Here is a 51844-nt window from a genome sequence, read left to right on the forward strand (position 1 = left end):
CGAGCAGCGCAAGGTGGTCTACGCTACCCGCCACGACATTCTGGATGCCGGCGATATTCAGGACAATATTCGCGGCATGATCGATGACACCGTGTCCGCTTATGTCGCTGGCGCTACCGCCACCGGCTACGTGGAAGACTGGGATTTGGACGCGCTGTGGAATGCGTTGGATTCCCTCTACGGCCCCACCATTTCCCATGAGGAACTGGTGGAAGGCTCCGAATATGGTTCCCCGGGCGAGCTTTCTGCCGAGCAGCTTCGCGACGCCTTGGTACAGGACGCCAATAATGAGTACGACAAGCTTGAAGAGTCTGTGACCGCTATTGGCGGCGAGCAGCAGATGCGCAATACCGAGCGCATGGTCATCCTGCCGATTATTGACCAGAAGTGGCGCGAGCACCTCTATGAGATGGACTACCTCAAGGAGGGCATCGGCCTGCGCGCGATGGCGCAGCGCGACCCGCTGGTGGAGTACCAGAAGGAGGGCGGCGAGATGTTCAACGCTATGAACGATGGCGTGAAGGAAGAGACCGTCCGCCAGCTGTTTATGCTGCGCAAGCAGTTCAAGCAGCAGGAAGAGGAGCAGGCCGGCGAATCCGCGGCTACCGCTTCCGGCAACGGTGAGGGCACCGTAGAGGCCTAGACCTCCGCGTACTTCCTCCAACCCCGCCCCGCCCCCGCTCGTGATAGTGGGAGCGGGGCGGGTTTCTTTTCAGGAAAAAATGAGTAGAATATAAGAAACCTGTCCATTCTGCTTATTTCCTGTGAGGAGCTCCACTGACGATGCGCCGCCGCTCTTTGCGTCTCGGTATTACGACGCTCCTGTCCGCCACCTTGCTCGGTGGCGCCACGCCGGCCGTGGCCTATGAGATGCAGCGTGATTCTGCCACCTCGTTGCGCATCATTTTGGAGTCGGGCGAAAAAATTGAGCAGGATAACGCAGCCGCGGCCATCCTGGCCATTGCTACCCAGCGCAAGGAAGCATTGGTGGCCGATGGAATTTTGTCCCAGGATAAGGCGGATGCTGCCTTCGAGTACTACTTTGGCAAGGCCCGGCTCAATACAGCGCGCACCGATGGCAATATTTATTCCACGCCGCTGGATTTCCCGTGGGAGCCAGAGGAGCGGACGGAATCCCTAGACGGCAAGCAGTACACCGAAGCGGCAGTACTGGATTACCTCGACATGCTGGGCGCCAATTATGCCCAAGCGGTGATTCGCGCCGAGCTGGGCGAGTTTACCAAGGACTTGCCGCGAACCTCTACCGGCAACGCAACGCCCTCTCGAGGTGCCCAGCTGCCGGACATCGGGGAGACAGGCTCCGCCTTCCCAGATGAGTTTCCGGCCTATGCGGCGGCGCTGCGCGATATTGTCACCATTACCAAGCAGGTCAATGCGCCCCTGGAGCAGGCCGCCGCGTCGCACCATGCTGTGGGAACCGTGTCCACGGATGCGACGGCGAACGAGCCTTCCGGTCTATCCGCCTTTGAAGGCGGCCTCCTAGCCACTGGTTTAGCGGCGCTGACCAGCGCGGCCGGATTCGGATGGTCCGCGCTCAACTGGTCCGAAATCCTTTCTCACCTGGGTCAGTTCTTTTCCTAGGCGCCAAGCCCAGCCCACTGGGCTAGAGCAAGCGGAATGACGTTAAACCGGTGGGGCTCGCCGAGCCAGTAAATGCATGCTGCTGCTGGCCTATGTAGGCGGAGCCAAAGTACTCGCCATTGGGACGCGCGTGCAGGCTGGTCAATTGCAGTTTGTCCGTGGCGTAGGGGCTTGTGCGCCGGCGGACCCACGAGCCAATGTGCAAGCGGATGGCATCCGAATAGCGCGCGGAATTGAGATGGGCTAGCGGGCGATAGCCGGCGGCTACCTCGAGCGCGAAGACTACCCAGCCTTGGATGCGGTGTTGGGCGGCGACTTCCGCGGACGTCGGCAAGCGGCCATAGCGCACGCGGTGGGGCGCAATGAAGAGTTTGAGGTGCGAGTAGCCGGGGATGGGCTCGTACATGGTGGGGAAGTAGTGCTCCTGTATAAGGGCAGGAGGCGGACGCGTGATAATTGTCTCATGCCCGCCCCAACCCCGCCATTTCTGAGGGTTTCCTGAAAGGGGTGGGCGCGAATGCGCGCGCGGTTCGCTATACTCTCGGGGAGTTAAAGAGAATCGTAACCAAAGGATTTAAGTACATGCGTGGTCTAATCGTTGACTATGTCGGCGTCCTTGACGGCACCGAAGAAGACAACCGCCGCTGGAAGGCGCTGCTGGCCGCCGCCAAGGCAAATGGCGCAGCAACCGCCATCCTGTCCAACGACCCAGGCGGACCAGGCGCGGAGCACATCCGCGAGTGGGAGTACCGCGGCAACGTCGACGCAGTCGTTCTTTCCGGAGAGGTTGGTGCGGAAAAGCCTGAGGCCGCGGCATTCCAAGCGGCCGCGGATGCCCTAGAGCTGCCGCTCAATGACTGCGTCATGATCGATGATTCCATCCTCAACGTGCGCGCCGCCGTGGAATCCGGCATGGTCGGCTTTTTGTACACCAGCTTTGACCGCGTGTCCGTTGAAATCCAGGCAGTCTTCGATATTGAAGGTGAGTTTTAGTGGCTAAAGCCCGCGTTTATATCCCCGCGACCTACGCCATGCTGGCGGAGCTGGAGGAAACCGGCTCCCTGACCGCGCGCTCCGGCTGGGGCTTTATGGTGACCCCTGCACTGCAGGAGTTCTATACCGAGGGCGATGAAGAAGAAATCGCCTACTCAGCTTTCCTCGAGGCCTCTATGGCTTCCATGCGCCTTTTGGCCATCGGCGATGAAGAGAAGTTCCCGCACCGCCGCGTGGTCATCTCAGTAGACCTGGATGATTCTGTCCTCACCCCGCGCTCGGATATGGGCGAGCCGGTGGTAGAGCTCAAGCCGGCGCAGATTAGCAAGGACGACCTAGCGGCCATCCACGTGGATATTGCAGAGTCCGAGGAAACCACCGCAAAGGCCATCGAGGCTATCGATACCGCAGACCTTGGCGATGAGGACGCGGAGCTAGCCGTGGGCGATGCCCTGGATAAGTTCATGGCCTTTTATCACCCCACCGAGCTGCCGTTCCTCGTAGAACTGCTCTAAATACTTAAGGAAGATACTCAAGGAGACAACATGACTCAGCGCTTCAAGAACCTCGCTGCGGCCACCGTTACCGCAGGCGCAGCCCTCAGTGCCGCGCCGGCAGCCCTGGCAGAAACCACCCCAGCTGCGGATGCGGCTGCCGACGTCGTACCCACCACCCCGTGGCTGGCGCTGCTAGAGACCTCGTCCCAGGGCACCTGGGGCCAGATTCTCGATGTAATCTTCGGCATCGTGGATGGCATTTTGGGTGTTATGGCCGATACCGGCTTCCAATTCTAATTTTCCCACTCCACGTTGGTGCGCAGGGCCTCGAGTAGGCCGCGCACCGCATCGCGCCGCCGCGCACTGGCGGTATCAGGGGGGATAAGCGCAGGGTCATCGAGGCCGCATTCTGGATCCGCAGGCGGGCCCATGTGCGTACAACCGCGGGGGCAGTCCTCGATGGCTGCGGCAAGGTCTTCAAAGACGCCTAGCACGTCATCGGCATCCACGTGTGCGAGGCCAAAGGAACGGATGCCTGGAGTATCGATAATCCAGCCGCCGGTGAATGCATCCTCGGCGGGGAGCGGGAGCGCCACCGATTGGGTGGAGGTGTGCCTGCCCTTGCCGACGCCCGATACTTCCCCCGTCTCCCTATCCGCATCCGGTACCAGTCGGTTGACCAGGGTGGATTTACCCACGCCGGAATGTCCGATGAGCGCGGTGACGTGGCCGTCGATGTGGTGGCGCACCGCCTCAAGTCCGTCCTCGACGCCGGCTTCCACCACCGTGACATCGAGATCGGCGAACTCGGCCGCGAAGGGGGCAGGATCCGTGAGATCGGTTTTGGTCAGGCACAGGATGGGGTGGATATTGCCCACAAACGCGGCAATGAGGGCGCGCTCGACAAACCCAGAGCGCGGCGGCGGATCGGCCACGGCGGTGACGATGAGCATCTGGTCCGCATTCGCCACCACGATGCGCTCATAAGGGTCGGTGTCATCGGCCGTGCGCCGGAGGACCGAGGTGCGCTCTTCCAGCTTCACAATGCGCGCTAGGGTGTCCTTCTTGCCGGAGGTATCGCCCACCACGCCCACGCGGTCGCCCACCTCGATGGCGGTGCGTCCCAGCTCGCGGGCGCGCATGGCGGTGACCCGCGGGCCGTCGTCTAGTGCTACGCCCCAGCGCCCGCGGTCCTTGGTGATGACCATGCCGAACTTAGCATTTTTGTGCTTGGGGCGGTCCTTAGTGCGCGGCCGTGAGCCCTTGCCGGGGCGCACGCGCACGTCGGATTCATCGAAAGAGCCGAAACGCCTAGCCATTGCTCTCCTGTTGCTCGGGGTCCACCATTGTCTCCCACATGCGGTCGAAGCCGGGCAGGGTCTTCGCGGTGGTGGCAATGTCTTCTACCTCTACGCCCGGTACCCGCAGGCCGATAATCGCGCCCGCGGTGGCCATGCGGTGATCCGCGTAGCACGGCCACTCTCCGCCGTGGAGAGGGGCGGGGTCGATGTGTAGGCCGTCGGTAAGCTCGGTGACCTTGCCACCGAGGGCGTTGATATTATCCGCCAGCGCCTTCAAACGGTCGGTCTCGTGGCCGCGCAGGTGCGCTATGCCGGTAAGGGTAGAGGGAGTGTCTGCTAGGGCGCACAACGCCGCGACGGTAGGGGTGAGCTCGCCAGTATCGCCCATGTTGCGCTCGATGCCCTGCAGCGCGCCGTCTTTGGCGCCCTTGGCAGTGACAAAGCCCGGCTCTTGGGTGACCATGACGCCCATATCCACCAAAATATGGCGAATGGCGTCGCCCGGCTGGGTGGTATTGGCAGGCCAGCGTTTGATGGTCACGCGGCCGCCGGTGACGGCAGCGGCGGCAAGGAAGGGCGTGGCATTGGATAGATCCGGCTCGATGGTCCACTCTCGGCCTGCGATCGGACCGGGGTGCACGGTCCAGGTATTCTCGCCGGAATCCACGCGTACGCCGGCTTGGCGTAGCATGCCTACGGTCATCTCCACGTGCGGCATGGAGGGCAGGGGAGCGCCTTTGTGGGTGACGGTAATGCCTCTTTTAAAGCGCGCACCGGCCAGCAGGAGTCCGGAGACGAACTGCGAGGATCCAGAGGCGTCGATAGTGACCTCGCCGCCTTCCGGCACTCTGTGCGAGCGCACGCTAAAAGGCAGGCTATCGCCGTCCACCTCGACGCCGAGCTGGCGCAGTGCATCCAGGGTGGTGGACATGGGGCGGGCGTAGGCCTGCTCGTCGCCGTCGACAAGCACGGCGCCATCCGCTAGGGCCGCAACCGGCGGGATAAAGCGCATGACCGTGCCGGCCAGGCCGCAGTCCACCGTGGCACCCTTAAGCGGGCCTGGGGTGACGTGGATATCCTCGCCCTCGTGCTCGAAGCGCACGCCCATAGATTCTAGGGCCTTTTCCATCAGCTGCGAATCGCGTGAGACGAGCGGCGCGCGCAGGGTAGAAGGGCCATCGGCCAACGCCGCCAGAATGAAAGCGCGGTTGGTAATAGACTTCGAGCCCGGCACGTGCTGGGCCCACGTAATGGGGCCTGCCGCTTGCGGGGCGGACCAAGGTTGAGACATATCGTCCATAATAGAGGGCATGTGCGGAAGATTCGTTCTTTTTACCGAGTCCCTTCTCGATGAAGTGGGCGCGCTGCCCGGAATTACTGAGGTCCATGCCCCACAAGGCACCCCAGGCCCGCGCTACAATATTGCGCCCACCCAGCCGGTGGCGATGGTGCGCGTGCGCGAAAGTCTCGCCCAAGTCGACCCTGCGCGGTGGGCACTGCTGCCGCACTGGAAGAAGGACTTGGACGGCCCGCCGCTGTTTAACGCCCGGGCGGAAACGGTGGCCACCAAACCCTCCTTCCGGCATGCCTTTAAAGGGCAGCGCTGCCTTATCCCCATGAACGGCTACTACGAATGGCACCAGGAAGCAGGCGGCAAGCAGCCCTATTTCGTCCGCGCGGAAGAGGGCCTGTTGTGGGCGGCAGGCCTGTGGGACACCGGCCTAGACCGCCTGTCTGCCACGATTGTCACCACTGCAGCTACGGAAGAAATGGAGTGGCTGCACCACCGCCTGCCACGCTTCTTGGCGGCCGAAGAAATGCGTACCTGGCTGGAGGGTAGCCCCGAAGAAGCCGCTGAGCTGCTCTTGCCGACGCCCCTGCGTGGCTTCCACACCCACCCCGCCGACAAGGCTGTGGGCAGCGTATCCAACGATTATCCGGAGCTACTCGGCGAGTAGATCGGCAAAGCTGGCAGAGCACAGCTTTGCAAGATCTTCCGCATTGAGCTCGATATCCAGCCCGCGGCGCCCGCCGGAAATAAAGACGGTATCGAAAAGCACGGCGGTTTCCTCAATGACCGTGGGCAGCGCGTTCTTCTGGCCCAGCGGGGAAATGCCGCCGGGAATATATCCGGATGACTTGGACGCGTCGTGCGGATCCGCCATGGCGGCCTTAGAAACGCCGTGGGCGGCCGCGGCTTTCTTGAGGCTCAGGTGGTGGGTGGTAGGGATTACGCACACCGCCAACTTCCGCTTGGGTCCTTTGCCTGCCGTTAAATCGATGACCAGGGTTTTGAGTACGCGTTCCGGCTCTACCTCGAGGGCCGCCGCGGCGTGATCGCCGAAGTGCTCCTTGCCCGCCTCAAAGGTGTACACATGGTGGTCTACGCCGGCGTCTTCCACGACTTTGAGCGCTGGGGTGGCTGCATGCGGGGACTTTTTAGACATGACTGGGATTCTAACGTTACGCGTTAGGATAGAAATTGTGTCTAAAGAAACAATCAGCGAAAAGGAGCTGCAGCGCCGCTTCGAAGCGGAAGCGCTGCCCCTGCTAGACCAGCTCTACGGCGGTGCCCTGCGCATGACGCGCAACCCGCAAGATGCTGAGGACCTCGTGCAGGAGACCTACCTCAAGGCCTATAAGTCCTTTCGTTCCTTCAAGCAAGGTACAAACCTTAAGGCTTGGCTGTATCGCATCATGACCAATAACTACATCAACTCCTACCGCAAGGCGAAGCGCCGGCCCACGGAGTCCTCGGCCGATGACCTGAGCGATTTTCAGCTCTATACCACTGCGGGACACGATTCCACTGGCCTGGAATCCGCCGAGGTAGCTGCGCTTAAGGACATGCCAAACGCCACCATTTCAGAGGCCATGAATGACCTGCCCGATGACTACCGGATGGTGGTGTACTACGCGGATGTAGAGGGCTTGGCGTATAAAGAAATTGCAGAAATCATGGATACTCCGCTGGGCACGGTGATGTCCCGGTTGCACCGGGGAAGAAAATTGCTCCGGAAAGCGTTGAAAGACGTGGCACGAGAACAAGGCATTGGATTAGAACACCCAGACATGGAGGAGAAGTAATGGACCGCGCAACGGAACACAACTGTGGTGCGTGTAGCTCCCCAGAGGTACAGGCCCTCCTGTGCGAGCTTCTCGATGAATCGACCACCTATGCCCGCGCACTCGCTATCCGCGAGCACATCGCCCAGTGCGATTTCTGTCAGCAGCGCCTCGAGAGCGAGGAGATTATCCGCTCCCTGGTGCGCAACTGCTGTAACCGCCAGGCCAAGGCGCCGCAGGCACTGCGCCGCCGCATTTCTGTAGAGATCACCCGCATCGACACGGCGTGGTAGGCACTGTTGCTCACCCGCTGTGGTGGGGTCTGGTCTCATGATCTTCCAACTTTTTGCTTGAGTCCATACTGATCGGGCTGAATTGAGGGCGGAAGGGCCGAATTGAGACCCCAATGCGTTCAATTCGGCCCGATCACATTGGACTTAAGGCACGGAGAGGTCAAGCGGGGAGTTAGGAGACGACATCGATTTGCGTCTGACATAGCAAAAGCCCGGTTCTACGGTCGAGGTGACCGAGAGAACCGGGCTTTGAGTAATGCTGTGCGTTATGCGCCAGGACGCTTGCCGTGATTAGCGGACTTCTTGCGGCGATCCTTGCGCTTGCGACCACGCTTGCTCATTGCGCACTCCTTCGTTGAGGGTATCTGAACTTTATTCAACTGTAGCGGCTAAGGGCGCCGAAACGAAAATTGGGGGCCGGTTCTTAAGCGGAAACGCGGGCGCGGCCACGGCCGCGGTTACGGCGACGCTTGAGGGCGCGGCGCTCCTCTTCAGACAGGCCGCCCCAGACACCGGCGTCCAGGCCGGATTCCAGCGCCCACTTCAGGCAGGAAGAGGCAACAGGGCAGCGGTTGCAGACCAGCTTGGCCTTAGCGATTTGGGTAAGTGCAGGACCAGAATTGCCTACTGGGAAGAACAGCTCGGGGTCTTCGTCGCGGCAAACAGCTTCGTGGCGCCAATCCATGATTGATATCTCCTAACAAAAATTCGACAGCAGTAAGCACCAGCACTTTTCATGCAAATGAAAAGCAACCAATGCCAAGGGTGGGTGGTTGTGTGAACTGGTCTGCGTGCAGTGGGGCCCGGTCTCGAGGTCGGGCCAGCGTCGCCGCCGCCAATGGTTCACATTGTGGTTACTTGAAGTTTCCTTCAAGTTAAGAAGAGGTTTACATCCTCTTTCTTTTTGCTACCCCAGAATCATGACATGTTTACTCAGGCTCCGCTAGGGGTAGAGGCGAAATTGTGGTCAACCTCACGTGAATGAAACTAGTGTGGGGGTCATTTAGCGCGACGTATGAGTTGAAAGAAGCCTGTGAGAAACGCGCTGAACTGGCGTATTGTCCAAAAATCATTGAGTGCGGTGACTGAGGAAGCGTCAAATCTACCCGGCTAACCCCTGCCCCCGCGAAACCTGAGTGGCGCACAAGGAAATGGCGTTGACCGGTGAGTAGACTGTGGGTTTGTGTCTAAGCAGAAGAAAAAGCAGGTAAACAAAAAGCAAAGAGCGGCCTCGGCGCAGCCGGCGCGTGAGGTGAAGACCCAGCAGGGCGCGCCACAGCCGGTCCTCGTGGCCGCTGCGCTCGCCGTGGTTCAGTCCATCGCCGTCATCTGCTTCGGTATCTTCCTGATCGTGCGCGAGGTGACCGGCGCAGAAAATGGTTCCATAGTGTCGGACTCGGGCTCCGGAAGCTTTGTGGGGCTAGGCACCGCACTATTTATCTTTATTGTCTTTGGTTTTGTCATCGTCGGTGCTTGGGCCATGGTCAAGGGTAAGCGCTGGGGTAGGGGAGCCATTATCCTAGTCGAGCTCATCTTGGCAGCGAGCTCCTTCCAGATGTTTAGCGGTGGAGCGCCGCTACTTGGCGCAGTCACTTTGGTAAGCGCCGCAGTAGTCATCTTCCTACTGATGTTCGTCCGTGCTTCTACGGAATGGGCGGCAGCAAACTTCTAAAATTAGCTGCCACGCACACAAGGGCCGCGCCCCGGGAAAACCGGAAGGCGCGGCCCTTTGCGTGTTGCAGGGGGGATTAATCGGCGCTTAGGCCCACGACCTGATCGCTGCGGCTTTCCACGATGGTATCGCCCGCCAAGGTGAGGTAGACGGGGCCGTCGTAGCTGCCGCGATCAACCGGGATGGTCCGCAGCGTCTTGCCGGTAGACCAATCCATGACAGCAATGCCCGCTTGGGTAGGTACCAACATATGCTCATCGACGGCGATAGGGGTGCCGATGGCATCATCTACCACGTGATCCACTGCGAGGTCGCTCGGTTTAAAGAGGTAGAGGCGGGAACCATCGAACCAGGTCATATGGTGCGGCAGATCCGCGGTTGCTGGGGCGAACGGGGTGGTGGCCGCGTCTATGTCTGGAGAAGGCTCCGCCGAAGTAGAGTCCAGCTTTTCGCCCTTATTGCCATAGGACTCGATTGTGGGATGCGGGCCTGGGCGGTAGATAGCGGCGGCCTTTTGTCCCACAGCGATAAGGCGGGCGTCGTCGGTGGCTATGTCCACATCGGCGGCGATATCGGGCTCACGGGAATCATCAGGGGTGGTGTCCTGGAAGCGCAGCCAGGTGGTGCCCGGCTTATCGGGGCAGGACTCGGTCAGTGCCAAATTCTCGGTACGGGTAAGGGCGGAGCTAATCGAGCAGTCCTCGTGCGGTTGCTTGTCCGGCTCCTGCTTTGCCTCCACATCACCGTATTCCACGGTGCGCACCAAATCGGAGCGCCACAAATCGATGCGGTCAGTGGAGACCGTTCCTACCCGGTCATTAGAGGAAACGGGTACTACCTCTTCCGAGTTGACGGCGCTGCGGGTGCTGTCATACTCACCGGTCGCAGCCTCAATTGCCACGGTATCCCCGCAGCCCACGCCGGTTTTATACGACGCCACGATTTTGCCCCACGCAGTAGACAGCGAGCACAGATCCGCGTCCGTGCGCTCATAAGTCCAAGCCTCGGAGCCGTCCGGGTTGGTGGCGGTGAGCGTGTGATCGGCGTGCGTGATGGTCAGGCCGTGCGCCGAAACCGCCCGGTATTGGCCGGGTACTGGTTCGTTGGGGAGGCTGAAGGACTCGTGGAGGGCCTCGGGGACGTCGGCAAGCGCGGGTGCATCCTTATCCCCAGGAACGGCCGCTTGGCTGAGATGCGCTTGATTAATATTGGCGGTAATAGCTGCCCCACCGACCGCGATGGCGCAAACCACGGCAATAATGCCGGTAGCCTTCCAATCGGCGGGGGTCGAGCGCAAAATGGGAGCTTTAGTCATCGGCGGCCTCCTCGCCGGCGCCGGGAGCTGCCGCGGCGTGCGGTGGTACGGGTGGGGGATTTCTCGCGGACAGGCACCTGGCCCACGACCTTGGTCTCAGGGCCGACAGTTTCCTCTACCTCCGCGGGGATGTCTAGGGCCTGGGCCAGCTCCGGGGACGTGGAGAACCACTGCGGCGGATTCGGCTCACCCAAATCCAGCTCATCATTAATAACCTGCCATTTGCCCAGCTCATCATAGCCCACCATGGTGATAGCGGTGCCCGTATGGCCGGCGCGACCCGTGCGGCCAATGCGATGGACAAAGGTCATCGGATCATCCGGGACCTGATAGTTGATGACGTGGGTGACATCATCAACGTCGATGCCGCGGGCGGCAATATCGGTGGCGACCAAGATATCCACCTGGCCGGTGCGGAAGGCATGGAGCGACTTCTCGCGCGACTTTTGCCCCAGATCGCCGTGGACCGCGCCCACGTGGAAGCCGCGCCGGGCAAGATCATCGGCCAACTGAGCGGCCGCGCGCTTGGTGCGAGCGAAGATGATGGTGCGCCCGCGGCCGGAGCCCTGCAGGGCGTGGGCGACGACGGCAACCTTATCCATGCGGTGGGCCTGGAAGGTGACCTTGCGAGTGGAGGAATGGGTGAAATCCTGTTCGCCGGATTCGGCGCGGATATGGATGGGTTTTTCCATAAACCGGCGGGCGAGCGTCAAAATTGCGCCCGGCATCGTGGCGGAAAAGAGCATGGTTTGGTGGGCATTGCCATCGAGTGCCTTGAGGATAGCCTCCACCGAGGGTAAAAAGCCCAAGTCCAGCATCTCGTCGGCCTCATCGAGCACCAAGATAGCCACGCGATCTAGTTGCAGATTGCCGCGCTCGTGGAGATCGATCAATCGGCCAGGCGTGCCAATGATGACATCGACGCCCTTGTTGAGCTTTTTGATCTGTTCCTCATAGGGACGGCCGCCGTAAATGGAGGCAAGGCGCACGGGCAGGTGGGCGGCAGCCACCTGCAGGTCCTCGGTGACCTGCTGGGCAAGCTCGCGGGTGGGGACCACCACGAGGGCGCGCGGGGTGCCATCGAGCTCGTCGATATCGGCGTCATCAAAGACGCGGTCCAAAAGCGGCACGCCAAAACCATAGGTCTTGCCCATGCCAGTGCGCGCTTGGCCAATCAAGTCCTGGCCAGATAGCGCGATGGGCAGGGTTAATTCCTGGATTGCAAAAGTACGCGTGATGCCACGGGAGGCGAGACCATCGCAGATTTCGGCCGCAACGCCGAGTTCCGCGAAGCTCGGTGGCTGGGATTTTATGTCAGACACACCTTGATAGTAGCCGGGATGGTTATAGTGGGGCCATTGACAATAAAACTCTAGTTAGAGGAGGAATCTTCATGGATATCAAGTTTGGCTTCGCGGATACCGCTCGCGAGCTGGTCATTAGCGCTGCAGGTGACCAAGCCGAGCTGACGCAGAAGATCAACAGTGCCCTGGCGGATAACTCCACCCTGGAATTGGAAGATGACAAGGGCCGCAAGTACCTCGTGCGCACTGACCGCGTGGTCTACGTCGAGGTCGGCATTGCAAAGAAGCACGCCGTGGGATTCGCCGGCGCCTAAGGCGAGCGCATAGGGCTGCTGATTCAGCTTTTTTAAATACAAACGGGTAACCTAAGGCCCCATGGAAAAAAGGGAGAATCGCCACGCTCACCGGAGCCAGGGCCATGCGCCGGACCACCCCAATGCGGTGGTCCGGTTTGCGCGTCAATATGGCTGGTGGCGCGTGGTGGCTATCCCCCTCATGATCGCGCTGACCATTTGGTTCATCGTCGATATCGCCACCGCCTCTTCCTCTGAAGAAAAGGAGGAAGCCACTAGCGAGGCTGCCCCAACGAGTACGGAGAAGATGGGCCCTGATCCTGCCGATGCTGCAGCGGTCAAGCGGGAAATCAGCGAGATGCCGCCCGGTGGCTCCTATACCAAGCAGGGCAAGGGCACCTTCCACGAGGTAGGCGAGCCTGGCGCCGTTGCGGGTAAGGGCGGCGAGCAAAAGGTGCGCTATTCCATCGAGGTAGAAGATGGCCTTAACACCGCACCGTATGGAGGCGATGAGTCTTTTGCCGCCATGGTGGAGGCCACCTTGTCTGACCCGCGTGGCTGGACCGCGCAGAAGGACTTTGAGTTCGAGCACGTGGCCGCTGATGCGGAACCGGATACCCGCATCCAGCTGACTTCGCTCGGCACCGCAGCAGAGCGCTGTGGCGAGAAGATTGAAACGGAAACCTCCTGCCACACCACCATTACGGGCGAGTCCACCACCATTATCAACGAGGCCCGCTGGGTGCGCGGCGCCACGCCTTTTGAAGGCGATATGGGCAATTATCGCCAGTACGTCATCAACCATGAGTTGGGTCATGCCATTGGCTATGCGGCCCACCAGCCGTGTGGCGGCCAAGGCAAGCTAGCGCCGGTCATGATGCAGCAGACCTTGGACCTTAACAACAAAGAATTGCACGATCGCAAGCCCAGCGAGGTCTATCCTGATGAGGACGTGACCTGCTCACCAAACCCGTGGCCTTATCCGAATCCGAATAATAAGGATCCCCACCAACCCGAATAGGAGTTAAGGATGCCGCTTCCCCCAGAGCATGTGTTAAGCGCCTTCCACGCGGAAACCGGTGCCACTGGTACCCGCCGCGCGCAGGGCGATCAATTGGGCCCAGTGTGGGATAACGGCATTAAGGTGGGCGACGTGGTCTATTCCCAGGCTGGTCCGTTTGCCGCCTGGTCCGCTAAGGTGCGCGAGCGCCTCAGCGTGCAGGGGGCCCGCGTTTCCCGGCCGGTACTGTCTAGCGATGGTCGGCACACGGCCGCAGGGTGGAAGGCTACCCAGTTTATTCCGGGCCAAGTACGCGGGCGAATTGATGAAACCGCACAGATGGCGTTGCGCCTCGACACGGCTATAGCCGAGGTGCCCCTTCCCAACGGGCAGCGCAGCGATGTCTTTGCACGCGCCGAGCGCGCCGCCTGGGAGGAAACAGGCGAGGCTTATCGGCCAGATCTGCTTGCCGACGTCCCCCTTATCCCCGCCCACACCGCACTTCTCACCACCACGGTTTACCACGGCTCCAACCCGCCGGGCATTGTGGACATTGTGCCGAGCGAATCCCCGCGCCCAGCCGGCTGGACGGCCGCTTTGGTTATTGTGGATGGGCTCATTGGCCAAGCGGTCGATGATGGGATCTGTCAGCGCTTTAGTCATGTACCCGGTATGCCGGAATTGCTGTTGCGCGCGGTGTCGTATCGCCGTTATGTCAATGACCTGCACTCCGCGTCGCGTTCAAACACGCGTTCGCATATTGAACGGGTGGAGCAGCATCTGGTGTCGCGGGCATCTGCCATACTGGAGCGGTGAGTTACGACCCCCATTCCACCGCGCGTGCGGGAGTGATCCTTCCACCGTCCCCGCAGGTGCGCCTCGTTCCCCGTACCCAATCCGCCACGACCCGCAGTTGGCCTGTTGACCTGCCCGAATCCGGTACCTGGAAGGTAACCGGTGCCGCCGGCACCGGTGTGTCCAGCTTCCTTATCGATACCGTCATTCATGCCTTGGATAAAGCCCGGCAGACCGGCGCGGATCCCTCCGGCATCCTGGTTATCGCTCCCTCGAAGGAATCCGGCGCCCGGCTGCGCCGCGAGCTTTCTGAGCGGCTCGAGGATTACGCCGCACAGACCTCCATGGTGCGTTCCGTACACTCCCTAGCATTCGCGTTGCTGCGCACAGCGGCCGAGGAGGAGCTGCGACTTATTACCGGTGCGGAGCAAGACGCCGTCATCCGCGAGCTGCTCACTGGCCAAGCAGAAGACGGGCATGGCTCGTGGCCCGCGGAGATGCGGCCCGCGCTGGAATATGTGGGCTTCGCCCGGCAGCTGCGCGATTTCCTTTTGCGCTCCATTGAACGCGGCCTGGGCCCGGGCGATCTAGAGCGCCTCGGTGCCGAGCACGGCCGCCCCATGTGGTCCGCGGCGGGTGAATTCCTGCGCGAGTACGAACGCGTGCAGCTCCTTTCCCGCGCCCATTCCTATTCCGCTGCGGAATTGGTTACCGCGGTTCTTCAGCGCCCCCAGCTACTGCGCGAGCACCCCTTCCACACCATCATTGTCGATGATGCGCAATTGCTCGACCCCACCGCAGGCAAGCTCATTCGCGAAATGAGCCCGCAGGCGGATCTCGTGGTGGTAGGCGGCGATGCCGATCAATCCGTCTTTGCCTTCCGCGGTGCTAGCTCGCGTTTCCTGCGGGATTTCCCAGCTGACCACGACATCGAGCTCACCGAGCCCCACCGCACACCCGCTCCGGCGTGCATCTCCATTGTGGATTCGGACGGCAGTCTGCGTGACGTCGTAGCCAATACCGTGCGGCGCCGTCACTTAGAAGACGGCGTGCCTTGGCGGGATATCGCCGTCATCGTTCGTTCAACCGGTGATATCGGGCAGATGCGCCGCACCCTTTTGGCCGCCGGCGTGCCCGTGCACATTAGCCCTACCGACGTCGTCTTGGCCGAACAGCGTTTGGTTTCCGCCGTGCTGCTCGCCCTGCGTGCCTTGGAGGACGACCTATCAAACTCGGAGTTGGAAGAGTTGCTCACCGGCCCCGTGGGTGGCGCCGATCCCGTCACCCTGCGCCGCCTTATCCGTGGTCTGCGCCGCTGGGATTCCACCACCCGGGGCATCGATAGCCTGCGCGGTCTTCTCTATGGCGAGCTCCCAGATTTTAATGGGCAACTCACTGAGCGGGAATACTCCATCCTAGAGCGTGTACGCACGGTTCTAAGCGCCGGCCGGGACGCACTCGCCTCCGGGGACTCTGTGGAGGAGGTCCTCTGGGCTGTGTGGAGCGCAACTGAGCTCGATAACCGCCTGCAGGCTTCGGCGCTGCGCGGTGGCGCGACCGGCTCGCAGGCCGACCGCGACTTGGATGCAATGATGGCGCTTTTTGACGCCGCAGGCGACTACGTCGAGCGCCGCCCTGATTCCTCGCTGCGCGCCTTCCTGACGCATATCACCGAACAAGAACTTCCCACCGGTGTGCGTGACCGCCGCACCGCTATTCCGCAGGCAGTAGAGATCCTGACTGCACACGGCGCCGTGGGCCGCGAATGGGATACCGTCATTGTGGCCGGCGCACAGGAGGGAAGCTGGCCTTCGCTAGGGGAGACTGGCTCCATCTTTGATCAAGAAGATCTCATCGATCTCCTCGACCACGATATTGATCCCGATACCCCCGTCAGCCACGTTGCCTCTCGTTTGGCAGAGGAGCGTCGACTCTTCCATGTCGCTACCACGCGCCACCGACAGCGCCTGCTCATTGCAGCTGTGGAAAACCCGGAAGGTGATACGGTCTCTGAGCCTTCGCGCTTCATTAGCGAATTCGCTGGCCGTGGTGTGGACGTGCCTGGCCAGGCTGCGCGACGGCAAGCAAAGCGGGCGCTACGCCGCACGCAACTCCCGCGCGAACTGGGCCTCGATGTGCCTGAACCCGCACCCGTGTCATTGCGCGATGGGCTCGAGGTGGATCCCCTCGATGTGGCGGTGCTGTCGGTGCCGGCCTTTGTCGCACAATTGCGCCGCGTAGTTACCAATCCGGAATCCGGTGAGGTTGAGCGCAAACAAGCAGCGCGCCAGCTCGCTCGGCTAGCGGCAGCCGATATCCCTGGCGCCCACCCGGAGCAGTGGTGGTCTGCGCGCTCCGTTGCAGCTGAAATGCCGCTGCATACTAGCGGCAGTTTGTCACCCTCCCGGGTGGAAGCATTACTCAACTGCCCGCTCAAGGCCGTGCTAGGAAATGTGGCCGAGGACCCAAGCACCGAGGAGCACCTGCTCCGCGGTACTTTGGCGCACGCCTTCTTTGAAGCCATTGGCCGCGGAATGGATGCGGAAAAAGCCAAGCTATTGGTGATGGAGGCTTTCGAGCGCATTCAGGACGTACCGCAGTGGCAATTGCGTTTCAAGCTCGATGAGTTTTCCACCCTGTTGGACCGCGCCCGGGAATGGGCGCGCCAATCCGAGGTCAATCAAGAGCTTGCCGGTGTGGAAATTCCCGTAGGCGTACGCGTCAGCGAGGAGGTGCGCATCGGCGGCTATATGGACCGTCTGCTTCGCGATGGAGAGGGAAATTACTTGGTGGTCGACCTCAAGACGGGTAGAAGCAAGCCGGCTAAGAAAGAGGGCGAGGACCATGTGCAGCTGATGACCTATCAGCTCGCGCTTGCCCACGGCGCATTTGACGGTCACCAGGTTCACGACGGCGAAGGCATGCCGCGCCAGGGCGGTGTGCTGGTGTATCCGGGTGCGACCACCAAAAAGATTGGTGAGATTTGGCAAAGCGATAAATCGCCGGAAGCCCTGGAAGAATTCGCCGCACTTCTGCCCCCGCTGGTGGAGGAGATGCGCGGCCCGCGCATCACTGCGCGCACCAATAAAGACTGCGATAAGTGCCCAATTCGCTCCATCTGCCCCGTGCAGGAAGAAGGAAGGATGACCACCGATGCCTAAGAGCAATTATTCCCCACAGCAGATCGCTGCAGCCTTGGGCAAGGACTTTCCGCCTACCGAGGAACAAGCCCATGTGATCGAAGGCCCCTTTAGCCCCAAACTCGTGGTTGCCGGCGCTGGTGCCGGAAAGACAGAAACCATGGCCTCGCGCGTGGTGTATCTGGTGGCCAATGGCTATGTGCGCCCGGAGCAGGTTCTCGGCCTGACTTTCACCCGTAAGGCCGCGCAACAGCTGGAGCAGCGCATCCGGCGGCAGCTGATTAAATTGCGCGATTCCAGCCTCATCCCACCAGGCGGCGAGGTGGCAGAAGCGTTAGAAAACATTGCGCCGAAGGTAGCTACCTATGACTCCTATGCGGGAGAACTCGTTCGCGAATACGGGCTGTTGGTTCCAGTGGAGCCTACGGCTCGCATCATCACCGAGACCGAGCGCTATTCCTTGGCCTACGATGTGGTGCGCAATTACACCGGCCAGCTGGAAGACGATCGCGCCCTAGCCACGATTACCGAGACCCTGCTGAAATTCAGCCAAGATATCGATAATGGGCTCAAGGACACGAGTCACATCGCCGAGCATGCCCGCGATTTTCGGGCGGACATCGATAACCTCGATAAATCCCAAAAGAATGGTCCTGAATACTCGCAAAAGTTGCTGGAATATATTCAGACACAGGAGCGCCGCGTGCAGTACGTGCCGCTGCTGGAGGCCCTGAAAAAGGAACAATCCGAGCGACAAGTCATCACCTTTGGCGAGCAAATGGCTGTCGCTGCCCGCGTAGCGCGCGACCATCCTGTGGTGGGCAAGCAACAATCCCAGCGCTATAAGGTCGTCATGCTAGACGAGTACCAAGACACCTCCTATGCCCAGCGCGTGCTTCTACGAAGCCTGTTCGGAGGGGAGCAAAAGGAACTTTCTGTGACGGCCGTGGGTGATCCAATGCAGGCCATCTACGGGTGGCGTGGTGCGACCTCTGAAAACCTCACTGCCTTTGTGGAGGACTTCCCGGTCGCGCCGGGCACACCCGCTCCGAAGGACCAGTTGACCACCTCTTGGCGCAACCCCTCTGGTGCGCTGGACTTGGCTAACTTAGTGGCGGAGGGCGTATTCGAAGGCGTTGAACGTCCCGTGGACGAGCTTTCTGCCGCCCCGCATAAGGGCGAAGGTGACATCCAGTTGGCGTACTTCGACAGCGAGGTTCGCGAGCGTGAATTCGTTGCCGAGTACCTGAAAGAGCAGTGGGAAAAGCGCGAGGGAGATACCTTCAGCGCGGCGGTTTTGGTGCGTAAAAATAGGCACTCCGCCCCCATCGCTGCGGCCCTAGACAAAGCGGGCGTACCCAATGAAATCATTGGTCTCGGTGGCCTGCTGTGGCAGCCAGAAATCCAGGACCTCGTAGCTATTGCCACCATGCTCGTGCGCCCAGAAGACTTGCCTGCGGCAGTGCGGGTGCTGGCAGGGCCCATCTGTGGTTTGGGAATTAGCGATATTCAAGCGCTTGCTTCCCGCCAACGAAACTTGGCCGGCGCGAGGGAGGAGCGCTTGCGCTGGGAGCCGGGGATGGACCCAGAAGACTACCTGCGTGCGCAGCTGGAAGATGTCACCGCTGAGGAGCCGGATCAGCGCGTCGGCCTTGCCGACGCCCTGGCCGATCTAGGTGAGAGAGACCGCTATACCCCGCAAGGCCTCGCCCGAATGGAAGAGGTTTCTGCCAAACTGCGACACCTGCGCACCTATTCTCTGTCCAAACCGCTGGTGGATATCTTCGCCGATATTGAAGCATTGTTTAATATCCGCACCGAAGTCCTTGCGCGTGGAAGCGCAGGGGGTGCGACACATCTGGATAAATTTGCCGATATGGTCGCGGGCTTCCACGGTGATTCTTTGTATGCGCTTTTGGATTACTTTGCGTTAGCGCTCGAAAAGGAAGATGGCCTAGACCTCGGCGAGGTTCCCGCCGCCACTGACCGCGTGCAGATTATGACCGCGCACAAGGCCAAGGGCTTGGAATGGGAACATGTCTGCGTGGTGCATGCGGATTCGTCTAGCTATAGTGCGAAAGCAGAGACCTTCCTGACCAGGATCGATAAGGTCCCGGGAGACGATGACTATATTGAGGTCCCGGAGGATGCCCAAAAGCGCTCGCATTTCCAGAACGCCTGCGAGGAGTTTAAGAACGCAGATAGCGCCATCAAGGCGGAAGAATCGGCGCGCCTTTTTTATGTGGCGCTGACGCGTACCGAATCCACCCTGACCATTACCGGTTCGGGCACCAATAACCTCAATGGAAAGAACAAGAAGGCTCCCTATGAATATCTAGAGCGCCTGAAAGAGCAATTCCCGCAGTACGTGGTGGAGTGGTCCGTGCCCGATGAGCCTTCCGAGGATGATTTTGGGGAGAGCGCACAATTCCCAGCACTTGAGGCCAGCCCAGAGGCGGTCGCCGGTGCGGACCTAGTCCTTGCAGCAATGGAGGAACTCCCAGATTTGAGCCGGGGTGAAACCTTTGAGTTATGGGAGCAGGAAGCTGGCGCGCTCATTGAGGAGTACAAGGCCCTGCAACAGCCGGTGGTAGATGTAGAGCTACCCAGCGAGCTGACCGCCTCTGACATGGTTGCGCTGCGGGCAGACCCGCTCCAGTTTGCCCGCAGGCAACGCCGCCCCGTGCCGTTTAAGCCGAATTCCTATGCCAAGCGCGGAACCGCCTTCCACGCGTGGTTGGAGGACCGCTTCGGCAGCCCAGCGCTATTGGGCGAGGAAGAACTTCCGGGAATCGATGAACCGGAGGACTTTGATTTGGAAGAGCTCAAGCAGGCCTTCCTGAACTCCGAGTGGGCCGAACGTCAACCGGAGCACGTGGAGGCGCCCTTTGAAATTACTATTGGTGAGTCCGTGGTGCGCGGGCGCATGGATGCGGTATTCCGCTTGGAGGATGGCACCTGGATGGTGGTGGACTGGAAGACTGGCCGCCCACCCCAGGGAGAAGCCATGGATGCTGCCAAGATACAGCTAGCGGTGTATGCAGAGGCCTGGCGCCGCATCCACGGCGGGGAAAAGATTCGTGCCGCATTTTATTATGTGCACGATGGATATACCTTCGAGCCTGCCCGCCTGCCGCGTGGGGAAGAGCTGAAGAAACTCCTTGAATCGTCAGTTGAGCACCACAAGGGCTAAGGTATGTGGGCGGTTGCGTAAGCGCGCAATCTCTTGAGCAATCATTCGAGACCAGAAAAGAAGGCTGGGCTAGTGGCCAAAAAACGTGCGCAGGCAATGAAGTCACGCTTTAGAAGTCGCTTCTTGCCGCAGGTTGAGCTGTCCTCGCAGCCGGACCACGCGCTCATTGATGTCATTACGGTGCCGAGGGATGAAAATTCCAGCCCGTGGCGTCAGCTGGGCAAGCGTGTGCTGTGGGCTTTTGGCATCGTTGTCTTCGTGACCATCGTGGTCTATGTGGACGGCGGTGGGTATAGCGAGGACATGTCGTTATTGGACTCCGCCTACTATGCGGCGGTGTCCCTGACCACCGTGGGTTACGGCGATATCGTGCCCGTGTCCCCACAGGCCAGGCTCATTAACTTAGTGCTTATTACCCCTGCCCGCCTGATCTTCCTTGTTTTATTGGTTGGCGCGACCTTGTCCGTGTTGACGGATAAGGCCCGCCGCACTTTCCAAATCCAGAACTGGAGAAAGCAATTGCGTAACCACACCGTCGTTATCGGTTATGGCACCAAGGGCGCCGGAGCCGTGGCCGCGCTGCTGGCCGATGATGTTCCGTCCTCCCAGATCGTGGTCATCGATACCAACCGTGCGTCCCTCGCTCACGCAGAGCACCACGGATTGGTCACCATCTTTGGTTCCGGCACCAAGCAGGACGTGCTAAAGATCGCTGGGGTAGAGAACGCCAGCTCCATTGTCGTTACCCCATCCACGGACGATACCGCGGTGCTGTGTTGCCTGTCCGTGCGAGAGCTTGCGCCCAAGGCCAAGATCGTGGCGTCGGTGCGTGAGTCCGAGAACCGTCACCTCTTGCTCCAGTCCGGTGCGGATTCCGTGGTCACCTCTGCGGAGACGGCCGGTCGACTGCTGGGCCTAGCCACCGTGACCCCGACGGTGGTGGAAATGATGGAAGACCTGCTCTCACCCAACGAGGGTTTCTCCGTAGCCGAGCGCGCTGTGCGCGAATTCGAGGTGGGCTCCAACCCACGCCACCTGGCAGATATCGTGCTGGCTGTCCTACGCAATAACGAGCTGCACCGCGTGGATACTGCGGATGCCTCCGCGCTGAAGCCGGGCGACCGTCTGCTCTACATCAAGCATGAGATGGAGCAACCCATTGAGGTCATGGACGATGATGACGAGGATTAAATGTTCCTCCCAGTAACCCCTCATGGCCAGGTTCCGGTTACGGCAGCGGGGGAGCCGGTGCTGGTGGAGAAGGTTCCCGGGGGCGTCGGCAAGCACGCAGTAGTGGACCTAGGTACCCTGCAGGCGTGCGCGTATCCGGAGGACGGTGCTAGCGAGCTGGGCCGGCTAGAAAGCGCAACGTTCTTTGCGGACCAGCCGGTGATTTTGCAAGCCATTGCGCTGATCCGCAATCGGCGCGAGCAGCGCTTTGATCCGCGAACTGGCCACAAGCTGGATTACCCAGCACCGGGAATCGTTGGGCGCGATCCCTTGGACGAGCGCCGGATGGTTTTCCCACGCCTAGATCCTGCCGTCATCGGGCTCATTCGCCTCAGCGGCACCGACCGGATTTTGCTGGCGCGCAATCGCCGCCGCACTAGCTTCTTTTCTCTGATCGCCGGCTACGTTGAGCCGGGCGAGACCGCAGAGGCTGCTTTTGCACGCGAGGCCCTAGAAGAAACCGGGCGCAGGGTGGATGATATTCGCTATTGGGGCTCGCAGGCGTGGCCGCCGAGTGGTTCTCTTATGCTGGGCTTTTGTGCGCACACGGCTGATGTCCACCCCACCTGCCATACTGATGGGGAATTGGAAGAAATCCGGTGGGTGGAGCGCGCCGAGCTGCCTGAGCTTAAGCTTCCTCGTCCGGGTTCAATTGCACACACGATGATTATGGAGTGGTATCACGGTGACTAAGCCGGATTTGTCCCTGCTGGATGAAGATCAGCTGCGCGCGGCCACGGCGCCGCGCGGGCCCGTGTGCATCTTGGCCGGCGCGGGTACGGGCAAGACCCGCACTATTACCTATCGCATTGCCAACTTGGTGGACCAGGGTTTTGTGAGCCCGCAGCGTGTGCTTGCGGTGACCTTCACGGCGCGAGCGGCCGGAGAAATGCGCGATCGCCTGCGCACCATGGGCGTGGCCGGCGTGCAGGCGCAGACCTTCCACGCGGCGGCGCGCCGCCAGTTGAAGTATTTCTGGCCGCAGGTAGCAGGCGATCTTCCGTGGCAGCTGTTGGATAATAAATTCCCGCTGGTTGCCCGCGCGGTGCGCTCGGTGGGGCTGGATAATTCCAAGGACATGATTCGTGACGTCCTAGCGGAGATCGAGTGGGCTAAGTCCGCGCTGGTCAGCGCCGAGGATTATGAGTCCGTGATCGCCAATACGGACCGCAGTGCGCCGGCCGATCCGGCCAAGGTGGCAGAGGCCTTCCGCCGCTACGAGCAGTCCAAGGCCACGCCGGAGATGATGCATCTGGATTTTGATGACCTGCTCATGCACATTGCAGGTGCCATCGAGAATGTGCCGGCGATTGCGGAGACCTTCCGCGAGCAGTACCGGACCTTCGTCGTCGATGAGTACCAGGACGTTACCCCGCTGCAGCAGCGGGTGCTCAACGCTTGGTTGGGCGAGCGCGATGACCTTACTGTGGTGGGCGATGCTAACCAGACCATTTATTCCTTCAACGGTGCCTCCCCGGACTACCTGCTTAATTTCTCCCGCACGTATCCGGATGGCACCGTGGTCAAGCTGCAGCGCGACTACCGCTCCACGCCGCAGGTAACGGACCTGGCCAACCGGGTCATTGGCAAGGCCACCGGCCGCGCGGCGGGCACGCGCTTGGAGCTGCAGGGCATGCGCGAGCCCGGCCCAGAGCCCACCTTCAAGGCCTATGAGTCCGAAGAAATTGAGGCCCAAGAGGTGGCTGGCCAGGTCCTTACTCTGCTGGATCAGGGTGTGCCGGCCTCCGAGATTGCCATCCTTTACCGCATCAATGCCCAGTCGGAGCAGTTTGAGCAGGCGCTTGCCGACGCCGGAGTGGTCTACCAAGTCCGCGGCGGCGAGGGCTTTTTCCGCCGCCCGGAAATCCTGGAGGCGATCCGCGTGCTCATCGCCGCGACCCGCCGCGAGGACCTGCCGGATGACCCGGTGGCGATTGCCCGCGCCGCGTTTGTCGAGCTGGGTTTGAGTTCCACCGAGCCGCAGGGCGCCCAGGCCCGGGAGCGCTGGCAGTCCCTCAACGCACTGGTTGGGCTCATTGAAAAGATTGTGGAATCCACTCCTGGCATCGATCTCAACGGGGTGCTGGGGGAGTTGCGCCGGCGCTCTACCGATAAGCAGGCCCCAGCTATGGAAGGCGTGACGCTGGCTACCGTGCACGCCGCCAAGGGCTTGGAATGGGATGCGGTATTCCTCGTGGGGCTAACGGAAAAGCTTATGCCCATCAACCATGCCATCAAGGCTGGCGACGAACAGGTAGAAGAGGAGCGCCGCCTGTTCTATGTGGGCATCACCCGCGCTCGTGAGCACCTCGCGCTGTCGTGGGCGCTGGCGAAGACTACCGGCTCGCGGGCTTCGCGCGAGCGCACCCGCTTCCTCGATGGCATCGTCCCGGCGGCCGAAGATGCCGCCGGCGGTGGGTCTCGCTCGCGCCGCCCGAAGCGGTGCCGCGTGTGCTCTGGCCCGCTGGGAACACCGGCGGAAAAGGTCATAGGCCGCCATGAAGATTGCGAGGGCGGCGGCGATGAAGAGGTCTTTGCCGCCTTGCGCTCGTGGCGCTCCCAGGTAGCGCGTGAGGAAAAGGTGCCGGCGTATGTCATCTTTTCCGATGCCACCCTGCAGGCGATTTCGGAGGAATTGCCCTCCGATGAGGCAGAGATGCTCTCCATTTCCGGCGTGGGGCCTAGCAAGCTGGAGCGCTACGGTGCCCAGGTACTAGAGGTTATTCGTTCGGTTCGTAGCTAGCCAGGTTGGTCTTGCCACCGAAGCACACCGGGCAGCGTGGATGCGCTATGACGGTGCGCTGCTGGTGGTGTCCGTAGATATCTACCTCCCATTGCTGTCCGGGACGCGGCTTGGCGGTTGGCGCGCCTGGCGGCAGCGGCCGCCCCATCAGTCGTCTTATAGTCACCTGCGTGTGCGCCGAGACTGCATCGAGCACCACGGCTTCTGGAGTGCGGCGCACGCGGGTGAGCTGGGTGCTGATGATATTCCACAGTGGGTCCATATCCACGCGCGCCAAGTGCGCACACAATGGGCACGGTCCTTGGCCCCGCAGCCGTACAGGCCCGATGACGCCACGATTGTCCAGCAAAGATACCGGAATCCACGTAGTGTCTGTGCCCGCGAGTGCATTCGCACAATCCAGTGGGCAGTGCAGCTGGTCCACAGCGAGTACTGGATACATGCCGTCGAGGTCGTGGATATAGGAAAAGACATTGTCCTCCTCCAGCGGGATGCGGACCTGGAAGCCATCCGCCTCAAGACGCGCGCGGAGCTTCTCCGCCAAGGTGGATTCTCCCATGAGGACAATGGTGCCTGCCTTGGCATCGGCCTCGTTATGTGGCCAGAGGATGCCGTAGTCCAGCGCGTCTTCAATGAGGCTCAGCGCCGCCGCCTTCTCAAGCCCTGCAGCACGCAGCCGTTCAGATAAGTCCTCCGGGGACACTGGTTCGCGAGCGGTGTTGAAAGCTGTCGCGACGGCGAGCGCGCTTCCTGTTTCCGCAACCCCAACGCGGGTGGCATCCATGCCAAATTGGATCACCGTTTCCTCGCGGCAGAACACTGCGCTGCCTGGCGCCAAGACCACTTGGGTGGCAGAAATCCCCACGCTTTAACCCCTTCCCCCGAAGTATGTGGTCTCCATTGCACCACAGGTACAATCACCTGTCATGTCGAGGACGCAGCCCACCGCACCGCAGCCCCCAGAGGTCAAAGTCATTCGCTCTGCCAAGCGGAAGAAAACCGTGCAGGCGCGCATGGTATCCGGGGTGCTCGAGGTACGCATTCCCGCGTGGATGTCCGCGCGCGACGAGCGCGAAGCTGTCGCGGATATGTTGGCGCGGGTGGAGAAGAAACAGGGCAGTGGCCGCCGCACGGACGCCCAGCTCGAAGAACATGCGCGGCGGCTCAACGCGGCGTATTTAGATGGCCGTGCAACCATCGGCTCTATTCGGTGGGTGAACAATCAAAATACGCGGTGGGGTAGCTGTACTACCTCCACCGCGGATATTCGGCTCAGTGAGCGGCTGCAACACGTGCCGGACTATGTGCTGGATTCAGTGATTATTCACGAGCTCACCCACACTTTTATTCCGCGTCACGGGCGGGATTTTTGGCAGTGGGCGGACAGGGCGCCCCACGCTGAGCGGGCGAAGGGCTATCTTGAGGCCTATCAGCGCTGGGGCTGTTAGTTTTCGCCGTCCTCGGTGCCCTTGTCCTTCTTCTCGTCTTTGCCTTCCGGCTTCTCGGACTCCGTGGACTCGTCGCCCTGCGCTGCAGAAGAATCCTCGCCGTTCTTCAGCATTTCCTCCAGCTTGGCAAACTCTTCTTCAAAGCCTTCATCCGGGCCTTCGTCCAGCAGGGAGTCGATAAAGGCGGCCGGGTTATCGAGGTGCTCTGCAGTGGGCAGGAAGTCTGGGTGATCCCAGGCCTTATCGCGCTTTTCCGCGCCTACGGCCACGGTGGCGCGGCGCCATAGCTCTGCGGCCTCAGAGACCTTCGGGGCATTAAGTTCGATGCCGACCACCTTGCTGAAGGCGTTCTCGGCGGAACCGCCGGTGCTGCGGCGGTGTGCCCATGCCTGGGTGAGCTTCGAAGTCGACGGGATGCGCTCGCCCAAGGCTTCGGTAACCACGTGCTCGGACCAGCCTTCCACCAAGGCCAATAGGGTCTCGAGACGAGATGCGGCCGCAGTGTTCTTGGACGTAATGCGCGGGGAGAGATCCATGCCCTGCAACTTGCTCATCGCATCCTGGATTGCCTGTGGATCGCCGGACTCGAGGTTGAGTTCGCGGGTGACTTCCTCCAAGTGGGAAGTATCAATGACCAGGCCAATGGCATATTCCTCCACGGAGGAGACGATGCGCTCTACCAGCCACGGCACGTGCTTAAACAGCCGCTGGCGGGCCGCCTCGCGTGCGGCAATATAAACCAGCACCTCCTGGCCAGGAACATTAAGCTCGCGGGCGACCTTCTGGATGGTCTGTGGCAACAGTGCCACCGTATTAGCTGGGGCGATGGGCAGGCCGAAATCGGAACCGGTCAGCGCCTGGGAGGCCAAATCGCCCAAGGCGTGGCCGAGCTGCATGCCAAAATTCATGCCAGACATCTGGTTCATCATCTTGGTCATGGGGCCCATCATCTCGCGCGCCTCTTCCGGCATGGAATCCAGCTGAGCATCATTCATGTACTCTGCCACTGGGGTGACCATGCGCTGCCACGCTGGCATGGTCTCCTCCAACCACTGCTTGGAATCCCAAGCCTTGGCCGTGCCGGAGGCGGTGGGCAAATAGGTGGCGTCATCAAGCCAGAGCTCCGCCAAGCGGACGGATTCCTCTACAGCCTTGGAATCGTCCGCGCTTACCGCCTTGGACTGCGAGATTTGTTGCAGGGCGATGCGCTTAGCCATGTCGTAATTGACCGGGCCGGAGTTTTCCGGCGAGTTCATGGAAGAGCCCATGCCGGATAGCATCTGACCGAACTGGTTCAGCATGTCACCGAGGCCGCCACCATTAGCGCCGCCGAATGCGCCGAACGGGTTCTGGTCACGACGTCCGTCATTATCGTCGTCATCGTTATTGGGGAAAGAAAAACCGAATCCGTTGCTCATGCGTCCTAATCTACCGGCACCATCCGGCTACTTTCCATGATCCCCGCTACGCTGACAGCGAACACTACGGCAAAGGTTGTAGGGTATTGATCCGTGAATTCTCCTGCTAGCCGTCGCGTCCGCACCATCGCCTGGGGCGCCATCCCCGTTGTCCTCACTGGTGCGTTGGTATCGCTTGACCACATCCCCGGCACCGATGTGTCTTTGACCGTCCCTTATGCCGCTGAGGGCCCAGGTCCCACGGTGGACACGTTGGGTGAGGTCGACGGCACTCAGGTCGTTGATGTTCAGGCGCCGAAAACCTATGACACGGATGGTCATCTCAACATGACCACGGTCTCCGTGCGCACCAATATGACCCTGGCCCAGGCACTGGGCCGCTGGATGATGACCGATGACACCATCGTGCCCATCGATACCGTCATTCCGCAGAACATGAGCGATAAAGAGGTAGAAGAGTCCAATAAGCAGGCCTTTACCCAGTCCGAGTCTGCTGCGACCGTGGCGGCCATGGACTATTTGCACCTGCCGGTAAAGATCACCATCGCGGAAGTACTCGATAAGGGTGCGGCAAAGGGAAAGCTGAAAAAAGACGATGTCATTACCGCAGTAGACGGTAAGGAGGTCTCGGAGCCAGGCGAGGTCCAAGACATCATCAAGGAAAAGAGCCCCGGCGATAGGGTCACGCTGACCGTGAAACGTGGTGGCAAAAAGCAAGAAGAAGAGATCGAGCTCGGGGAGAATCCCCAACAGAAGGGGCAAGCGATGCTGGGCATCGCCATGCTCTCGGTCCCGCAAGACGATATTAAGGTCAAATACAACCTGCAGGATATTGGCGGACCCTCCGCCGGCATGATGTTTACTCTGGCGGTCATCGATAAGCTCAACGAGGAAGACCTTACCGGCGGCAAATTCGTGGCCGGAACCGGCACAATTCAGGAAGACGGCGAGGTAGGCCCGATTGGCGGCATCCAACATAAAATCGCCGCGGCGCACGAGGCCGGCGCGGAACTCTTCCTTGCGCCGAAGGATAATTGCTCCGAGGCCGCCGCGAGCGACCACGGCGATATGCCCATCGCGGAAGTTTCCACCTTGGATGAGGCAGTGTCCACAATGAAAGACTTCGCGGACGGCAAGGATATTAAAACCTGCCAGTAGCCGGCCTACTTAGCTAGGCCCAGCTCCTTGATCTTCTCTTCCGGATCTTCCTGGTCAGAGGAGATCATCTGCTGCATGACCATGCCTTCTTTATTGTCCACGACGGTGATGACCGCGGTGGTTCCCAAGGTGGACCAGCCCACGACGCGATCGCCGCTGTCCTCAATGACCTGCGAGCTGCGCAGCTCGGTAAGCACCTGCGTGGTTTGCTTTGCCTTGGAGTGCGAGCGGAAGAACTGGAACTGGCCTACCTTCGGCCCAGAGCAGTTATAGGAATCGTCCCCGCCCGTGGAATCGCAGCGGTCAAAGAGAGCGAAAAGCTCCTTGGGCGCTACCGGAGCAAAGATGTCATAGGCCTTGGCCACAGACTTTTCCAACTTTTCGGTTCCGGGCTCCTTGCTTGCCGACGCCCCCTCCGACGCCTCCGAACTTTCCGCCGCGCTCGATTCAGCGCTGGACTCAGCGGTAGAAGGAGAGCTGGAGGCGGTGCTGGTTTCCCCAGTGGTATCTGCCTCAGGGCTGGTGGACTCGGCGCCGGCGGTGGTGGTTTCCACGGGGGCGTCGGCAGGCGCGGCATCGTCCGAGGAACAAGCGGCAGTGCTCACGCCTACACCCAGCAGAAGCGCTGCTGCGGTGGCGCGGGTGGCGGTCAGGCGAGTGAGGGTAGTGCGTCGCACGGTAGGAAAATGCTCCTTAGTCGCAGGCGAGAATTGTCACTTCAGTCTAATCTAGCTCATCCGGGTCTTGGCTCAGTCCATAGCGCAGGGCCGCAATGACCCCCGGGGCTACCTGTGGGCCACCGCGCAACTGGATGTCATCCTCTGCGAACGGTCCGGCCGCTTCTAGCTCCTCCTCGGTGGGGCGCAGCTGCAGCAAGGTGGTTTCGATGCCTTCTTCTCGCAGCGCTCCGGAATAAAGGCGCGCCGGGCGAGGGGAGGGGTCCTCGCTGGAGGTATCGCGGAACTTAATTTCTTGGGCCAAAATGACGCCGGCAACCTCCCGCGGCCAGGCCAAACGGGAGACATAATCCGCCAGCTGCTCAGAACCGGGCTCAATGTTTTCAGGCACATTATCTTGCACGATGAGGGTAAGCGGCGCGGCGTCCTCTTCATCGAGCGCGGCCAGCTGATCGGCTACCAAGTGGGTGGGAACCAGCGCGAAGATCGTGGGCCGAGCGTCCCAGCCTTCGGCGTGGACGAATTCCACGGCTTCGGTCATCGCGCGGTTTAAAGCTGGCTGTGATAATTCGGGGGAACTCATGAACATCCTTATTCGTTATCTGTGTATTGCTTCCTTAAGCTGGAAGAAGTCTACAGGTTTTAAATTCGCACTATTTGATTGGAGCTGGCGTTGTCCTTAGGGTCATCCACACCAGCCGCCCCGTTGAAGCGGCCCCCGCGGGTCGCGACAATCATTGCGGCCATCATTGCCGTCCTCTTGTTCTTCGGCCCCATGCTCGTGGGCATGTACACGGATTGGAGGTGGTTTGGTGCGATTGACTACCGGAACGTCTTCACCACCGCGATTATTGCGCGGATAGTCCTCTTTATCATCTTTGGTCTTATTGCCGCTGCAGTGGTGTGGGCCGCTGGCTACTTTGCTTGGCGCGGGCGCCCGGATTCGCTCGACCTTGGGGACCTGAACTCGCCGGTGTATCAGTACCGCAAGTCCATTGAGAAGTCCATGAGCGTCTTCTTCAAGGTCATCCCCGCCATCGTGGGCGTCATCGCGGGTTTCATCGGTCAGTCCAATTGGCGTACGGTGCTGCTCTTCCTCAACGGCCAGGAATTCGGCGAACAAGACGCCCAATTCCACCATGACCTAGGTTTTTATGCCTTTACCTTGCCAGTTCTGAAGTTGGTGGTTAGCACCCTATCCATCTTGTTGATCCTGGCCTTCCTCATTGCGCTTTTCGGCCACTACGTGCTGGGCGGCATCCGCATTGGCAATAAGGCCGCCGGTGTGCGCGGCTCCATCTCCCGCCCCGCCCGCCTGCAGCTGGCGATTACCGCCGGCCTGTGGATGGTAGCCCAGGTCATTGGCTACTGGTTGGAGCGCTATGAGCTGCTTAATACCCAGCACGACCTCTTTACCGGTGGTTCCTATACCGACATTCACGCCTACCTGCCGGCGAAGATCATCTTGATGATTATTGGCGTCTTTGTGGCCGTGGCCCTGTTTATGGCCGTTGTCATCAAGGATCTGCGCATCCCCGGCCTGGCAGTGGTGCTGATGCTGCTGTCCTCGCTGGTCATTGGCCAGGCATGGCCGCTGCTGATGGAACGCTTCTCCGTACAGCCCAACCGCCAGGCTAAGGAAGAAGAATCCATCACCCGCAATATCGAGGCAACCCGCTATGCCTATGGGCTAACAGATGACCACGTCACCTATGAAGATAACTGGGGTGGGGATGAAGTCTCCGATGACAAGGTCGCCTCTGATAACGCCACCATCAATAACCTCCGCCTGCTGGATCCGGAGATTCTTTCTCCTACCTTCACCCAGATGCAGCAGCTAAAGAACTTCTACGGCTTCCCAGAGACGCTATCGATGGACCGCTACGAGATCGATGGCAAGAAGCGCGACTTCGTCGTTGCCGCACGCGAGCTAGACCCGAACGAGCTGCGGGAAAATCAGTCGGACTGGATTAACCGCCACACCGTCTACACCCACGGCAATGGCTTCGTGGCAGCGCAGGCCAATAAGGTTGATGAGGTGGCCCGCGATGCCGGTTCTGCCCGCGGTGGTTTCCCCATCTTTACCGTGTCTGACCTACAGACCCAGGCCGGCGAGGCCGAAGGCGAAGGCGAGACGCAGGACGCTGAGAAGTCCCTTGGCATCAAGGTAGACCAGCCGCGCATCTACTACGGCCCGGTCATTGCTGGCGCGGCCGATGGCATGGATTATGCGATTACCGGCAAGACCGGCGAGAACCCGGTCGAGTATGACACCGATAGCTCCACCTACACCTATGACGGCAAGGGCGGCGTTGGCATCGGCAATATCTTTGACCGAACCATGTACGCCGCCAAGTACCGCGAGCTGAATTTCTTGCTTTCGGATCGCGTCGGCAGCGAGTCGAAGCTGCTGTATGACCGCGACCCGCGCGAGCGCGTGGAAAAGGTTGCTCCGTGGCTGACCACCGATTCTGCTACCTACCCGGCCGTGGTTGATGGCCGTCTGAAGTGGATTGTGGATGGCTATACCACCTTGGAATCCCTGCCTTACTCCCAGCGTGCCTCGCTTTCCGACGCCACCCAGGACACCCTCAATCCCGATGGCACCACCCAGCGCTTGGTCAATGACAAGGTCGGCTATATCCGCAACTCGGTCAAGGCCACGGTCGATGCCTATGACGGCACTGTGGACCTCTACGAGTTCGACAAGAATGACCCGGTGCTCAAGGCCTGGCAGGGCGTCTTCCCGGACGTCGTAAAGCCTGAGGCGGAGATCTCCGACGAGCTACGCGAGCACTTCCGCTACCCGGAGGATATGTTCAAGGTGCAGCGTGACCTGCTGGCGCGCTACCACGTGGATGACCCGAATGTCTTCTTCAATAATGATGCCTTCTGGTCCGTGCCGAACGACCCCACCGCGGAGGAATCCCGCCAGCTCAATCAGCCGCCGTACTACGTAATGGCCGCTGACCCGGAAACCGGCAAGCCGACCTTCCAGCTGACCACGTCTTACCGTGGCCTCAACCGCGAGTTCCTGTCTGCACACATGGCCGTATCCTCCGAACCGGAAAACTACGGCGATATCACCGTGCGCGTGCTGCCCACCAATACACAGACCCAGGGCCCGAAGCAGGCACAGGATGCGATGATGTCCTCTGACCAGGTTGCCCGCGACCGCACCCTGTGGGAGGGCACCAATGATCTGCACAACGGCAACCTGCTAGCCCTGCCAGTAGGTGGCGGAGAAATCCTGTATCTCGAGCCGATCTACTCCCAGCGCAAGGACCAGGCTTCTGCCTTCCCGAAGCTGCTGCGCGTGCTCGTGTCCTATAAGGGCCGCGTGGGCTATGCCCCGACCATCGGCGATGCCCTTGAGCAGGTGGGAATCGATGCCAAGTCCGCCCAGAACATCGAGGAAGTAGACGGCGAATCTGAGGACAAGGACGGCGCCAAGGATAAGGAGGACAAGGACGAGTCCAAGGACGATAAGCCTTCGGCTCCAGCTTCCGCTCCGTCTTCTTCTGATCAGGCTGGCGCAATCGATGACATCAATAAGGCTTTGAAGGGCCTTGAGGATGCACGCGATGGTTCCTTCGAGGAATACGGACGCGCCCTGGACGAACTCGATAAGGCAGTTGAGTCTTATCAGAAGACGGAAAAGTAGTTCTTTCACTCTTTAAAAGCGGTGATTAAGGCACCTGCCCAGCGGATTTGGGTAGGTGCCTTTCCCTATGTATAGTTACATGAGTCGCCAGGACAGAGCGAATACACTTTGTGTTAACGTGCTGTTCAAGCGCAGATGATGGAAGTCATCTCGACGCGGGGTGGAGCAGCTCGGTAGCTCGCTGGGCTCATAACCCAGAGGTCGTAGGTTCGAATCCTGCCCCCGCTACCAACTTCCAAGCCCCTACCAGGAGAAACACTGGTAGGGGCTTTAGTTATTTCTCTTAAGGCGCACGTCCTGGGACTCAAATCGGGACTTTAGCGATGGCATTTTGTCACTTAAGCCGGTTTGGAAGTGATGGGGTTAAGTGACAATTTTCGATTTTGTGACCTTGGATGACTGTGTCGTTTTGAGGAGTCGTCTGCACGGATTTCAGAAGTCCTCTGTACTATCGCCATCCACTCCGGAGAGGCCGCGGGCGTTCGTCCACTTCATCTGGAACGCGATTCGACAGAGCGCATTCAATACGATGGTCTTTTTCTCCCTGCGAAGGATGGGGGCAGTTTAGGGTGCCAGGGTGTTGACCAGATCGAGGAATTCCTCAGCGTAGGCAATTTGCTTGCGTAGCTTTTCGTAGCGGGTGCGCGTCTCCTCACGAATGTCGGCAAGGGTGGCCTTGGCATTACTCCGTGCCTGCTGTGCGGTATCACTGTCCTGCCCGCCATCTGAACTATGAAGAATCTCCGCAGCTTCCAGGAATTCCCGCATCTGATCCAGAGTAAACCCCAGCGGTTTCATCCGTCGCACCAGCAAAACACGACGTACATCAGCCTCACTATAAAGCCTGAACCCACCAGGGCTACGCCCCGATGGGGTAATCAGGCCGACGTTGTCATAATAACGCAAGGTGGGAATCGACAACCCCGTCTGGTCAACGACCTCGCCGATCTTGAAATTACTGTTTTGCATTGCCTGTTCTCCTTCACGGTGATGTTGCCCACGGGTTCCTGTGCCTGGGTTGGCGGTTGAGTAAAACTCCCGCTACCATGACCACCATCACCAAACCTAAAGTTACTAGAGGGTTGGATTCCTTTCGGGCGTTCGCCCAGTTACCTATCCCCTCAAAGATTGGACATCTATGACTGAAACTAGCACGGCGGCCCCCCGCCCCCTCCTGAGTCCAGACGGCGCTGATGCCCCTACCGGGATCATCGCATCCTTCCGTTACGCATTTTCTTCCCTCGCCCGTATCCGTATAGAGATTCTGGCCGGACTGGCGGTATCCCTGGCGCTGATCCCTGAGGCCATTGCCTTTTCCATCCTTGCCGGTGTTGACCCAGCCATGGGTCTGTTTTCCTCGGTAGTCATGGCCATTGCGATCGCCTTTACCGGTGGCCGCCCGGCAATGATCACCGGCGCCACCGGGGCTATTGCCCTAGTCATTGCTCCTGTGGCGCGTGGTTACGGGATGGATTATTTCATCGCCACCGTCCTGTTGGGCGGTGTCCTACAAATCGTGCTCGGCGCCCTCGGTGTGGCGAAACTTCAGCGTTTTATCCCCCGATCGGTGATGCTGGGTTTCGTCAATGCACTGGGCATTATGATTTTCACCGCCCAACTCGAACACCTCATTGATGTGCCTTGGATAGTCTACCCACTCGTCGGCTTGGGTGTGGTGATCATGATTTTCTTCCCCAAGCTCACCAGTGTGATCCCCGCCCCGCTGGTCACGATTATCGTGCTCACCGGTTTGGTCATTGCCGCCGGTTTGACTGTCCCGACGGTCTCGGACATGGGCAAGATGCCGGAGACCTTACCGTCCCTGTTTATTCCGAACGTGCCGTGGACGTTGGAGACCCTGCAGATCATCGCGCCTTATGCCCTGGCCATGGCCGTGGTCGGTCTCATGGAATCGTTGATGACCGCCAAGCTCGTCGATGACATCACCGACACTCATTCCGATAAAACTCGTGAATCCTGGGGACAGGGGGTGGCTAATATTGCCTCCGGTTTCTTCGGCGGCATGGGTGGCTGCGCGATGATCGGTCAAACCATGATCAACGTCCGCGAATCCGGGGCACGTACCCGCCTATCCACCCTGTTAGCCGGTGTGTTCCTGCTGGTCCTGGTCCTGGCACTGGGCGACATCGTTGGCATGATCCCGATGGCTGCGCTGGTGGCAATCATGATCATGGTCTCGGTCGGCACCATCGACTGGCACTCGGTGCATCCACGCACCCTTAAACTCATGCCGGTCTCTGAGACCATTGTTATGGCCGTGACGATTATTGCCACCCTAGCCACCAGCAACCTGGCCATTGGTGTGGTGTTGGGTGTGGTCACCGCGATGATCATGTTCGCCCGTCGGATGGCACATATCGCTTCCATTGAAAAGGTCTCCGAGATCGACGGCGACGGCGATGGCGAGATTGATACTCGTACCTACCGGGTGCATGGCCAGTTGTTTTGGGCATCAAGCAATGACCTGGTTTATCGCTTTGATTACACCGATTCTGCCCGTCATATCACTATTGATCTCACTGAGGCGGAGATCTGGGATGCCTCCACGGTCGCGACCTTTGACGCGATTACGCAGAAGTTCCAGGACAGAGGCAAAACCGTGTCCATTATCGGGCTCGACGGTCCCAGTCAGGACCGGCTGAACCGCCTGTCTGGCCGGCTTGGCACCGGCCACTAACATCCCCCGACTCGAGCACATCGACTTGGCGCCCCAACTTATAACCGGGGCGCCAGTTTATTGGTGCTGTTGCAAAGTTGGGGCATAGGAAGAGCATAAAAGAAGCGTAGCGGTTAACCGCTACGCTGTGTTGTGGGGCTTTTGACTTTTTACGGTGCACGTGTTTTAGTTAGTGGTTCGTTTCTTTCCTCGGGTGATTGCGACGGTATTCCTCGACCAAGTGAGCAATACCCGGCGCAGCCTGGGAGCGTGATGCTCCTATGTTGTGTCAAGCTGATTTGAGAAGTTCTTCATAAGCCAACCTCAACTCCGGCAAAGGGCGCTTGCCGGTTTCGATATCACTGATTCTCGCCGGGGCACACCCGAGTTTTTCAGCAACCTGGGCTTGCGATAACTGCCTCTCGATCCGTCGAGCTTTGAGTTCATCAACCTCTACCTGGCCCGTTGGAAGAACGGCCTGACCCAAGCACAACACCCGGTAGACCTCCCTGACAATGGCGCGTTTCAGACACCGTAAGATCTCCTTTTTCGACAATCCTTCCTTGGTGCGTTTGGCTACGTAGTCCCTGGTGCGTTGGTCATGATGCATCCGCACCAACGCGATCCGATGCAACGCAGAATTCGCCCGACGATCACCACCCCGGTTGAGACGGTGCCGATGAGTCCGTCCAGAACTAGCCGGAATCGGTGCGGCCCCGCACAGATGAGCTAATGCTGCCTCGGAGTGAATCCGGCCTGGATTATCCCCCACACTGACAATCAGATCAGCAGCCACCACGGAACCACACCCAAATATCGAGGTCACATGCGGATTGATCATCTCAACCAGGATACTGATGTGTTTTTCCAGCTGCGTACCCTGTTTCTGTAAATCACGATAGGTGGTGGCTAATGTCTTCAACGCGAGGAGCACCCCATTTCTGGGGTCGGCCAGGTCAGCTGATGGTCGGCACCGGGACAAGGCCTCCACCATGACCAATGTGGACATCGCACTATAGCGGCGTCGAATCTCATCGGGTGCTGTGACCAGCAACGATTTGATCGTTGTCATCAGTTTCGCTGCTGTCATCACGAGCTGACGGCGGGTGATCTGCAACCCACGGAGGGATTCCACTGGCCCGGAAGTGTCTTTCGGGATGCTTAAGGCTTCCCCGGTGAGCACCTGGCGGGCGGCAGCGACAGCATCAACGGGGTCTGATTTGCCGTCCCGGCGTCGAACGGCCCGGGTAGGGCGTAAGACTTCTACGACTGAGTATTTCTGGGTGCGAAGGTGGCGTGTCAGGCCTGCTCCATAGGAGCTGGTTCCTTCCACACCGACGGTGGTGACACCGTAGGTTGCCATGAACTCTGAAATCGCCACGTAGCCAGGGTTGGTGGCGGGGAAGGTGTCGGTGGCGATGTGCCGGCCGGTGTCCGAAATAACGGCAACAGTGTGGGTATCGGTGTGGGTGTCGATTCCGGCAACGGGGCCGGTGGGGCAGTCGAAAGTGGTAGACATTGGGGATCAGGTCCTGTCTGTGAGCAAACGTGCGGGTGACCCGCGATCCGGGGTTTCCGGGCAGACAAGACGCTGATGGGACGACTACACTAGACACCTGCCGGGGTGGTCACGGTGGAGACGTCACGCTCCTATAAGGTCATGGGCGGATTCACCAGATTGCGGTACAGGGTCGGAACTAACATGGAAGACAGATCACGCTGAAGGCACATGAGGAGATCATGGCCAGTCAAGAAGTGGGTCATTCCACGTGGTTCCGATCCTGTATTCCCATTATCAGCGTCAAGTTGTTTGTGTGTGGGGCTGGGTTTATAGGTATTTGTCGAAGCGGTCGGGGTAGGCCACGGCCATTTGGTTGATGGCATGTTTCCACCCGTTGGTTTTCGCCCCTTCAATGTAGCCGTTGCACTCAGTTGCCCGTTTCGCCTTCTTCACACGCTGGGCGGCGTGCTTGTCCTCGATGTTGCAGATCATCAACCATAGGGTCTTCAGCGCCGCGGTGTCGTTCGGGAATTGGCTGCGGTTACGGGTGGCTTTGCGCAGTTCAGCATTCAGCGATTCGATGGAGTTCGTGGTGTAGAGCACCCTGCGGGCTGCCGGCGGGAACTGCAGAAACGGCACGAACCGATCCCACGCACCACGCCACACCTTGACCGATTGCGGATACTTCCGTCTCAGCTCGGACGCCTCGAACGCGTTCAGGGCGGCACGCGCGGTGTCCTCGTTCGGCGCGGTGTAGACCTCCCGCAAAGCGCTGGATACGGGTTTGCGGTCCTGGTAAGACCCCCACCTGTTCGCCGTCCGGATCCACTCGTTTTAGCACCGGGGGATGCTCACTCGCACTGGCGGTCAGATAATGCCGTCAAGGCGTGCGTGGCGCTCTACCAAGATCTCGGTGCCCAGCTGGGTGATGAAACCATTTCTTCCATGAGGTCTCACGCCTGTCGCACAGTGCTCAACAACTGCGCGATCGCTCGCGGAGTTCCCGCCGAGATCCGAAGCGCTTTCTTTGGGCACACTGAGGCGATGAACGCTCGAAACTACACGGACCTCACCGACGTTTCGGCCATGCAGTCAGTGCTCACGGGTGGTGCACTAGAGGGATGATTCTGAATGATTCCAAATGATAGAAAACAAGCTTAAACAGCATGGCCAGAATTGAATAACACCAGTTAGGCTCGAATCTAATCCGATAGCCCAGAGGTCGTAGGTTCGAGTCCTGCCTCCGCTACCAACTTCCAGGCCCTCATCGGTTCGCCGGTGAGGGTCATTTTAGTTTTCTGATCTCCATCAGCAGGCGCATTTGTGTAATACACGTTTCGTTTCCGCCGCAGGGAATAGGATGCCCCCGACAAAGTTTTTCGTGCATGCTTCCGAACTTTCTGGAACCCTAGAGGAGAGAAGATAAATCTATTTAAAGGAGTACGCAGCAATGGCGAATAACCTAGGCCACGAAGTTGATTTGGACCGCAACGAATATAAGTACCTAGCGTCTGAAGACAACGCGTCTTCGTCGGCTAAGGCTAACGAGTCCGCGCATTCCGGCGCAGGCGCTGCCGCTGCAGGCGCCGGCGTTGCAGCAGCAGGCGCCGCGGGCGCAGCCGGCCTATCCACACCAGTAGGCAAGCAGGCTGCGGATAATGCAGAATCCACCGCCAGCAAGTACGAGCCGCAGAATCACGTCGTCGCTGGCGCCGACGAAGAACATGTAGGCACTGCCCCCGAGCAGCCGGACCTGCAGGAGAAGCTGGATGAGGATAACTCGGACTATGCGCCAAGCCAGCACATCGTAGGTGGCGCGAAGGAAGAGCACATTGGTTCTGCCCCGCAGCAGCCGGACCTGCAGGAGAAGCTGGACGAAGATAACTCGGACTACGCACCGAGCCAGCACATCGTAGGCGAAGCAAACGAAGAGCGTGTTGCTACTGCGCCGAACCAGGACAACGTCAATGGGCAGCAGTCCTCTGAGCGCCTGGATCAGCTAAAGGGCAAGGCATCCGAGGCTGGTAGCGCCGTAGGCGATGCGTTCCAGCGTGCTAAGGGCTTCGTGGAGGACAAGGCACACGAGTACCAAGAGGAGTCCACGAAGAAGGGTGGCTTCTTTGACCGCGTCAAGGGCGCTGTGCGCGATGCTCGCGAGTCCATCGAGGACAAGCGCAAGAACTAACCAGCGCTGATATTAAGCCGCTTTCCCAGGGTTCGGGGAGGCGGCTTTTGTCGTATGCGCAATCCTGCTAATCGTCTAAGGCGCGAAGGTAGAGTCGGCTAATCAGCAGGCGCCTTGGCACGTCCACAAGGGGGCGCAGGAAGGGGAGGAAGGGCTCGGAGGCGGCGTCGATAAGAAGCAGTGTGCGGCCATCGCGCAGGCGCTCAAGGGTGAAGGTTTCTTCGCCGCGCTCGAGGTGTCCGGGAAGGGTGCCGTAGGTGAACCCGCAGCGGCCGTCCTCGTGGAATACATCGACCACGCGGCAGCGAAAGTCCCACGGACCGAGGCCCATGGTGACCTCCGCGCCGAGCTCCACCACCTCATGGGTGGGGCGCACGCGGAAAAGGCCGCTGCGTTGGATTGACCAGCGGAAAAGCCGGTGTGCGGCGGTATCAAAATCAGCGTCGATGACTCGTGACATGTGCAGCTGCGGAAAGCCAGAAGTATCGGAATAAGACAGCGGTGTGACCATGCGTCCGATGATAGGGGAGGGGTGATCACCCCCGAATTCTGGAAGAAATATAACGGCTTGGACACAGTCACAGGAGTTTGCTGTTTCCACAATTTTTTCGTGCCAGTATCGAGCTTGCACGATGTTGACAACTGAAAGTAGGTACTTTGATGCTTCGCATTCCGCACCTTAAGAAAGTCCTGGTGGGCTCGGCTTTCGCTGGTGCGTTTTTCCTGGGCTCCCCGGCTGCAGGCGCTCAGGAATTGCCCCAACCGGATTTCGATTCCGCAGGGATTATTGACCAGGTCCGAGATGGCCTGGCTGGGGTAGGCATCCACACCCCGCAGGTGGATAAGAACGTCACCGACGCCGTAGATTCCTCTGTGCGCAACGCGCAGCAAGCCGTGCAGCATACGGCCCAGCAGGCGCAGTACGCGGAGCCGATGACCAACCCGAATCCCATCGGCCTAGCGGAGCAGGCCACCCAGCCGGAGTTTAAACCTAAGGGCACCAATCCGAATTACAAGTGGAAAAATGATGGATTTTCTAAGGTGGCTGCCGGTAAGCCACAGGCTGACTATGTGCTGCACCGCGTGCCGGGTTCTTTCTTTGATGCCCCACGCATTCCAGAAGAATCTGTTGCGGCCATGAATGAGGGCGAGTCGCTTTATGGCCCCGGCACCCCGGTTTATGTCGATGAGAAGATGATGTGCACCCTGACTGTGGCGGGCAACGATAATGCTGGCCGCAAGGTTGGGCTTACCGCTGCGCACTGCGGCAACGTGGGGGATTCGGTCACCTCCGCCGATTCGGAGCAGATTGGCCCAACCGGCACCGTGGTGTCCAAGAATGAAGACTTGGATTACGCCGTCATCGAGTTCGGCTCTAAGGCCAAGGTATCCCGCTCCTATAATGGTGTGACCGTCAACGAGTTGGGCGGTGGCGTTAAGCCGGGGCAGCAGGTGTGCAAGCAGGGTGTTGCCACCGGGAAGACCTGCGGCATGACCTATCAGCAGGAAAAGAAAATTCAGGTTAACCAGGTATGCGCCATGATGGGCGATTCCGGTGCACCGTTGTTGGTCAACGGCCGACTCATTGGTTCGATTACCGGCGGTTTCCTGCCGGTGAATTTCCCGTGCCGCACCCCGCTGCAGGGTCCGGTGCATAACCCAACCGCCGCAAACACCATGGATGCAGTCTTGGCGGATATGAACCGCCGCGGTGGCGTAGGTGCTGGTTTTACATTGCCTGAGGACTAGCCTCGCCAATCCTTTTGCCCGCTTTCCCAGCCTTGGGGAGCGGGCTTTGTGCATCTTTGGCTGGTGCTAATAACCACAGCCAGTGGGGTATAGCGTGAATTACTTGCGAGCCCTATCCAGAAGCCAGCCAGAGAGCCGCGTGATAGTGCAGCCGTCCTTATTGTCACGCACCCGCCGCTAACCCGGATGCGAAACGCTGGGCGGCAGGTGCGTGTTACTTCAGCTGCGGAGAAATCCCTAGCGCTGCAGTGCGGCTAGGGCGTGCTTGTGGAGCAGGCCGTTGGAGGCGACGCCGGATCCGCCGTGTGGGCCGGGGTTTCCGTCCAGATCCGTGAACGTACCGCCGGCCTCGGTCACGATGAGGGAGGGCGCGGCGAGGTCCCACAAGGACACCTCGGGTTCGGCGGCGATGTCTACCGCGCCTTCGGCCACGAGGCAGTAGGACCAGAAATCACCATAGCCGCGCAGGCGCCAAGTCTTGTCCGTGAGCGCGAGGAACTGATCGCGCAGGCCGCGTTCGGCCCATCCGGTCAGCGAGCTCATGGCCAGCGAAGAATCGGCGAGCTTTTCCACGTGGGATACGCCCAAGCGCTTCGGCTCGCCGCCGAAAACGCGGAAGGCACCAGCGCCCTTGGCTGCATACCACCGGCGGCGCAGGGCGGGTGCGGAAACCACCGAAACTACCGGCTCGCCATCTTCCAACAGGGAGATGAGCGTGGCCCATACGGGGACGCCACGCACGAAGTTCTTGGTGCCGTCGATGGGATCGATGACCCACTGGCGGCCCTTATAGCAGGCCTCGCCGCCGTATTCCTCACCCAACACTTCATCGCGCGGGCGGGAGCGCTTAAGGGATTCGCGGATTTGCTTCTCACAGGTGAGGTCCGCATCCGATACGGGAGACATATCTGGCTTTTCCTTGACGGAAAGGTCCGAGGCCTCGAAACGATGCATGGTCACTACATCGGCATGGCCGGCCAGCTCGAGCGCGAGGCCCAAGTCTTCTTTAAACTTACCCACGGAGCCAATCCTCCATCTGATCCACTACCTGTTTATTGCCGGCCAGGCACCATTCGACGCCGCCGGCTTCTACCTTGCGGGCAGCACCGCCGGCTGCCTCCACGAGGGCTTTGCCGGGGAACCAATCCCAATCCGCCACCGAATGCTGCATCCATGCGCCCCATGTGCCATCGGCCACGGAGGACAGGTCAACAGAACCGGCACCGAGCATACGGACTGTAGCAAAGTTTTCCGCCACGCGCTGCCATGCCCCGCGGATATCCGCATCCACCAGCGAGGTTGGGTGCAGATACGTGGATAGTGAAATCTGCTCGGCCGGCTTCTCCTCTAGGCGAGCCACCTCTTTCCCGTCGAGGGAAGTGGGGTAGTCCCGGCCGCCGAACCAGGTATAGCCCATGGCGGGGCGGTGGACGGCGCCGAGGGTGATCCCGGTGGCGTCGGTAAGCGCGAGGGCAGAGCACCAATAATCGGAGCCGGAAGAGAAGTTGTAGGTGCCATCGACCGGGTCAATGACCCAGGTACGGCCGGACTGGGACTCGCGGGCCGCACCCTCTTCGCCGAGGATGCCGTCTTCCGGGCGCACTGCCTCGAGCACGCCCGCAACGAAGCGCTCGGCCGCCCTGTCTGCATCCGTAACCACGTCCGAGATAGAAGTCTTTTGCTCTACGTCGACGCCCATCTCGCGCAAGCGCCAGGCCAGGCGGCCGGCGTTATAGACAAGGGCCTGCGCTAGGTGCGCATCCCCGTCATCCGCGTGCGCGACAATGAAGGTCTTGATGACCGCGTCGATCATCTCCTGCAAGCTCGGCTTTTGATCCATGCCCACCATTGTCACCCTAAACGCGGCCGATGGCTAATTATGCCGGCCGGGTGGGTAGGATTGGGGCCTATGCGTCCCGAAGTAACAGCACGGCTCAAGCAATTGGAAACCACCCTGACCACCATCGAGAAGGTCATGGACCCGGAGGCTTTGGCTGCCCGCATTCGGGAACTAGAGGCCCAAGCCGGCGACCCGTCCCTGTGGGATGACCCCGCCCATGCGCAAAAGGTAACGTCCGAGCTTTCCGCAGCGCAGGCTAAGGTTCGCAAGCTGGAATCGCTGCGCGGGCGGCTGGAGGACATGCCCGTGATGTACGAACTCGCGGAAGAAGAGGGGGATACCTCCCTGGCGGATGATGAGCTCGATTCCCTGGAGTCTGCCATCGAATCGTTGGAGGTCACCACCATGCTTTCTGGTGAGTATGACCCGCGCGAGGCGGTTATCAATATCCGCTCCGGCGCCGGCGGTGTGGACGCGGCCGACTGGGCCGAGATGCTCATGCGCATGTACACGCGCTGGGCGGAAAAGCATGGCCACAAGGTCGACGTCTATGACATCTCTTATGCGGAGGAGGCCGGAATCAAGTCCGCGACCTTTGTCGTCCACGGTGAATACATGTACGGCCAGCTGTCCGTGGAGCAGGGTGCGCACCGCCTGGTGCGCATTTCGCCCTTCGATAACCAAGGCCGGCGCCAGACCTCCTTCGCCGAGGTCGAAGTTTTGCCGGTGGTGGAGCAGACCGACCACATCGATATCCCGGATAATGACGTGCGCGTCGATGTCTATCGGTCTTCTGGTCCGGGCGGCCAGTCCGTCAATACCACCGACTCGGCGGTGCGCTTGACTCACATTCCCACCGGCATTGTAGTGACCTGCCAGAACGAAAAGTCGCAGATTCAAAATAAGGCCTCGGCCATGCGCGTGCTGCAGGCGAAGCTGCTGGAGCGCAAGCGGCAGGAGGAACAAGCTGAGCTCGATGCGTTGGGCGCCGGTGGCAACGCCTCTTGGGGCAATCAGATGCGTTCCTATGTGCTGCACCCGTACCAGATGGTCAAAGACTTGCGCACCAATTTTGAGGTGGGCGATCCCTCCAAGGTGCTCGATGGCGATATCGATGGCTTCCTTGAATCCGGTATCCGCTGGCGCATGCAGCAACAAGAAGACCAAGCTTAGGTCCATACTGATCGGGCTGAATTGAACGCGAAAAGGCCGAACTGAGGGGAGAAAATCCTCAGTTCGGCCTGATCTCTATGGACTTAACCCGCGTAGTCCATCGGTGCGCCCGGTCCCAGCGGGATGCCGATGAGATACCAAATGACAAAGAAGACGAACCAACCCACGATCATGCACAGAGAGTAAGGCAGGGCGAGCGACATCAAGGTACCCACACCCGCGTGCTTGTAGTAGCGCTGCAAGAAGGTCAACGCCAGCGCGAAGTAGGGCGACATTGGGGTGATGATATTGGTTGGGGAGTCACCAATACGGAAGAGCATCTGGGAGACTTCGGGGGAGACGCCCACATACATCATCATCGGTACGATGACCGGGGCCATCAGCGCCCACTGGGCGGAACCGGAGGTGATGAAGAGGTTAAGCAGTGCGACCATGGCCACCAGTGCCGCAAACATGACTAGCGGTGGCAAGGACCAGTGTTGGAGCAGTTCGGAACCCTTGATGGCGGTCCATACGCCGAGGTTGGACCATTCGAACCAGGCGAGGAACTGTGCCACCGCGAAGAAGAGGACCAGCATGGGGACAAGGGTCTCGATGCCCTTGGCCATAAACTCCGGTACATCAGCAAAAGACTTCACGGTGCCTGCCGCCAAGCCGTAGACGATGCCGCACACCAAGAAAGCCAGGGCAATCGGCACCGCGATGGCGCTAATGAGCGGCGACTCCATGAAGCTATCCCCTTGGCTTGCCAGCGGGGAGCCAGGGATAAATAGGAGTGCAAAGAAGGCGGCAAGGAAGAGCAAGAGTGCGATGCCGGAAGCAATCAAACCGCGCTGCTCGTTGGGCTTGATGCGCATCGCTTCTTCATCGTCGGTGAAGTCGTACTCTTCATCCTCCTCTGCATTCGCGCCGGCCCCACCGGCGGCCTTGGAAAAAGACACCTCTTCATAGTTGATGTGATCGTGGTCCACCAGCTCGCGAGCCTTTTTGACCATGAGGAATTCCGTGACCGCGGTAATGATGAGCGAGAGCACGATGGCGGATGGGATGACAAAGAAGATATTGGCCAGCGGGCTGACCTCATATTCGGGGTCCACAAACTGTGCAGCCGGGGTAGAAATACCCGCCAGCAGGAGGTCGGTGATATTGAGAATCAGCGAGGCATTAAAGCCGGCTGACGATGCCGCAAAGGCCACCATCGCGCCCACGATGGGGGAGCGGCCCACGGCGTGGAAGGCCATTGCACCCAGCGGAATTAAGATGACGTAGATGGCGTCGGAGGCTACGGAGCCGGTCACGCCGGCCAGCGCCACAACGAAGGTCAGCATTTTGGCGCTGACCTTAGTCACCATCGCGCGCACCAACGCGGAAAGCAGGCCAGACTGCTCCGCCACGGCCACGCCGAGCATCACGGCAAGGATGACGCCGAGCGGCGGGAAGCTGGTGAAGTTCTCCACTGCATCAGTAACCATGCGCGAGATATTCTCGGTGGTCAGCAGGGATTCTACTTCGATGGTTTCGCCGGTCTTGGGGTCCTCTGCGGTCATGCCAATGAGGTGTCCTAGCCAAGAAGTCACAGCGACGATGGCTGCGAGGATAACGAAGAGCCAGAAGGGATCCGGCAGTTTATTGCCAATCTTTTCTACAGTGCCCAGGAAGCCGCTTTGAGGTTACCCTCGTTTAGTGGACACCCTATTTGTGCGGATCTTGTGTCCGTAGGAGAGGATGTTCATTGTGAGTCAACAGCGCAAGAAGTACACGCCGGAGTACCGGCGTGAAGCCGCGAACCTTGTAATCGAGTCAGAGCGCCCGATCGCTCATGTGGCTAAGGAGATTGGCGTCTCCGCCGGGCTTTTAGGCCGGTGGGTCAAACTCGAGCGTGAACGCCGAGGGGCCTCGGATGGGATGAGTGAGGCTGATCTTCGTGCTGAGAATGCTCGTCTGCGCCGTGAGTTGGCGGAAGCCAAGATGGATAATGAGTTCTTGTCAAAAGCGACAGCCTTCTTCGCCGCGAAGCAACGCGAGCAGAAAAGTTCGAATTGATGCAGCAGGAGAAGGCAAACTACAGCATCAAACGCATGGCACGGCTATTAAAAGTGTCTCGGTCTGGATACTACAAATGGGCTGATACGCAGCAGAAGCGACTATCTGGCGAAAATGATCGTGCTGCATTTTACGATGGCGTTGACCGAAAGATTCATCAGATTTGGAAAGACTCCGATGAGGTTTATGGTGCTCCGCGGATCACCGCAGAACTTACCGAGCGCTACCAGATCACCCTGAATCGCAAGACTGTGGCTAAGCGGATGCGCATGATGGGCATTGAAGGGATTTCACCGCGTGCCTTTGTCCCGGTGACAACGATTCAATCCAAGCGTAAGTCAGCTCTTCCTGACCTGGTCAAGCGCATGTTTGATACTGGTGAGCTCAACCGAGTGTGGATGTCGGATATTACCTACCTACGCACCAGCGAGGGATGGTTGTACTTGTGTGCGGTCCGCGACGGCCATTCCCGCAGGGTGCTGGGATGGGCAATGGATAGCGTTCAAGATACATGCCTGGTCGAACGGGCCCTGCGGATGGCACATACACTGCGCGGTGACGTTCCTAATGGGCTGGTGTTCCACGCTGACCGCGGAACGCAATTTACCAGCGAGAAGCTCTGGGAAGTCTGCCATAACCTGGGCATTGCTCAGTCTGTGGGGCGTACTGGTGTGTGCTTTGATAACGCGATGGCTGAGTCGTTCTGGTCGACGCTTAAAACCGAGTTCTACGACCGTAAGCGTTGGCCTACCCGCGATGCTGCGCGCAAGGCCGTTGCCTACTGGATGGAAGTCGTTTACAACCGTCGGCGCCGGCACTCTGCACTAGGGATGGTCAGCCCCGTCGACTTCGAAAACCACATTGGTCTAACCACCAGTAGAAAAGAAATAGCTGCCTAAGCACTAGGTAGCCCCACTACGTGTCCACGATTTGCGGGCAACCCCAGCTTGCAGAACGTGGCTTTTCTTTAGTTTCGGTTTCGGCCATTGTATCGGCACTTTCTGTCGATTGGGTCGGAACAAATTAGTGTCTTAGACCACATTACTTAAATATAGTTCACAGCGCGGTGTCAACTTTAGTTGCTACAGTGATTCGCGTGATTAGATTCGACAACGTGACTAAGGCCTACTCCGCCGCGTCTCGCCCAGCGCTCGACGGGGTGTCCTTCGAGATTGCGGATGGTGAATTCGCCTTCCTCATTGGTCCGTCCGGCTCCGGTAAGTCCACCTTCCTGGAGTTAATGGTGCGCTATAGCAACGTGACCAAGGGCGATATTTATTTCGATGATTTCCACGTCAACGAGCTTTCGGGCAAGCAGATTAACGCGCTGCGCCAGTCCATTGGTTATGTATTCCAGGACTTTCGCCTGCTTCCCAAGCTGACGGTATATCAAAATGTGGCCTTTGCGCTGGAGGTTATTGGCAAGAGCAAGTACCGGATCTCTACCTCGGTCCCGCAGGTTTTGGACCTGGTGGGCCTCGAGGATCGCCGCGATGCGTATCCGCACGAGCTTTCCGGTGGCGAGCAGCAGCGCGTGGCTATTGCGCGCGCGGTGGTCAATCGGCCGAAGCTCCTGCTTGCCGACGAACCCACGGGCAACCTCGATCCCTCCACCGCCGACGAGATCATGGACCTGCTGCTGGGCATCAACCGCCGTGGCACCACCGTGGTCATGTCCACCCACAATGCCCGCGCCGTCAATAGGGCACGCAAACGCGTACTGGAGCTGCGCAATGGAGTCCTCGTGCGCGACGAGCACGAGGCGATGTATGAGGGGGAAGCATGAAGCTAGGGTTTATTTTCCGCGAGGCTACCAAGGGTCTTGGCCGCAACCTGACCATGACCATCGCCATGATCATCACCACCGCCATTGCGGTAGGCCTCGTTGTTGCCGGCATCATGGTGACCAACCTGACCAAGGACACCAAGGAGATTTACCTCGACCGCGTCGAGGTCATGGTCCAGCTCAATGAGGACATTTCCGCCGGTGACCCAGACTGCTTAACCCCGTCTTGCGCGGATCTCAAGAAGCAGCTCGACGCGGATGATTCCGTCGAGTCCGTGGAATACCGCAACCGTGCGGAATCCTATGAGCGGTTCAAGGAGCTTTTCCAAGACACCGACCCCGTCATGGTGGAACAAACCTCGCCCGACGCACTGCCGGCAGCGTTCCACGTGCGCCTGAAGGATCCAGAAGACGCTTCTGCGATCGATGCGATTAGGGATAATCCGGCGGTAGAGGACGTCGTCGACCAGCAGCAGGAAGTGCGCGATGCCGCAAGCAACCTGGATGCTATTCGCAATGCCACCTTTGTGCTGGCTATCGTGATGTCCGTGGCGGCCATCTTCTTGGTGGCCAATATGGTGCAGATCGCCGCGTTCCACCGCACCCGCGAAACGGAAATCATGCGCATGGTGGGCGCAAGCCGGTGGATGACGCAGGCGCCGTTTGTGGTGGAGGCCGTACTGGCCTCGCTCATCGGCGTGGTGTTGGGTGGTGCCGGTATCTTCCTAGGAAAATCCCAAGTGGTGGACCCATCCCTGCAAGGCCTGTATGAATCCCAGCTGCTCGCCCCCATGAAGTCCGGAGACCTCTGGATTGCCCTGCCTCTCGTGGCCTTGCTGACGCTGGTGGTTACCGCCGCCACGGCGCATATCACCCTGCGGTCCTATGTGCGCAAATAGCCCGTTTGCCGGGCCGGCTAAAAGGGCACTACACTGCCATAATTATGGCTAAGAAGGGCAAGAAGAATAAGAAGGCGGCCTCCGGCGAGGCAACACTCGCTACCAACCGCCGGGCCCGGCATGACTACAAGATCCTCGAGGAATACGAGTGCGGCATCGTCCTGCTCGGTACCGAGATCAAGTCCTTGCGGGAGGGAAAAATCTCGCTCAATGATGCCTTCGCCACCATCGACGATGGCGAGGTGTACCTGCGCAACCTGCACATTCCGGAATATTCCATGGGCTCGTGGACGAACCACAGCCCGCGGCGCACCCGCAAGCTTTTGCTGCACCGCCGCGAGATCGACAAGCTTTACGGGCAGGTGCGCAACGGCAATAAGACCTTGGTCCCGCTCAAGGTCTACCTCAAGAATGGCTACGCGAAGCTTTCGCTCGCGCTGGCCCAAGGTAAACAGGACTACGACAAGCGAGAGGATATTAAGCGTCGCGACCAAGACCGCGAAATTTCCCGCGAGCTCGGCCGCCGCGTGAAGGGCATCAATGTTTAAGACGGCGAAGGTTCACGACGTAGTAAAGGGCGAGGACACCATCCATGGCACTGGGGTGCTGGTGGATCGGATGTGGCCCCGGGGCGTCGCCAAGAGCGACCTGGCCTACGACGAGTGGTTCAAAGACGTCGCGCCGAGCCCCGAGCTGCGCAAGTGGTGGAACCACGACGAGGATCGCTTCGACGAGTTTGCCCGCCGCTACAAGGCCGAGCTCGATGACAATGACTCCGACGAGCTCGCCCAGCTGCGTGCGCTTGCCGACGCCACCCTCCTCTTCGCCGCCGCCAACCGCACGGTCAACCATGCGGTAATCCTCAAGGAGTGGTTAGAGGAGCACTTGAGGAAATAAAAGCGGGTGGGGTAGTGTTGAACGAACCGTAGGGAAGACGCACTATCCCGTCCCTACAGCATGGGGTTGATTTGGTTTCGACTTCGTGCACTGCGCCAGGGGAAGCGTGCCGGTGCAGGCTAACGACCACCGTATAAGCGTCGTAGCAACCAATAAACGCAGAGAAGAACTCTCAGCGTGACTACGCCCTCGCTGCCTAATTACAGCGACGCGTGTCTGTCAGCCTAGGTTTCGTTCCTGACCTAGAACCTGGCATCGACTAAGGAACTAGCCGGCTGGCCGGGTCATCAGGACCAGTCGGGACTTTTACTGGTGACTGGGCCCATCATCCGGACGAGTTCGCCCGATCCGGAGGGCCGAGCAGAGATTCTGTGCGGACTGCGCACGGAGAAGCCCTGGCAAGGTGACGAAGGACCCGGGTTCAATTCCCGGCAGCTCCACCGTTAGGCCCCCGAGAAATCGGGGGCCTTTTTCCATGCAATGGCTTTTAGATCTGCGAACCCTCTCCTGCAGCACTGAGAGGAGGCAATCTCGCAGTGGAGTTGGGGGCCTTTTATATAGCTTAAGTTGCCCACCGAATCCTGCCTTCGGGACGCGGAGTAGTCGTCATGTAGTGCGGAAAAGCCCCGAAAAATCCGACCTGTGCTGGGGATTTGTCATTGGTGGAGGGGTTGGACTACATTAATCCTAGTCGCCGCGAGGTAGCCGGGAGGTTACTTTTGAGCGAATTTGGTGCGGACTTGGTTCGATGATTTGACAGGGTTCATTGAGTTGAGTAAGTTTGTACGAGCCGCCAACGAGAGGTTAACGGTAGGTTAATTTTTTGTGGTGTGTGGATGATGTTTGAGAACTCAATAGTGTGCCAATGTACTTTTTATTTTTTGTGTGCATGGTTGTGTGTTGATTGGTTTGTCTGCCAATGAGCCTTTAGGTGGTTTGTTGGTTGGTGTGTGCCGGTTGGGTATGTGAAACGCGTACCTATTTGAATGCTGTTTGGTGTTTCGGCTGCATTGAGATGGATTGGTTGGCATGTGATTGTGTTCAACTTTTTTGGTTTCCTTATTTTTGACCCCGTCGGGTTGAGGGGACTGTATTTTTTCTTTGTAGTAATTTTTTGGACGCCAGCACAGGCTTTTGTGGTTTGTGGTGGTTTGTTCTTTTGTTGGGTTTCGGGCTTTTCACGGCCTGTTTCGGATGTTGTTCTGAAATTTTTTTGTGGAGAGTTTGATCCTGGCTCAGGACGAACGCTGGCGGCGTGCTTAACACATGCAAGTCGAACGGAAAGGCCCTGCTTGCAGGGTACTCGAGTGGCGAACGGGTGAGTAACACGTGGGTGATCTGCCCTGCACTTCGGGATAAGCCTGGGAAACTGGGTCTAATACCGGATAGGAGCCATTTTTAGTGTGATGGTTGGAAAGTTTTTTCGGTGTAGGATGAGCTCGCGGCCTATCAGCTTGTTGGTGGGGTAATGGCCTACCAAGGCGGCGACGGGTAGCCGGCCTGAGAGGGTGGACGGCCACATTGGGACTGAGATACGGCCCAGACTCCTACGGGAGGCAGCAGTGGGGAATATTGCACAATGGGCGCAAGCCTGATGCAGCGACGCCGCGTGGGGGATGACGGCCTTCGGGTTGTAAACTCCTTTCGCTAGGGACGAAGCTTTTTGTGACGGTACCTAGATAAGAAGCACCGGCTAACTACGTGCCAGCAGCCGCGGTAATACGTAGGGTGCGAGCGTTGTCCGGAATTACTGGGCGTAAAGGGCTCGTAGGTGGTTTGTCGCGTCGTCTGTGAAATTCCGGGGCTTAACTCCGGGCGTGCAGGCGATACGGGCATAACTTGAGTACTGTAGGGGTAACTGGAATTCCTGGTGTAGCGGTGAAATGCGCAGATATCAGGAGGAACACCGATGGCGAAGGCAGGTTACTGGGCAGTTACTGACGCTGAGGAGCGAAAGCATGGGTAGCGAACAGGATTAGATACCCTGGTAGTCCATGCCGTAAACGGTGGGCGCTAGGTGTGAGGGTCTTTTCACGACTTTCGTGCCGTAGCTAACGCATTAAGCGCCCCGCCTGGGGAGTACGGCCGCAAGGCTAAAACTCAAAGGAATTGACGGGGGCCCGCACAAGCGGCGGAGCATGTGGATTAATTCGATGCAACGCGAAGAACCTTACCTGGGCTTGACATACACCGGATCGGGCTAGAGATAGTCTTTCCCTTTGTGGCTGGTGTACAGGTGGTGCATGGTTGTCGTCAGCTCGTGTCGTGAGATGTTGGGTTAAGTCCCGCAAC

47 protein-coding genes, 1 tRNA gene, 1 rRNA gene, 1 other RNA gene and 1 pseudogene (1 of these 51 running past the window's edge) are annotated in these 51844 nt (G+C 59.5%); 32 read left to right on the plus strand and 19 right to left on the minus strand.

All coding sequences use genetic code 11. The features are described from left to right. Positions 1-643 carry the 3' portion of a preprotein translocase subunit SecA gene (gene secA / locus BJ985_RS11370; RefSeq protein ID WP_179387516.1) on the plus strand. Its footprint begins 1943 nt before the window's first position, so the window shows 643 of its 2586 coding nt (coding positions 1944-2586); the start codon falls outside the window, past its left edge; the stop codon is at positions 641-643. A 140-nt stretch (positions 644-783) separates the two neighbouring features. After that, the gene (locus tag BJ985_RS11375; protein WP_179387517.1) at positions 784-1602 is read left to right on the plus strand and encodes a hypothetical protein; all 819 of its coding nucleotides are present in this window, start codon (positions 784-786) and stop codon (positions 1600-1602) included. A gap of 22 nt (positions 1603-1624) precedes the next feature. Here BJ985_RS11375 and BJ985_RS11380 read toward each other — a convergent pair whose 3' ends face one another. After that, positions 1625-2008, minus strand: a complete 384-nt coding sequence (locus tag BJ985_RS11380) for a hypothetical protein (protein ID WP_179387518.1) — start codon at positions 2006-2008, stop codon at positions 1625-1627. Between the two features lie 176 nt (positions 2009-2184). On the opposite strand from BJ985_RS11380, the gene BJ985_RS11385 reads away from it, so the two are divergent. The 3 genes from BJ985_RS11385 to BJ985_RS11395 are packed head-to-tail and all read left to right on the plus strand — an operon-like array spanning position 2185 to position 3389. Continuing rightward, positions 2185-2595, plus strand: a complete 411-nt coding sequence (locus BJ985_RS11385; RefSeq protein WP_179387519.1) for an HAD-IA family hydrolase — start codon at positions 2185-2187, stop codon at positions 2593-2595. Next, complete coding sequence (locus tag BJ985_RS11390) at positions 2595-3110, plus strand: DUF6912 family protein (protein ID WP_373366780.1); 516 nt, start codon at positions 2595-2597, stop codon at positions 3108-3110. Before BJ985_RS11385 ends, BJ985_RS11390 begins: the two co-directional genes overlap by 1 nt. 30 nt (positions 3111-3140) lie before the next feature. Next, complete coding sequence (locus tag BJ985_RS11395; RefSeq protein ID WP_179387520.1) at positions 3141-3389, plus strand: hypothetical protein; 249 nt, start codon at positions 3141-3143, stop codon at positions 3387-3389. Here the strand turns inward: BJ985_RS11395 and rsgA are convergent. Together rsgA and aroA are read right to left on the minus strand one after the other, a co-directional pair. After that, entirely contained in the window at positions 3386-4411 is a 1026-nt protein-coding gene (rsgA, locus tag BJ985_RS11400) for a ribosome small subunit-dependent GTPase A (protein WP_179387521.1), read from the minus strand. The two genes, BJ985_RS11395 and rsgA, sit on opposite strands and share 4 nt — an antisense overlap. Then, positions 4404-5705 (minus strand): 3-phosphoshikimate 1-carboxyvinyltransferase, encoded by a 1302-nt coding sequence (aroA, locus tag BJ985_RS11405; RefSeq protein ID WP_179387522.1) that lies wholly within the window; start codon positions 5703-5705, stop codon positions 4404-4406. Before aroA ends, rsgA begins: the two co-directional genes overlap by 8 nt. Between aroA and BJ985_RS11410 the strand changes: the two genes are divergently transcribed. Next, positions 5704-6351, plus strand: a complete 648-nt coding sequence (locus tag BJ985_RS11410) for an SOS response-associated peptidase (protein ID WP_179387523.1) — start codon at positions 5704-5706, stop codon at positions 6349-6351. The genes aroA and BJ985_RS11410 overlap by 2 nt on opposite strands. Here the strand turns inward: BJ985_RS11410 and ybaK are convergent. Then, positions 6337-6840, minus strand: coding sequence for a Cys-tRNA(Pro) deacylase (ybaK, locus tag BJ985_RS11415; protein WP_179387524.1), 504 nt, complete (start codon positions 6838-6840; stop codon positions 6337-6339). The genes BJ985_RS11410 and ybaK overlap by 15 nt on opposite strands. A gap of 37 nt (positions 6841-6877) precedes the next feature. Here ybaK and BJ985_RS11420 point away from each other — a divergent pair, with 37 nt between their 5' ends. Both BJ985_RS11420 and BJ985_RS11425 read left to right on the plus strand, forming a co-directional pair. Next, the gene (locus tag BJ985_RS11420) at positions 6878-7480 is read left to right on the plus strand and encodes a sigma-70 family RNA polymerase sigma factor (RefSeq protein WP_308936797.1); all 603 of its coding nucleotides are present in this window, start codon (positions 6878-6880) and stop codon (positions 7478-7480) included. Continuing rightward, positions 7480-7752: an anti-sigma factor gene (locus tag BJ985_RS11425; protein WP_179387526.1), complete on the plus strand. Its 273-nt coding sequence runs from the start codon at positions 7480-7482 to the stop codon at positions 7750-7752. Before BJ985_RS11420 ends, BJ985_RS11425 begins: the two co-directional genes overlap by 1 nt. A gap of 266 nt (positions 7753-8018) precedes the next feature. On the opposite strand, the gene BJ985_RS11885 is transcribed toward BJ985_RS11425, so the two are convergent. Both BJ985_RS11885 and BJ985_RS11430 read right to left on the minus strand, forming a co-directional pair. Then, positions 8019-8093, minus strand: a complete 75-nt coding sequence (locus tag BJ985_RS11885) for a 50S ribosomal protein bL37 (protein ID WP_100067784.1) — start codon at positions 8091-8093, stop codon at positions 8019-8021. A gap of 83 nt (positions 8094-8176) precedes the next feature. Continuing rightward, positions 8177-8437 (minus strand): WhiB family transcriptional regulator, encoded by a 261-nt coding sequence (locus BJ985_RS11430; RefSeq protein ID WP_005322377.1) that lies wholly within the window; start codon positions 8435-8437, stop codon positions 8177-8179. A 498-nt stretch (positions 8438-8935) separates the two neighbouring features. On the opposite strand from BJ985_RS11430, the gene BJ985_RS11435 reads away from it, so the two are divergent. Further along, a complete protein-coding gene (locus BJ985_RS11435; protein WP_179387527.1) occupies positions 8936-9424 on the plus strand; it encodes a hypothetical protein in 489 nt (162 codons plus the stop codon). 76 nt (positions 9425-9500) lie between these two features. On the opposite strand, the gene BJ985_RS11440 is transcribed toward BJ985_RS11435, so the two are convergent. Both BJ985_RS11440 and BJ985_RS11445 read right to left on the minus strand, forming a co-directional pair. After that, positions 9501-10739 (minus strand): Rv3212 family protein, encoded by a 1239-nt coding sequence (locus tag BJ985_RS11440; RefSeq protein ID WP_179387528.1) that lies wholly within the window; start codon positions 10737-10739, stop codon positions 9501-9503. Then, complete coding sequence (locus BJ985_RS11445) at positions 10736-12061, minus strand: DEAD/DEAH box helicase (RefSeq protein WP_179387529.1); 1326 nt, start codon at positions 12059-12061, stop codon at positions 10736-10738. Before BJ985_RS11445 ends, BJ985_RS11440 begins: the two co-directional genes overlap by 4 nt. Before the next feature lie 71 nt (positions 12062-12132). On the opposite strand from BJ985_RS11445, the gene BJ985_RS11450 reads away from it, so the two are divergent. From BJ985_RS11450 to BJ985_RS11485, 8 genes are all read left to right on the plus strand, one after another. Continuing rightward, the gene (locus BJ985_RS11450) at positions 12133-12357 is read left to right on the plus strand and encodes a DUF3107 domain-containing protein (protein WP_005322370.1); all 225 of its coding nucleotides are present in this window, start codon (positions 12133-12135) and stop codon (positions 12355-12357) included. 61 nt (positions 12358-12418) lie between these two features. After that, positions 12419-13357 (plus strand): DUF3152 domain-containing protein, encoded by a 939-nt coding sequence (locus tag BJ985_RS11455; RefSeq protein WP_179387530.1) that lies wholly within the window; start codon positions 12419-12421, stop codon positions 13355-13357. 9 nt (positions 13358-13366) lie between these two features. After that, positions 13367-14152, plus strand: a complete 786-nt coding sequence (locus BJ985_RS11460; RefSeq protein WP_179387531.1) for a hypothetical protein — start codon at positions 13367-13369, stop codon at positions 14150-14152. A 32-nt stretch (positions 14153-14184) separates the two neighbouring features. Next, complete coding sequence (locus BJ985_RS11465) at positions 14185-17292, plus strand: ATP-dependent helicase (protein WP_179387626.1); 3108 nt, start codon at positions 14185-14187, stop codon at positions 17290-17292. Continuing rightward, positions 17285-20464 carry an ATP-dependent helicase gene (locus BJ985_RS11470; RefSeq protein WP_179387532.1) on the plus strand — a complete coding sequence of 1060 codons (3180 nt, stop codon included), beginning with the start codon at positions 17285-17287 and terminating at the stop codon, positions 20462-20464. Before BJ985_RS11465 ends, BJ985_RS11470 begins: the two co-directional genes overlap by 8 nt. A gap of 72 nt (positions 20465-20536) precedes the next feature. Then, on the plus strand, positions 20537-21655 hold the full coding sequence (locus BJ985_RS11475; protein ID WP_373366781.1) for a potassium channel family protein: 1119 nt from the start codon (positions 20537-20539) through the stop codon (positions 21653-21655). Then, positions 21656-22387: an NAD(+) diphosphatase gene (locus BJ985_RS11480; RefSeq protein ID WP_179387533.1), complete on the plus strand. Its 732-nt coding sequence runs from the start codon at positions 21656-21658 to the stop codon at positions 22385-22387. Beyond that, positions 22380-24437 (plus strand): ATP-dependent DNA helicase UvrD2, encoded by a 2058-nt coding sequence (locus BJ985_RS11485; RefSeq protein WP_179387534.1) that lies wholly within the window; start codon positions 22380-22382, stop codon positions 24435-24437. The genes BJ985_RS11480 and BJ985_RS11485 overlap by 8 nt, the downstream gene beginning before the upstream one ends. Here the strand turns inward: BJ985_RS11485 and BJ985_RS11490 are convergent. Next, positions 24415-25302, minus strand: a complete 888-nt coding sequence (locus tag BJ985_RS11490; protein ID WP_179387535.1) for a hypothetical protein — start codon at positions 25300-25302, stop codon at positions 24415-24417. The two genes, BJ985_RS11485 and BJ985_RS11490, sit on opposite strands and share 23 nt — an antisense overlap. Before the next feature lie 61 nt (positions 25303-25363). Between BJ985_RS11490 and BJ985_RS11495 the strand changes: the two genes are divergently transcribed. Then, positions 25364-25885 carry a M48 metallopeptidase family protein gene (locus tag BJ985_RS11495; RefSeq protein ID WP_179387536.1) on the plus strand — a complete coding sequence of 174 codons (522 nt, stop codon included), beginning with the start codon at positions 25364-25366 and terminating at the stop codon, positions 25883-25885. On the opposite strand, the gene BJ985_RS11500 is transcribed toward BJ985_RS11495, so the two are convergent. Further along, a complete protein-coding gene (locus BJ985_RS11500) occupies positions 25882-27303 on the minus strand; it encodes a zinc-dependent metalloprotease (protein ID WP_179387537.1) in 1422 nt (473 codons plus the stop codon). The genes BJ985_RS11495 and BJ985_RS11500 overlap by 4 nt on opposite strands. A 93-nt stretch (positions 27304-27396) precedes the next feature. On the opposite strand from BJ985_RS11500, the gene BJ985_RS11505 reads away from it, so the two are divergent. Beyond that, positions 27397-28461 (plus strand): YlbL family protein, encoded by a 1065-nt coding sequence (locus BJ985_RS11505; protein WP_179387538.1) that lies wholly within the window; start codon positions 27397-27399, stop codon positions 28459-28461. Between the two features lie 5 nt (positions 28462-28466). On the opposite strand, the gene BJ985_RS11510 is transcribed toward BJ985_RS11505, so the two are convergent. After that, a complete protein-coding gene (locus BJ985_RS11510; protein WP_179387539.1) occupies positions 28467-29138 on the minus strand; it encodes a beta-N-acetylglucosaminidase in 672 nt (223 codons plus the stop codon). Between the two features lie 46 nt (positions 29139-29184). After that, a complete protein-coding gene (locus BJ985_RS11515; protein WP_179387540.1) occupies positions 29185-29721 on the minus strand; it encodes a PPA1309 family protein in 537 nt (178 codons plus the stop codon). Positions 29722-29844: 123 nt separating this feature from the next. Here BJ985_RS11515 and BJ985_RS11520 point away from each other — a divergent pair, with 123 nt between their 5' ends. Both BJ985_RS11520 and BJ985_RS11525 read left to right on the plus strand, forming a co-directional pair. Beyond that, positions 29845-32802, plus strand: coding sequence for a UPF0182 family protein (locus tag BJ985_RS11520; RefSeq protein ID WP_179387628.1), 2958 nt, complete (start codon positions 29845-29847; stop codon positions 32800-32802). 154 nt (positions 32803-32956) lie between these two features. Continuing rightward, a tRNA-Met gene (locus tag BJ985_RS11525) sits at positions 32957-33033 on the plus strand. Between the two features lie 333 nt (positions 33034-33366). Here the strand turns inward: BJ985_RS11525 and BJ985_RS11530 are convergent. After that, on the minus strand, positions 33367-33771 hold the full coding sequence (locus BJ985_RS11530; RefSeq protein ID WP_005293770.1) for a MerR family transcriptional regulator: 405 nt from the start codon (positions 33769-33771) through the stop codon (positions 33367-33369). Between the two features lie 169 nt (positions 33772-33940). On the opposite strand from BJ985_RS11530, the gene BJ985_RS11535 reads away from it, so the two are divergent. Continuing rightward, positions 33941-35500 (plus strand): SulP family inorganic anion transporter, encoded by a 1560-nt coding sequence (locus BJ985_RS11535; RefSeq protein WP_179387541.1) that lies wholly within the window; start codon positions 33941-33943, stop codon positions 35498-35500. 268 nt (positions 35501-35768) lie between these two features. Here the strand turns inward: BJ985_RS11535 and BJ985_RS11540 are convergent, their stop codons facing one another. Further along, complete coding sequence (locus BJ985_RS11540) at positions 35769-36998, minus strand: IS110 family RNA-guided transposase (protein WP_005324630.1); 1230 nt, start codon at positions 36996-36998, stop codon at positions 35769-35771. Between the two features lie 309 nt (positions 36999-37307). Continuing rightward, a pseudogene (locus tag BJ985_RS11545) lies at positions 37308-37805 on the minus strand (transposase); the annotation flags it as partial. A 625-nt stretch (positions 37806-38430) separates the two neighbouring features. On the opposite strand from BJ985_RS11545, the gene BJ985_RS11550 reads away from it, so the two are divergent. Beyond that, positions 38431-39165: a kinesin gene (locus BJ985_RS11550; protein WP_179387542.1), complete on the plus strand. Its 735-nt coding sequence runs from the start codon at positions 38431-38433 to the stop codon at positions 39163-39165. Between the two features lie 67 nt (positions 39166-39232). Here BJ985_RS11550 and BJ985_RS11555 read toward each other — a convergent pair whose 3' ends face one another. Beyond that, positions 39233-39676 carry a DUF1990 family protein gene (locus BJ985_RS11555; RefSeq protein ID WP_179387543.1) on the minus strand — a complete coding sequence of 148 codons (444 nt, stop codon included), beginning with the start codon at positions 39674-39676 and terminating at the stop codon, positions 39233-39235. Between the two features lie 149 nt (positions 39677-39825). Between BJ985_RS11555 and BJ985_RS11560 the strand changes: the two genes are divergently transcribed. After that, the gene (locus tag BJ985_RS11560; RefSeq protein WP_179387544.1) at positions 39826-40914 is read left to right on the plus strand and encodes a trypsin-like serine protease; all 1089 of its coding nucleotides are present in this window, start codon (positions 39826-39828) and stop codon (positions 40912-40914) included. A gap of 237 nt (positions 40915-41151) precedes the next feature. Here the strand turns inward: BJ985_RS11560 and hisN are convergent, their stop codons facing one another. Both hisN and BJ985_RS11570 read right to left on the minus strand, forming a co-directional pair. Next, a complete protein-coding gene (gene hisN / locus BJ985_RS11565) occupies positions 41152-41934 on the minus strand; it encodes a histidinol-phosphatase (RefSeq protein ID WP_179387545.1) in 783 nt (260 codons plus the stop codon). Then, the gene (locus BJ985_RS11570; protein ID WP_005322319.1) at positions 41927-42763 is read right to left on the minus strand and encodes an inositol monophosphatase family protein; all 837 of its coding nucleotides are present in this window, start codon (positions 42761-42763) and stop codon (positions 41927-41929) included. The genes hisN and BJ985_RS11570 overlap by 8 nt, the downstream gene beginning before the upstream one ends. Positions 42764-42823: 60 nt before the next feature. Here BJ985_RS11570 and prfB point away from each other — a divergent pair, with 60 nt between their 5' ends. After that, positions 42824-43927 (plus strand): peptide chain release factor 2, encoded by a 1104-nt coding sequence (prfB, locus tag BJ985_RS11575; protein ID WP_005326509.1) that lies wholly within the window; start codon positions 42824-42826, stop codon positions 43925-43927. An 83-nt stretch (positions 43928-44010) separates the two neighbouring features. On the opposite strand, the gene BJ985_RS11580 is transcribed toward prfB, so the two are convergent. Then, positions 44011-45582 carry an AbgT family transporter gene (locus BJ985_RS11580; RefSeq protein ID WP_179387629.1) on the minus strand — a complete coding sequence of 524 codons (1572 nt, stop codon included), beginning with the start codon at positions 45580-45582 and terminating at the stop codon, positions 44011-44013. Positions 45583-45652: 70 nt separating this feature from the next. Between BJ985_RS11580 and BJ985_RS11585 the strand changes: the two genes are divergently transcribed. From BJ985_RS11585 to BJ985_RS11615, 7 genes are all read left to right on the plus strand, one after another. Beyond that, positions 45653-46869, plus strand: a protein-coding gene (locus BJ985_RS11585) for an IS3 family transposase (protein ID WP_101679514.1) whose coding sequence is annotated in 2 segments (ribosomal slippage) — positions 45653-45914 and positions 45914-46869 — 1218 coding nt in all. Because the reading frame shifts where the segments join, the coding sequence is not laid out codon by codon here. A gap of 197 nt (positions 46870-47066) precedes the next feature. Continuing rightward, positions 47067-47756, plus strand: a complete 690-nt coding sequence (ftsE, locus tag BJ985_RS11590; protein WP_034667888.1) for a cell division ATP-binding protein FtsE — start codon at positions 47067-47069, stop codon at positions 47754-47756. Next, positions 47753-48655 carry a permease-like cell division protein FtsX gene (gene ftsX, locus BJ985_RS11595; protein ID WP_179387546.1) on the plus strand — a complete coding sequence of 301 codons (903 nt, stop codon included), beginning with the start codon at positions 47753-47755 and terminating at the stop codon, positions 48653-48655. The genes ftsE and ftsX overlap by 4 nt, the downstream gene beginning before the upstream one ends. A gap of 44 nt (positions 48656-48699) precedes the next feature. Further along, the gene (smpB, locus tag BJ985_RS11600) at positions 48700-49203 is read left to right on the plus strand and encodes an SsrA-binding protein SmpB (protein WP_005322310.1); all 504 of its coding nucleotides are present in this window, start codon (positions 48700-48702) and stop codon (positions 49201-49203) included. Beyond that, positions 49196-49552 carry a DUF488 domain-containing protein gene (locus BJ985_RS11605; protein WP_179387547.1) on the plus strand — a complete coding sequence of 119 codons (357 nt, stop codon included), beginning with the start codon at positions 49196-49198 and terminating at the stop codon, positions 49550-49552. The genes smpB and BJ985_RS11605 overlap by 8 nt, the downstream gene beginning before the upstream one ends. A 62-nt stretch (positions 49553-49614) precedes the next feature. Then, positions 49615-49995: a transfer-messenger RNA gene (gene ssrA, locus BJ985_RS11610) on the plus strand. A gap of 769 nt (positions 49996-50764) precedes the next feature. Further along, positions 50765-51844: ribosomal RNA gene (locus BJ985_RS11615) — 16S ribosomal RNA — on the plus strand; the annotation flags it as partial.

The sequence above is a fragment of the Corynebacterium tuberculostearicum genome (assembly GCF_013408445.1).
Classification (GTDB): Bacteria; Actinomycetota; Actinomycetes; order Mycobacteriales; family Mycobacteriaceae; genus Corynebacterium; species Corynebacterium tuberculostearicum.

Excerpts from the sequence above, each read along its gene's own strand:
- BJ985_RS11430 (WP_005322377.1), bottom strand. The coding sequence starts at position 8,437 with ATGGATTGGCGCCACGAAGCTGTTTGCCGCGACGAAGACCCCGAGCTG.
- BJ985_RS11410 (WP_179387523.1), top strand. The coding sequence starts at position 5,704 with ATGTGCGGAAGATTCGTTCTTTTTACCGAGTCCCTTCTCGATGAAGTG.
- BJ985_RS11530 (WP_005293770.1), bottom strand. The coding sequence starts at position 33,771 with ATGCAAAACAGTAATTTCAAGATCGGCGAGGTCGTTGACCAGACGGGG.
- BJ985_RS11570 (WP_005322319.1), bottom strand. The coding sequence starts at position 42,763 with ATGGTGGGCATGGATCAAAAGCCGAGCTTGCAGGAGATGATCGACGCG.
- rsgA (WP_179387521.1), bottom strand. The coding sequence starts at position 4,411 with ATGGCTAGGCGTTTCGGCTCTTTCGATGAATCCGACGTGCGCGTGCGC.
- BJ985_RS11560 (WP_179387544.1), top strand. The coding sequence starts at position 39,826 with ATGCTTCGCATTCCGCACCTTAAGAAAGTCCTGGTGGGCTCGGCTTTC.
- BJ985_RS11550 (WP_179387542.1), top strand. The coding sequence starts at position 38,431 with ATGGCGAATAACCTAGGCCACGAAGTTGATTTGGACCGCAACGAATAT.
- BJ985_RS11535 (WP_179387541.1), top strand. The coding sequence starts at position 33,941 with ATGACTGAAACTAGCACGGCGGCCCCCCGCCCCCTCCTGAGTCCAGAC.
- BJ985_RS11385 (WP_179387519.1), top strand. The coding sequence starts at position 2,185 with ATGCGTGGTCTAATCGTTGACTATGTCGGCGTCCTTGACGGCACCGAA.
- BJ985_RS11495 (WP_179387536.1), top strand. The coding sequence starts at position 25,364 with ATGTCGAGGACGCAGCCCACCGCACCGCAGCCCCCAGAGGTCAAAGTC.
- BJ985_RS11380 (WP_179387518.1), bottom strand. The coding sequence starts at position 2,008 with ATGTACGAGCCCATCCCCGGCTACTCGCACCTCAAACTCTTCATTGCG.
- smpB (WP_005322310.1), top strand. The coding sequence starts at position 48,700 with ATGGCTAAGAAGGGCAAGAAGAATAAGAAGGCGGCCTCCGGCGAGGCA.
- prfB (WP_005326509.1), top strand. The coding sequence starts at position 42,824 with ATGCGTCCCGAAGTAACAGCACGGCTCAAGCAATTGGAAACCACCCTG.
- BJ985_RS11460 (WP_179387531.1), top strand. The coding sequence starts at position 13,367 with ATGCCGCTTCCCCCAGAGCATGTGTTAAGCGCCTTCCACGCGGAAACC.
- BJ985_RS11450 (WP_005322370.1), top strand. The coding sequence starts at position 12,133 with ATGGATATCAAGTTTGGCTTCGCGGATACCGCTCGCGAGCTGGTCATT.
- BJ985_RS11425 (WP_179387526.1), top strand. The coding sequence starts at position 7,480 with ATGGACCGCGCAACGGAACACAACTGTGGTGCGTGTAGCTCCCCAGAG.
- ybaK (WP_179387524.1), bottom strand. The coding sequence starts at position 6,840 with ATGTCTAAAAAGTCCCCGCATGCAGCCACCCCAGCGCTCAAAGTCGTG.
- BJ985_RS11470 (WP_179387532.1), top strand. The coding sequence starts at position 17,285 with ATGCCTAAGAGCAATTATTCCCCACAGCAGATCGCTGCAGCCTTGGGC.
- ftsX (WP_179387546.1), top strand. The coding sequence starts at position 47,753 with ATGAAGCTAGGGTTTATTTTCCGCGAGGCTACCAAGGGTCTTGGCCGC.
- BJ985_RS11540 (WP_005324630.1), bottom strand. The coding sequence starts at position 36,998 with ATGTCTACCACTTTCGACTGCCCCACCGGCCCCGTTGCCGGAATCGAC.
- aroA (WP_179387522.1), bottom strand. The coding sequence starts at position 5,705 with ATGCCCTCTATTATGGACGATATGTCTCAACCTTGGTCCGCCCCGCAA.
- BJ985_RS11555 (WP_179387543.1), bottom strand. The coding sequence starts at position 39,676 with ATGGTCACACCGCTGTCTTATTCCGATACTTCTGGCTTTCCGCAGCTG.
- BJ985_RS11480 (WP_179387533.1), top strand. The coding sequence starts at position 21,656 with ATGTTCCTCCCAGTAACCCCTCATGGCCAGGTTCCGGTTACGGCAGCG.
- BJ985_RS11375 (WP_179387517.1), top strand. The coding sequence starts at position 784 with ATGCGCCGCCGCTCTTTGCGTCTCGGTATTACGACGCTCCTGTCCGCC.
- BJ985_RS11395 (WP_179387520.1), top strand. The coding sequence starts at position 3,141 with ATGACTCAGCGCTTCAAGAACCTCGCTGCGGCCACCGTTACCGCAGGC.
- BJ985_RS11605 (WP_179387547.1), top strand. The coding sequence starts at position 49,196 with ATGTTTAAGACGGCGAAGGTTCACGACGTAGTAAAGGGCGAGGACACC.
- BJ985_RS11440 (WP_179387528.1), bottom strand. The coding sequence starts at position 10,739 with ATGACTAAAGCTCCCATTTTGCGCTCGACCCCCGCCGATTGGAAGGCT.
- BJ985_RS11455 (WP_179387530.1), top strand. The coding sequence starts at position 12,419 with ATGGAAAAAAGGGAGAATCGCCACGCTCACCGGAGCCAGGGCCATGCG.
- BJ985_RS11515 (WP_179387540.1), bottom strand. The coding sequence starts at position 29,721 with ATGAGTTCCCCCGAATTATCACAGCCAGCTTTAAACCGCGCGATGACC.
- BJ985_RS11500 (WP_179387537.1), bottom strand. The coding sequence starts at position 27,303 with ATGAGCAACGGATTCGGTTTTTCTTTCCCCAATAACGATGACGACGAT.